Consider the following 55649-nt stretch of genomic DNA (forward strand, 5'->3'; position numbering starts at 1 on the left):
GAGGTAGACCACGGCGGCGGTGATCAGCGCACCGAAGAGGGCCCGCGGGTAGACCTTCGAGGGGTTCCGCACCTCCTCGGCCATGTTCGCCGCGGCCTCGAATCCGAGGAACGAGAAGAAGGCGACGATCGAGGCGGCGAACGCCCCCTGCAGCGGAGCGACGTCGGGGTTGAACTCGAGCACGCGGGAGGCGTCGCCGTCGCCGGAGCCGAAGAAGACCGCGGCGCAGACGATGACGATGACCAGTCCGCTCACCTCGATCACCGAGGCGACCAGGTTCGCGGTCAGCGACTCCTTCACACCGCGCAGGTTCACCAGGGTGAGGATCGCGATGAAGACGATCGCGGTCGGGATCGGCGGCACGTCCAGCAGAGCCCCGAGGTAGTCGCCCGCGAACGCGTTCGCCAGGGAGGCCGCCGTCGTGATGCCGGACGCCATCATCAGGAAGCCGATCAGGAACGAGAGGTACGGCTTCCCGAATGCGCGGTCCACGTAGCGCGCCGCCCCTCCGGCGTGCGGGTACTTGGTGATCAGCTCGGCGTACGTGCCCGCCGTGAGCAGGGCGACGACCAGCGCGATCAGCAGCGGCAGCCAGATCACGCCGCCCACGTCCTCGGCCATCGTGCCGACCAGGGTGTAGATGCCGGCGCCGAGCGTGTCGCCCACGATGAAGGCGAACAGCAGCGGCCCGGTGATCACCCGCTTGAGCGACGCCTTCCCGGGAGCGGTCTCGGCGGTGTCCGTCGTGTCGGTCATCCGGACACTTCACCGAAGCGGAGGGTCCGAGCGCAAGCCTCGCCGCCCGATCGCTGCGAGATTTCTCATCATCGCGACCCGTGTGGCAGGGGCCCGGGCGGCGAGGACTCCCACAGCGCGCGGATCCCGGGACTCGGGCGATCGGCCGCATCAGAGGGAGCGGACCCGGTGCGCACAGGGTGAACAGGGGGCGACCCGCGCGTGCCGCCGCGCGCCCGCACTGGGTAGGCTGGAGCGCTTCGTCGTGAGTGGAGCGGTCGCGGAGGAATCATGGGCAAGAAGCGCAACCAGGGACGATCCGGAGGCGGTCAGGGCGGGGCCGGCGGTCAGGGCGGCGGCCGCACGGCCGAGACCGCGCTGATGGTGCGGTTCCGCAGCTGGTACCGCTCGCACCTCGCCGAGGTGGGCATGCAGCACGAGCACCTCGAGGCCGACGAGGCCGTCGAGGTGCTGACCGACCTCTTCGCGATGACCCGCGACCTGCGCCCGCGCGGCTCCTTCGCCCAGCCCGACGCCGAGCTGCTCGAGGCCGTCTTCGACCAGATCGAGGCCGACCTGTCGGGGGAGGAGAGCGAGGCCGACCTCGACGACACCCTCTTCACCGTCGCCGAGGTCGTCGAGCACTTCCTCGACTTCCTCACCGACGAGGACCTCTGGACCGGCACCGACGAGGAGCTGGACGAGTGCCAGGCCGTCCTCGACGAGGTCCTCGACCTCGCCGGCTCCTTCGTGGAGGCCGTGCTCGACGACCTCGCCGAGCTCGACGAGGTCCCGGCCGAGGAGCAGCTCTCCGCCGTGCGCGCCACCGCTCTCGTGCACGCCGCCGACGTCGTGGTCGAGCACCTCGCCGCCGACGACGGCGCGACCCTCACCGAGCGGGCCGCCCGCGAGATCGCGGTCGAGGCGGGCATCTCCTCCGCGGGATCCACCCCGAGCGACGACTCCGTGCGCATCCCGGTCTCGGCCTGGTGGGACGCGCTGGTCGGCTCCGCCGTGCTCGAGCAGGAGGGATCCGCCGCAGGTCTCGGCGAGGCCGCCGTGCTCTGGCGCAGCTCCGACGCGCACGAGGCCGCCGCCGAGCGCGTCGCCTACGTCGCCCGCTTCCTCGAGCAGTGGATCCTCAGCGCCCAGACCGCGCTGGCGGCCGCCGACACCGAGGACGGCGCCTTCTCCCCGGAGGAGCGCGCGGTCACCACCACCGATGCCGTACTGGTCCGCATCGCCGTCGCCTGCCAGGCCGAGATCCACCCGGGCCTGGTCGTCGGCGAGCTGGTCGACGAGCTGGCCGCCGACTCCGGAGTCTCGCTCGACGAGGCCCTCGACGAGCGCGAGCGCATGGTCGGCACGGCCGAGCGGATGCTCGACGACACCGCCGAGCTCGGCCTGCTGCTGCACTCGCCCGAGTTCGGCTACGCCGTGCCGGAGGGCCTGGCGCCCGTCCTCGCCTCCGTCGTCCGCGCGACGGTCGTCCTCCTCGGCGAGCGCGAGGCCACCCGCCTCGAGATCCTCGACGAGGCGACCCAGGACACGGCGACGGCCTACGCGCTCCACGTCGCCCTGCTCGGGACCAAGCCCGTCGTCTGGCGACGCCTCGAGCTCTCCTCCGAGTCGTCGCTGCGCGATCTGCACCTCGCGCTCCAGCTCTCGCTGGGCTGGACCGACGCGCAGCCGCACTACTTCAGCGTCGGCGTGCCCGACGAGGAGCAGGCTCCGATCGGCTCGCCGTCCGACGCGGAGGAGTTCGGCGCCGACCTCGTGGACGAGGCGGGCGTCGCGCTCGCCGAGGTGCTCGAGCAGGAGCAGGACGAGCTCTTCTACGTCTACGACCTCGAGGACGAGTGGCGCCACGTGATCCGCCTGGAGTCGATCGCGCCGCTGTCGTCGGCTCTGCCGCGCTGCACGGGCGCGCGCGGCGCGGCTCCGCTCGACGTGCCGGGAGGCCCCGCGGCCTGGGCCGATACGGTGCGGGCGGCGACGGACCCGTCCTCGGCCGACCACGCGGAGGCGCTCGAGGCTCTCGGCCTCGCCGCCGGAGCCTCGTTCGATCCGGCCGCGGTCGACGTCGACGGCATCAACCGCTCGCTCGGACTCCTGCGCTCCGCCGTCTGACGCCCCGCCGGAGGGCATCACCGGCGGAGGCCCCCGCTCCCGCTCACCGCGGGCGGCGGGGGCCTCCTCCGGTGCGGGGCGTCACGGGGTGAGCAGCAGCTTGCCGATGTGTCCGGAGGAGCGCATCACGTCGTGCGCCCGCTCGGCCTCGGCGAGCGGGACCACCTCGTCCACCACCGGGCGCACCGTCCCGGCGGCGACCAGCGGCCAGACCTCCGCGCGCACCTGCGCGACGATCGCGCGCCGCTCCTCCAGGGGCCGGGCGCGGAGGGTCGTGGCGTGCACCGCCCCGCGCTTGCGCATCAGCACCCCGAGGTCGAGCGAGCCCAGCGCACCGGACTGGTTGCCGATGAACACCACGCGCCCGCCCACGGCCAGCGCCTCCAGGTCTCGGGCCAGGTAGTCGCCGCCGACGGGGTCGAGGATCACGTCGACGCCGCGCCCGCCGGTCGCCTCGCGGATCCGCTCGACGAAGTCCTCCTCGTGGTAGTCGATCAGGACGTCGGCCCCGAGCGCGCGGCACGCCTCGAGCTTGCGGGCGCTGCCGGCCGTGACGGCGACGCGGGCGCCGAGGGCGGCGGCGATCTGGATGCCCGTGGTCCCGATCCCGCTCCCGCCGCCGTGGAGGAGGACGGTGTCGCCGGATCCGAGCCCGGCCACCATCACGAGGTTCGACCAGACGGTGGACGTCGTCTCCGGGAGGGCGGCGGCCGAGACGAGGCCGACGCCGTCCGGCACCGGCAGCACCAGGCCCGCGTCGACCGCGACGTACTCCGCGTAGCCGCCGCCGGAGAGCAGCGCGCAGACCTCGTCGCCCTCCGCGAACCCGGTCGCGTCCTCGCCGAGCGCGACGACCGTGCCGGACACCTCCATGCCGAGGATCTCGGAGGCGCCGGGCGGCGGCGGGTAGACCCCGCCGCGCTGGCCGAGGTCGGCGCGGTTGACGCCGGCGGCCGCCACGCGGACGAGGACCTCGCCGGGTCCGGGGGAGGGCGTCGGCACCTCCTCCAGCACGAGTCGGGAGTCGGGGCCGGGGTTCTCGATGCGGATCGCCTGCATGAGGGGGATGCTACGCCGCGGGCCTCGGCGCTCGCGGTGCTCCCGTCCGGCGAGGGGCCGGCTCAGCGCTGCTCCGCCAGGAACGCCAGCACCGCGTCCTTGAAGCCCCGCGCGGGCACGGTGCTGGTGTGGTCGCGGCCGGGGACGCTCACGAACCGCGCCCCCGCCTCCGCCGCCAGCAGCTCTCCGCCGGGAGCGATCGGATCCGCGCCGCCGGTCACGAGCAGCGTCGGCAGGCCGGGGTGCCGCCCGTGCTCCGGGTGCGCCCCGCCGCGGACGCCGTCGGCCACCGCCACCAGTGCCGCGAGGTCGTTGCCCTGCACGCCCTCCGCCATGCCGATGAAGGCGCGGGTGAAGCCGTCGTCGATCTCGCCGCCGGAGGCGACGCGGGCCCGGGCCGCCTCCGCGTCGAAGGAGCGGAGGGGCTCGCCCACCGTCAGCCCGCCGAGGCTCAGCGATGCGAGCCGCTCCGGGTGCTCGAGCCCCAGCACCCAGCTCATCCGGGCGCCGAGGGAGTAGCCGAGGACGTGAGGCGCGTCGAGGTCGTAGGAGTCGAGCACCCGCACCAGGTCGGCCACCATGGCGTCCACGCCGTAGGAGTCGGAGTGGTGCGGCTTCTCGCTCGCGCCGTGCCCGCGCTGGTCGAGCGCGACGACGCGGTACCCGGCCCGGTGCAGCGTCCGCAGCCAGCCCGACGTCTCCCAGTTGAGCACGGCGTGGGAGGCGAAGCCGTGCACGGCGAGGACGGTCGGGGCGCTCTCCTCGCCGACGGAGTAGGTGGCCAGCCGCACTCCGTCGTCGGCCACGACGTACACGGGCGGAGGGAAGGCGATCACTCCACCACCCTGCCCGCTGCCGCGACGTGGAGGGGGCACCGGGCCGCGGACACGCCGGGCGGAGTCCCGGGAGCGGGGAGCCGTGCGGACCGGGGTGCCCCGACGGTCAGCGCGGCGGACGGGTGGAGCGGGCGAAGGGCACGGCGATCCAGAGGCGCACGGTGCGTCCCCGGCCGGACCGGATCCCGAGGACGACGCACAGCACGAGGTTGAGCACGGCCAGCGCGAGGATCGCCGAGATCGTCGCGAGCGGCCAGTCGGCGCCGAGCGAGTCGCGCACCGACACCAGCGCGAGGTGCAGCGGGACCAGCATCAGCTGTAGTGCGAGGTAGGTGAGCTGCCAGTTGACGGCGACCAGGCCGTTCCGGTCGCTGAGGGTGCCGATCCGCCGCCGCGACCCCCACACCATCACGGTCGCCGTGAGGGAGATCACGGGGGAGATCACCACGAAGCCGGCGAGCGCCGAGAGCCCGGCGAACCAGACGGCCCGGGCGCCCTTGCGGTCCCGGGTGCGGTGCCGCAGCTCGTCGTCGTCCATCGTCGCCGCCTCCTCGCGCCGGGACCAGTCTCGCACCCGCCCCCGCCTCGAGGCGGGGGATCGCCCCCGAGTTCCGGGGGTTCCCCGGATGGGGCGGGTCCGGGCGCGTCCGTAGCGTGGAGGCATCGCCGGAGCACACCGGCAGCACCGTCGGCCCGCCCGGCGGCACCGCATCCCGCCGGGCGACCGGCACCCGAGAAGGAGCACACCGTGACCACCGACGACCGCACCGCCCGCCTCTCCACCCCCGCCGACGAGCAGCCGACCGTGGACCTGGGCGCGACCGCCGTCCTCACCGAGGAGCGGCCGTCCGCCGGAGAGCGCCCCGCCGCCGAGGAGTCCGCCTCCTCGCAGCAGGCCCGCGCCCCCTACGGCACCCCCGCCGTCCCGCCCGCGGCGCTCGCCCCGGCGCCCTCGACCCCGTTCTCGCTCACCAGCCTGATCCTCGGCGTCACCTCCGTCTTCTTCGGACTGACCGTGATCGCTCCGGCCGCGGGCCTCGTCTTCGGCATCCTGGGCCTGCGGAGGGAGCCGACCGGCCGCACGCTCTCGATCTGGGGCATCGTGCTCAACTCCGTCATGCTCGGCCTCGTCCTGCTCTTCGCGATCGCCGTGCTCGTCGTGGTCGTGCTCGTGCCGCTCGCGGCCCTCGCGTCGGGCAGCGACTACCGCTGATCCGCCGCTTCCCGCGTCCCGCGCCTCCTGTCCGCTCCGGCGGCGGGAGGCGCGGTCGTTCCGCGCCCGCCGAGCGGACGCTCCGCGCCCGCGTCCGCCGCCGCCCCGTGCCCCGGCGATAGGCTGGCCGCGCAGTTCGCGAGCCCCCTGCACCCTCCGGGGCCGCACGACGACAGCAACGGAGCTGGACGTGACCCTCGCACCGAGCACCCTCCCCGACCGCGACCCGGAAGGCAGAGCCCTGGACGACACCGAGACCCCCGCCACGCGCACCGAGAGCGACTCCCTCGGCTCGATGGAGATCCCCGCCGAGGCCTACTGGGGCATCCACACGGCGCGGGCCCTCGACAACTTCCCGATCTCGAAGCGCCCCATCTCGATCTACCCCGATCTCGTCCGGTCCCTCGCGACGGTCAAGCTCGCGGCCGCCCGGGCCAACACCGAGCTCGGCAGTCTCGCCCCCGCCAAGGCCGAGCTGATCGAGGCCGCGTGCCGCCGCATCATCGACGGCGAGTTCCACGACCAGTTCGTGGTCGGGGTGATCCAGGGCGGCGCCGGCACGTCGACGAACATGAACGCGAACGAGGTCGTCGCCAACGTCGCACTCGAGATCGGCGGCTTCGAGCGGGGCGACTACGCGCACCTGCACCCCCTCGACGACGTCAACCGCAGCCAGTCCACCAACGACGTCTACCCGACCGCGATCAAGATCGCGATGACCTGGTCGCTGCGCCGCCTGCTCGACGAGCTGGCGCTGCTGCGCGAGTCGTTCTCCCGCAAGGCGGTCGAGTTCGGCAGCGTCCTGAAGGTCGGCCGCACGCAGCTGCAGGACGCGGTGCCGATGACGCTCGGCCAGGAGTTCCACGGCTTCGCGACGACCCTCGGCGAGGACCACGCCCGGCTCTCCGAGACCATCTGGCTGCTCGCCGAGGTCAACATCGGAGCCACCGCGATCGGCACAGGCATCACCGCCGATCCGCGCTACGGCGCGGCCGCTGTCCGCCACCTCAACGAGATCACCGACCTCGACCTCGAGATGGCGCAGGACCTCGTCGAGGCGACGAGCGACACCGGCGTCTTCATGTCGTTCTCGAGCGCGCTCAAGCGCTCCGCGATCAAGCTGTCCAAGATCTGCAACGACCTGAGGCTCCTCTCCTCGGGCCCTCAGGCCGGCTTCGGCGAGATCAACCTGCCTCCGCGCCAGGCGGGATCGAGCATCATGCCCGGCAAGGTGAATCCGGTCATCCCCGAGGTGGTCAACCAGGTCGCCTACTCGTTGGCCGGGGCCGACGTCACGGTCACGATGGCGGCCGAGGCGGGTCAGCTCCAGCTCAACGCCTTCGAGCCGGTGATCGCGCACTCGCTGCTGCAGAGCATCACCTGGATGACGCAGGCCTGCAGGACGCTCCGCGAGAACTGCATCGACGGCATCACCGCGAACGTCGACCGGCTCGAGGCCATGGTCGCCTCCTCGGTCGGCGTCGTGACGGCGCTCACCCCGAGCATCGGCTACACCGCGTCCGCCGCCCTCGCGAAGGCCGCCCTCGCGACCGGCCGCAACATCGCCGACCTCGTGGTCGAGGCGGGGCTCATGTCCCGCGAGGAGGTCATGCGGCTGATCTCGCCGGCGCGGCTCTCGGGCATCGAGGCGATGACCGCGGCGCTCCCGATCATCGACCCCGCGCCGGAGGCGTGACCGCGGCCGCGAGGCGCGCCCCGGCGTAGCTGCGCCAGGGCGCCCAGCGGCGCCCGGCCTCGGCCAGCCCGCGCTCGCCGGCGGGCAGGCCGAGCGCCGCCGCGCCCCGCCGGAGCACGGGATCCCCTGTGAGCAGGACGTCGGGATCTCCGGTCGCCCGCTGTGCCACCTCGGCCGCCGTGGCCGCGTCGATCCCGGGGACCGCCAGCAGCTGCTCGGCGAGCTCCTCCCGGTCGGCGTCGAGCCGCAGGGCTCCCTCGGCGAGCAGCGTGCAGGTCCGCACCAGCACGTCGGCGGATCCGCGGAGCACGTCGGCGGCGTGCTCGGCGATCACCGCGGGGGAGGGGAAGGCGCGTGCGATCGATCCGCTCGCCACGGACTCCGGGAGCGTCGCGCCGAGCGCCGCGACCAGCCGTGCGGCCTCCCGCCGGCCGAGCAGCGCGCGCACCAGCGTCTCGGCCGGGTCGACGGAGCCGGGCACGCGGACACCGGGGCGGGCGGCGACGCTCGGAGCGAGTGCGGGATCGGCCGCGAGGGCCTCGTCCACGGCGCGGGCGTCCGCGTCCAGGTCGAGCAGCCGCCTCACCCGGGCGACCAGCGGCCCGACGTCGGCGACGGAGACGAGCGTCGCGCTGCAGCGGACGCTCTCCCCGTCCGCCGCCAGCCGGATCAGCGCCGCGCCCCCGGGCAGGACGAGCGAGCGCGCGTAGCCGCCGGGGGACGCCTCCTCGATGCCCGGGAGCGCGGTGCCGCCGAGCACGTCGAGCACCCCGGGATCGAACGGAGCCCGCACTGCCAGCCGGAGCTCCAGCGTGGTCGCGCCGTCGTGGACGCTCGCCTCGGAGCGCGTGCCGCGGGCCGAGGCGCGCAGGGCCGTCGGGGTCCGCTCGTACACCTCCGCCAGGGTCGCGTTGAACTGCCGGATGCTCGTGAAGCCGGCGGCGAAGGCGACGTCGGACACGGGCAGGTCGGTGCTCGTGAGCAGGAGCCGGGCGGTCTGGGCGCGCTGGGCGCGAGCGAGGGCCAGCGGAGGCGCGCCCAGCTCCTCGCGCAGGATGCGGCCGAGGTGGCGCGCGCCGTAGCCGAGCCGGGCGGCCAGCCCCTCGACCCCCTCGCGGTCGACCACTCCGTCGGCGATCAAACGCATGGCGCGCGCCGCCGTGTCGTCGCGCAGGTTCCACTCGGGGGAGCCGGGGACGGCGTCCGGCAGGCAGCGCTTGCAGGCGCGGAGCCCCGCCTCGTGCGCGGCGGCGGCCGTCGGGTAGAAGCGCACGTTCGCGCGCCGCGGCGTGATGGCGGGGCAGCTCGGACGGCAGTAGATGCCGGTGGAGTGCACGCCGGTCAGGAACCGCCCGTCGAACCGGGAGTCGCGGGAGGCGACGGCGCGGTAGCGCTCCTCGAAGAGCGGATCGGAGTCGGGCACGCCTCGAGCCTCGCACGCGGCGACGTCGAGCAGGAGCGGGAATCGGACACGGGCGTCCGCACCCCGGCCCTCCTCCACGCGCCCGGCGCGTGTCAACCGCCGACAGCGCACCCCGCCCGTGCCCTACTGTCGGCCCCATGAGCGCCTATCCGCCGCCCGCACCGCCCGCCACCGCCCGCCCCTCCGTCGTGCCGACCGTGCTCGGCTCGATCGGCGTGGCGCTCCTCGGGATCCTGCTGCTGCTCGTGCTCGCCTACGTGGTTCTCGGACTCGGCGTCAGCGCCGCGGGGATCTGCGCGGTCATCGCCCTCGTCCCGCTGACCGTGGTTCTGCTAGGCGTCCGCTGGGTCGACCGGTGGGAGCCGGAGCCAGCGCTGGGCCTGTGGTTCGCGTTCCTCTGGGGCGCGGCCGGGTCCGTCGCGATCGCGCTCCTGGTCGACCTCGGCGTGCAGATCGCCGTCTACGCGTCCGGGCAGCAGCCGAGCGGATCCGACTTCGTCGGCGCCGTGATCCAGGCGCCGCTGGTCGAGGAGACGGCCAAGGGGATCGGCGTCCTCCTCGTCCTGCTGATCTGGCGCCGGACCTTCGACGGACCCGTCGACGGCATCGTCTACGCGGCCGTCGTCGCCTCCGGGTTCGCCTTCGTCGAGAACATCCTCTACTTCGGCAGCGCGCTGGTGGAGGGCGGTCTCGGCTCGCTCGCCGTGACCTTCTTCCTCCGCGGGGTGCTCTCGCCCTTCGCGCACGTGCTCTTCACCGCCTGCACGGGCGCGGCCCTCGGCTTCGCCTCGAACCGGCCCGCCGTCGCGCGGCTGCCCATCGCCCTGCTCGGGCTGGCGCTCGCCGCGTTCCTGCACGCGCTCTGGAACGGCTCGTCCTTCCTGGTGTCCGACTGGTTCGGCTTCTACGGCGTGGTCCAGGTGCCGCTGTTCGCGGTGGCCGTGGTTGTGGTGGTGCTGCTGCGCCGGCAGGAGCGGCGCGTGACGCTCCAGCGGCTCGACGACTACGCCGTCGCCGGCTGGCTCTCGCCGGCCGAGGTGCGGATGATCGGCACCGCGGAGGGGCGCCGCACCGCCGCTCGCTGGGCCCGGAGCGCGGGAGGGGACCGGCCGCGGGCGATGCGGGACTTCCTCCGCTCGGCGACGCGGCTCGCGCACCACCGGCAGCACCTCCTGCTCGGCCGCGGCGGACGCACCGGAGCGGTCGACGAGCAGGTCCTGCTCGACGAGCTCGTCGCCCGCCGGGTGGTGCTCACCCGCTGAGCCGGGGCCGCCCCCGCTCAGCCCCGGCGCGCTAGGCGGAGGCGCTGCGCACGCGGCGCTCGCCGGCCGTCACGGGCACGCCGAGCCGGTTCTGCGCGGGCGGCAGCGGGCAGTTGTAGTGGGGCGAGAAGCCGCACGGCGGGATGTAGGCCCGGTTGAAGTCCAGGAGCACCGGACCGGGGGTGCCCGCGTCGGCCGCGCCGCCGATCCGCTGCACGACGAGGAAGCGGCCGACGGGGTAGCTCGCGAGCTCCGGGTCGTCGCTGCGGTTGGTCGGATCGCCGAACGGGACGAGGAGCGTGCCGCCGTCGTCGAACGCCGCGACCGTGTGCTCGCGGGCGCGCCCGTCGTCCACGAGCGAGAAGGTGATGTCGCCGGGCACGACGAGCTCGCGGGTGGCGCCGTTGTCGCGCAGGTGCTCGAACGGGACCGTGCGGTCCTCGGCGACCGGCTGGAACCACGCCTCGAGCACCCAGGCGGCGTCGAACGGGAAGGTCTCGATGGCGTCGAAGGACCGGATGCCGTCGGAGGCCGCGTCCCAGACGCGGTAGCCGTACTCGGGCTCGCCGGTGTCGAGGTTCTCGCGGCGCATCCGCGTCAGGGTCGCCGAGGGGCCGTAGCCGGCCAGCGCCTGCTCGTCGTCGACGCTCTCGCCGGGCTCGAGCCAGCGCGTCTCGACGAGGGCGAGATCGCCCCGGGGTCCGGTGACGCGCTCGACGCGTCGGGCGAGCCACGACTCCCAGCCGGCGCGTGCCGACTCCGTGAGGTCGATCGAGGCGCGGGAGGGGGCGGTGACGCTGCTGCTCGGAGTGGCCATGGGGCGTGCAACGCGGGGCCGTCCGGTTCTCTTCCCGGTCGATGACCGTACGGAGGACGGACACCCGCGAGAAAGAGCTCGACGCCCTGCGGCAGCGGCAGGGCCGGCTGCTCGGACGGGGCGTCGAGCTCTTCGTGAGAGAGAGGATGCTCCTCCGCGGCGCCGAGCGCAAGAGGCATCCGGATCCCGCTGTCGGCACGGCCCGCTTCGGATCGCTCGGTAGACTGGACCGCCTGTTTTCCCGCGGCCCCCGGAGCGCATCCCGCGCCTCCCGGCCCGCGGCGGCGGACCCTCGGAAGGCGGACGATGACGGACGGCAGCACTGTGCAGGCCACCGAGCTCTCTCGGGAGCGCGACTACGTGGCGGCGCTCTACGCCCGCCTCGACGAGCTGATCGCCCAGGCCCGCGAGGCTCTGGACACGGTCCGCATCGAGAGCGTCGGCGGCAACCACCAGAGCCGCTCCGAGCGCGACGCCTACGCGCGGCTCTACGAGGACCGCATCCGCTCGCTCACCGGCGCCGACGACCGGCTCGCCTTCGGCCGGCTGACGCTCGCGGACGCCGACGCCGAGCACCGCTACATCGGCCGGATCGGCCTGCGCGACGAGGAGCAGGACACGCTGCTGCTGGACTGGCGCGCCCCGCAGTCGGCCGCGTTCTACCAGGCCACCGCCGCCCGGCCGATGGGGACGCGCGCCCGGCGCCACCTCACCACTCGGGGCCGCGAGGTCCTCCGCTTCGAGGACGAGGTCTTCGACGAGGAGCTGCTGCGCGAGGGCACCGTGCTGCAGGGCGAGGGCGCGCTCATGGCGGCTCTCGGCGCGCAGCGCACCGGCCGGATGCACGACATCGTCGCGACCATCCAGAGCGAGCAGGACCGCATCATCCGGTCCGAGCTGCGCGGCGTGCTCGTCGTGCAAGGAGGGCCGGGCACCGGCAAGACCGCGGTCGCCCTGCACCGGGCCGCCTACCTCCTGTACTCCTACCGAGACCGCATCGCCTCCTCCGGCGTGCTCGTGGTCGGCCCCTCGCGGTCCTTCCTCCGCTACATCGAGGCGGTGCTGCCCTCGCTCGGCGAGACGGGCGTCGTCCTCTCGACGCTCGGCCAGCTCTACCCGGGCCTCGACCTCGTCGAGGAGGACGTGCCCGCGGTCGCCCGCGTGAAGGGCTCGGCGCGGATGGCGGAGCTGCTCAAGCGCGCGGTCCGCTCCCGCCAGACCGTCCCGGCCGAGACCCAGGTGCTCGACGTCAACGGCGAGAAGCTCCGTCTGGAGCCGCAGGACGTGGAGCGCGCGATCACCCGGGCGCGCGACACCCGCAAGCCGCACAACGAGGCGCGCGTCTCCTTCGTCAAGACGCTGCTCTCGCAGCTCACCCGCCAGCTCGCCGATCAGCTGCGGAGCCACGGCAGCACGGTCGACGAGGCCGACGAGGCGGTGCTGCGCGAGGACGTGCGGACCGCCCACGACGTCCGCGTCGCTCTCAACACCGCGTGGATCCCGCTGACCCCCGAGAAGCTGCTGCAGGACCTCTACGCCCGTCCGAACTGGTTCGCGACCCTCACGCCGCGCTGGACCGCCGCGCAGCGCTCCCTCCTCCGCCGCGACCGCGACGCTCCGTTCACGGTCTCCGACGTACCGCTGCTCGACGAGGCCGCGGAGCTGCTCGGCGCCTACGACGACCACGCCGACGCCTCGAAGAAGGCCGAGAAGGAGCAGCGCAAGCGCGACGTCGAGAACGCGGAGGCCGCCATCCGCAACATGGGCGTCGACGGCCTCGTCAACGCCAAGGACCTCGCGGCCGGCTTCGCCGAGCGCTCTGTGCTCGGCACCACCGCCGAGCGGGCCGCGGCCGACCGCACCTGGACCTACGGGCACGTCGTGGTCGACGAGGCGCAGGAGCTCTCGCCGATGCAGTGGCGGGTGCTGCTGCGCCGCTGCCCGATGCGCTCGTTCACGATCGTGGGCGACGTCGCGCAGGCGTCCGGCGCCTCCGCCGCCTCGAGCTGGGACGCCGCGCTCCGCGACACCTTCGGCCGTCAGGGCCGGGGAGTGGAGGCGGCGCCGTGGCGCCTGGAGGAGCTGACGGTCAACTACCGCACGCCCGCGCAGATCGTCGCCTTCGCCGAGCGGACGGCGCGCGAGAACGGGCTGGAGATCACGCCGGGGGAGGCCGTGCGCTCCACCGAGTGGCCGGTGCGGACGATCCGCGATCGCGGCGACGCGAGCCTCGCCGAGCGGGTGCTGGGGGCCGTCGTCGAGGACCGGGCGATCGAGGCGGAGGGGACACTCGCGGTCATCGCGCCCGACGACGACCTCGCCGCGATCGCCGAGCGCCTCGAGGAGCGGTTCGGCCGGGAGGTGGGCCGCGGAGCGACCGGGCTCGACCGCGCGATCGCCGTGCTGTCGACGAACGACGCCAAGGGGCTCGAGTTCGACTCCGTGATCATCGCCCGGCCTCGCCTCATCGCGCAGACCGGCGAGCGCGGCGCCGCATCGCTCTACGTCGCGATGACCCGGCCGACGCAGCGCCTCACGCTCGTGGAGTGAGTGCTCGCAGCCCGCTCCCAGACTCCGCTCCCGAGCGCCGTAGGATCGAGGCATGAGCAGCGAGAACCTGACCAAGCCCGAGGTCGACGCCCCTGAGGGCCCGGCCCCCGACACCCTCGTCGTCGAGGACATCGTCGTCGGCGACGGCGCCGAGGCGCAGCCCGGCTCGACCGTCGAGGTCCACTACCTCGGCGTCGAGTACGACACCGGCGAGGAGTTCGACTCCTCCTGGAGCCGCGACCAGTCGATCAACTTCCCCCTCAACAACCTCATCCGCGCCTGGCAGCAGGGCATCCCGGGGATGAAGGTCGGCGGCCGCCGCAAGCTGATCTGCCCGCCCGCGCTGGCGTACGGCCCGGCCGGCGGAGGGCACCCGCTCTCCGGCAAGACCCTGATCTTCGTGATCGACCTGCTCGGCACCAAGTAGCTCCGAGCACACGAAGAAGGCGCAGCTCCTAACGGGGCTGCGCCTTCTTCACCCGGTCGACCAGCTCGCGCCAGGCTCCGTCGAGCTCGGTCTCGCCGAGGCGGACGTGGTGCGTCTGCACGCGGATCTCGTAGACGAAGCGGTCGGCCCGGCCGGGGGACTCGCCGTCGGCGGCGTCCCAGGGGAGCGAGCCGAGCAGGTCGCGCCACGCGCCCTCGTCGGGCTGCTGCTCGACGTCGACCCGCCACACCCGGCGGAGGCCGGCGACTCCGCCGCTGCGCGACACGATGACGTCCATGCGCGCGATGCTACCCGCCTCCGCCCTCGATCGGACCGGCTCAGGCGGACAGGGTCACGCCGACCGTCGTCCAGCCGGTGCGCACGGCGGCCTCGACCTCGGAGCCGGATCCGTAGCGCTCGGCGGCGGCCTGCACGGTGAGCGCGGCGAACGCCTCGAAGTCGGCCGTCGCGGTGAGGACGCCCCCGGTCAGCACGTCGTACCAGACCTGCCCTGCGCGCTCCCACGCCTTCCCGCCGAGGGTCGTCGCCGCCACGGCGAACGCGCGGTTGGGGATCCCCGAGTTGATGTGCACTCCGCCGTTGTCGTCGTCGGTCTCGACGTAGTCGGCCATCGAGCCCGGCTGCGGGTCGGAGCCGAGGACGTCGTCGTCGTACGCGGTGCCGGGGGCGATCATCGACCGCAGGGCCGTGCCCTGCACCTCGTCGGTGAAGAGCCCCTCGCCGATCAGCCAGCTCGCCTCGTCGGCGCTCTGGCCGGCGCCGTACTGCTCCAGCAGGGCTCCGAACACGTCCGAGACCGACTCGTTGAGCGCCCCGGACTGGCCGCGGTAGACGAGGTTCGCCGTGTACTCGGTGATGCCGTGGGCGAGCTCGTGGCCGATCACGCTCTGCGAGACGGTGAAGCGGCGGAACACCTGGCCGTCCCCGTCGCCGAAGACCATCCGCGAGCCGTCCCAGAAGGCGTTGTCGTAGTCGTCGCCGAAGTGCACGGTCGCGTCGAGCGGCAGCCAGGCGTCGTCGATCGAGTCGCGGCCGTACGCATCCTGCAGGAATGCCGACATCGCGCCGAGGCCGTCGTACGCCTCGTCGACGGCCGCGTCCCCCGTGGCCGCCTCGCCCTCGCGGCGGACGACCGTGCCGGGCAGGGTCTCCTCGGTCCGCGCGTCCGCGATGGTGCGCTGGAGCGACTGCACGCGGGTGCGCGGCGAGGACGTCGCGGCGGCGGTCGGCGCCCCGCGGTCGGGCGCGGGCTCTCCGGGCCGGACGCGCCGGAACGGCACGTCCTGCTCGAGCGAGCGGCTCGCGGCCCGCGCGGCCCGGGCGAAGGCCGGATCGTCGAGGCGGGCGATGCGGACGAGGAGGTACGGCGGCACGACGGTTCGTCTCATGCCCCGATCCTGGCACCGTCGTCCGACACGGTCCCGGGCTCGCCCGGCGGGCCCGCATGCGGTAGCGCCGAGCGGTAGCGTGAGCGCGACGAGCGGTTTCCAGCGATCCGGGGCCAGGCCCCGAGGACGACGAGGGCGGATATGGGCATCATCACGCGGGGCTTCTTCGGCAAGAGGGAGGCGGACCCGGACCTCCCGCCGGGCCAGCACCTCGAGAACGGCTTCCCCGTCCTCTCGATCGGGCCCACCCCGAACATCCACGAGTGGGCCTTCTCCATCGACGGCGGCCCCGCGGGCGTCCGCCGCTGGAACCGGGAGGAGTTCGACGCGCTTCCGCACGAGGACGTGCACACCGACATCCACTGCGTGACCCGGTGGTCGAAGCTCGGCACCAGCTGGCGCGGCGTCTCGGTCGACACGCTGCTGGAGGGCCTGCAGACGGACGCCGGCTTCGTCATGGCGCAGAGCTTCGGCGGCTACACGACGAACCTCCCGCTCGCCGAGATCCGCGGCGGGAGGGCCTGGGTCGTCACCGAGTTCGAGGGGAAGCCCCTCGCGGCCGAGCACGGCGGCCCCGCCCGGCTCCTGGTGCCGCACCTCTACTTCTGGAAGAGCGCGAAGTGGGTGCGGACGCTCCGCCTGATGCCCGGCGACGAGCCCGGCTTCTGGGAGCAGAACGGCTACCACATGTACGGGGACCCCTGGAAAGAGGAGCGCTACTGGTGATGTGGACGGAGGCGGTGGCCGAGTCGGTCGCGCCGCTCACGCCCACGTCGCGCCTCCTGGTGCTCCGCGTGCCCGGGTGGCCGGGCCACCTGGCGGGGCAGCACCTCGACGTGCGCCTCACCGCGCCCGACGGCTACCAGGCGAGCCGCTCCTACTCGATCGGCGCCCCGGCCGACGGGGAGCGGGTCGAGCTCGCGGTCGAGCGGCTGGACGACGGGGAGGTCTCCCCGTACCTGGTCGACGGCCTCGAAGCGGGCGACCGGCTCGAGATCCGCGGTCCGATCGGCGGCTGGTTCGTCTGGCGCCCCGAGCAGGCGGAGCCGGTGCAGCTGATCGCGGGCGGGAGCGGTGTGGTGCCGCTGATGGCGATGGCGCGCGAGCACGCCCGGTCCGGGAGCGCGGCGCGGATGCAGCTGCTCTACTCGGTCCGCTCGCCCGTCTTCGCCTACTACCGCGAGGAGCTGGCGGCGCTCGCCGAGCGGCCGGCCGCGACGGGCGGAGTCGCGGTGGACCACGTCTTCACCCGGGTGGCGCCGGCGGGAGCGGCACGTCCGGCCGGCCGCGTCACTCCGGAGCTGCTCGCCGAGGCGGCTCTGCCGGCCTCGCTCGAGCCGACCGTCTACGTGTGCGGCCCGACCTCGTTCGTCGAGGCCGTCGCCACCGCCCTGGTCGAGCAGGGCCACGCGCCCGAGCGCGTCCGCACCGAGCGCTTCGGCGGCGCCTGACGCCTGTCCCCGCGAGGCGCCGGGCCCGGCGGCGCCCCGGGGGGAGGGATCACTCGAAGGAGACGGTGCGGTTCTCGCCGATGTCGGGCTGTCCGCCGGTGACGGCGGCCTTGAGGACCTTGAACAGCACGACCGGACGGGGCTCGTCGGTCGCCCACAGCTCGACGGTCTCGGCCTCGACGCGGATCAGCGCGACGGTCGGGTCGTCCTTGCCGTCGGGGAACCAGCCGGCGACGGCCGGGGACCACAGCTCGTCCACCTTCGCCGGGTCGTGCACGACAGTCGCCGAGCCGGCCACCGACAGGTAGCCCTTCTTCGACTCGAACGCGACGTTGACGCTCGGGTTCGCGCGGATGTCGTCGACCTTGGGCGACGGGTCCTGCGTGAAGAACCACAGCTCGCCGTCGAAGTCGATGTCCTGGGCCTTGAGCGGACGGCTGACGAGCTGCCCGGTGGCGTTGACGGTGGTGAGGAGCCCGATCCCGGCGCTCTTCACCATCTCGGTGATCTGCTCGCGGTCGTCGGAGTCGGCGGGAGTGATGTCGGTGTCGGTCATGGTGCCGACGCTACGCGGAACGCGCGCCGCCGCAAGGGGTGGCGACGCCTCACCGCGCGTGTCTAGCGTCGAGGCATGGACACCGAATCGACGTACACCGCCATCCTCGACAGCGGAGCAGAGCAGGAGAGCATCCGCCTCGAGATGATCGACGGCTCCCCGCAGCGCTCCTTCACCCGCCTGGCCGACATCGACGGCGAGGAGGTCGAGGTGGTCTGGGAGCTGGAGCCCGACGACGACGGCTTCCACGTCTACCGCCCGGTGCGGGTCGAGGGCCGCGACGACGACAGCGGACTGGTCTCGGACGACCGGCTGACCGACGGCGGCGGCGCCGACGCGGCCTCCGGCGACTGATCCCCGGCGCGCCCGTCCGCCGGCCTGAGCCGAGCGGGCGGGCGCGCTGTCCCATCCGGCTCGAGGGAGACGCCCCTCCGCTCAGGCCGTCGGGTGCAGGGCGTCGTACCCACGGAAGCCCGGTCGGAGTCGCAGCACCGCGGCGAGGATCGCGATGATCGCGAGCCCGCCCGCGAGCGGCGGCAGCCAGAGCAGCGCGAGCGAGGCGAGCAGTCCCGTGTAGAGGTCGCCGACCCGCGGGCCGCCCGTCACCACGACGATGAACACGCCCTGGAGCCGACCCCGCATGTTGTCGGGGACCGCGGTCTGCAGCATCGTCTGCCGGAAGATCGAGCTGACGTTGTCGGAGGCGCCCGCGCCGGCCAGGGCGACCGCCGCCAGCGCGATGAGCACCGCGTTCGGCGCCGACGCGTCGTGCTGCACGAGTGCGGCACCGAGCAGGACCGCGCCGAACGCGACCACGAACGCTCCGTACACCTGGATCGAGCGGCCGATCGCGAGGCCCTGTCGGCGGACCCCGGTGAGCCGGCCGGAGAAGACGCCGCTGATCAGCGCCCCGATCGCGAACGCGGCTGTGAGCGCGCCCACCGTCACCGCGCCTCCGCCGAGCAGCACGGCGGCGGCCGCCGGGAAGACCACGCGCGGCTGTCCGAAGGTCATGGCCACGATGTCGACCAGGAAGGACATCCGGATGTTCGGGGCGCCCTTCAGGAAGCCCAGGCCGTAGCGGAGGGACTCCAGCCCCGGCCGCTGCCGCTCGCCCTCGGGCACGAGCGCCGGCAGCCCCGCGATGCCGAGGAACGCGGCGAGGAACAGCACGACGTCGATCGTGTACGTGATCGCGAAGCCGGAGGAGGCGACCAGCACGCCGGCGAGGGCGGGCCCCACGGTCACCTCGACTCCGCTCGCGATGCCGCCCAGCGCGGCGGCGGCGGGGACCAGCTCGGTGCGGAGCAGCCGCGGAGCCAGCGTCATCCGGGTGGTCACGATCACCGTCGTCGCCACCGCGTTCACGGCGGTGAGCACGTAGAGGGAGAGCGGGGTCTCGGCGCCGAGCCAGGCGAGGGCCGCGATCCCCGCGGTCGAGCCCCAGGCCACGACCGCGGCGAGCAGGAGCACCAGGCGGCGGTCGAACGCGTCGGCGAGCATCCCGCCGTAGAGGCCGGCGATCACGGTCGGGACCAGCGCCACCACGCCGACCAGCGCGACCGCGAGGGTCGATCCGGTGAGCTCGTAGATGTGCAGGCCGACCGCGACGATCGTCATCTGGCCGCCGATGCCCGAGATCACGTTGCCGGCCCAGAGCCGGGCGAAGGCCGGGGACTCGCGGAGGGGGGAGACGTCGAGGACGTGGCTGCGCCGGGGGGCGCGGGGGGGCTGGCTCACTCGCTCCATTCTGCTGACTCCGCCGCCCCGGCGGGCCGCGTCGCGCCGATCCGGGGGCTCAGGGGTCATCCCCTAGGGTGAGAGGCATGAGCACGTCATCCGACGGCGCGCCCGGGCGTCAGGGTCCTCCTGCCCCGCGAGCAGCCGGAGCCGCCCCCTCGCGACGCTCGATCCGCACCGCCGCCGAGGCGGGCGCGCGTCGCGCGGCGGCCGCCACGGGCGGTCGGCGCAGCTCCACGGGCGGCGTCCGCGCCGGAGCCGCTCGGACCGGTGCCACGGCCTCGGGAGCCCGCGGGTTCCTCCGCCGCTACGGAGCCGGGATCGTCTCGGTCCTCCTGGCCGTCCTCGCCGTCCCGCTGTCGTTCTTCGTCTGGTACGCCCTCATCTCGCTCGGCGCCTACCCGGGCGACCAGGCCGTCAGCGACCTGCTGGTCGGCGTGCTCTACACCGCGCTCGTGCACGCGGTCCTGCTCGCCGGGATCCTGCTCGCCGTCTCCACCCTCCGCGCCCGGCGTCGCGAGAAGCGCCCGCCGATCGCCGGCTGGATAGGCGTGGTCCTCAACGTCCTCGTGCTCGTCTACTGGCAGCTGCTGGTCTCGCCGTGGCTCGTCGTGCTCTGGAACCGGGCCACCGGCTCCTGATACCGCCCTCCCTCTGGTAGAGTCGTCCGGTTGCCGTTCGACGGCCGCGGATCAAGAGAGCCCACGCATCAGGCGCCGGGCACCGCGCAACGAGAGAGAGGGGATCCCATATATGGCACTCGAAGCAGATGTCAAGAAGGCGATCATCGAAGAGTACGCGACCCACCCCGGTGACACCGGATCCCCCGAGGTGCAGGTGGCCGTCCTGACCAAGCGGATCAAGGACCTCACCGAGCACCTCAAGGAGCACAAGCACGACCACCACTCGCGTCGTGGTCTGCTGCTGCTCGTGGGTCAGCGTCGTCGACTCCTCGGCTACCTGTCGGATGTGGACATCAACCGCTACCGCTCGCTGATCGAGCGTCTCGGTCTGCGCCGCTAGCTCCTCCTGGAGCAGGGCGCGGTCTCGATGACACCGCGAACTTCTTGCCGAACGGGCCGTCCTCCTCGCGGAGGGCGGCCCGTTCCGCGTTCCCGGGCGGACGAGGCGCGCGGCGCCGGTCAGGGCAGGGGAGCGGGGCGGTCGACTCCGCCCCACGAGTAGCCGCTCGAGGCCGAGAACCAGTCGGCCGCGGCCCGCTGGAGCGCCGTGTCCTCCTCGGGGCGGCCGGGAGCCTCCACGGCGTCGACGAGCCCGGGCAGGGCGATCCGCCAGGCCGCCGCGCTGCGCTGGGCGCGGCCCCAGTCGCGCGCGCACACCGGGTCCTCGGCCGCCGCGGCGAGAGCCCGCGGCGAGGTCACCCGCCAGCCGGTGTCCGACTCCGCGACCACGACCGCGCAGGTGAGCGCGGCGCCGCGGATGATGCTGTCGGGACCGGCGGAGGGGCCGATCGCCTGATCCTGAGCCGCGACCACCGCGGTGAGCGCGAGCTGCAGCCGGGTCGAGGGCTCGTCGGGCCGCGGTCGGATCCTCCCGTCGCCGGCCGAGACCGAGGCCGCGGATCCGGGTGCGAGGAGCAGCCCGGAGGAGGACTGCGACGCGTGCAGGCTCAGCAGCCCCGTCACTCCGTCCGTCCCGCTCGTCACGCCCCGCACCGAGGAGTCGCCGAGACTCCAGACGACGGGGGTGCGGTTGTGGATCGTGAGGCGCCGGTGGTCCTCGTCGAGGCAGGCCACGAGGTGGCCGGCCGGCACGCCCGCTCCGCCCTCGAAGGCGGACGAGGCGGCGAGCAGCTCCCGGGCGTCGTCGCACTGGGCGGGGGCGTCGGAGGCGGCGGCGGCCTGGTCGGCGACCGGCGCCCGGGGGGCGAGGGAGCCCTGCACGCCCGCGACCGCCGCCGTGGTGAGCGCCGCGGCGGCGAGGAGGAGGACCACGCCGCGCCTGCCCATCCTCCGCACCTCCTGGTCGGAGGCTAGCCCGGCGCGGGCGCTCGGGCCAGCGCTGCGAGGGGCTCGCGAAGTGTCCGGCAGGAATTCTTTCGAGGAATCTCAGACCGGGTGCATCCGAGGAGGCGCCTCGGGCGGAAGTAGTGGTGAAGGCCCTTCTCGACCACCCCCCGACCCCTCGCGGGTCCCATCGTGAAAGAGGAACACCGTGACCACCTCCCGCTTCTCCCGCAGCCTGCTCGCCGGTGCCTGCATCGGAACCCTGGCCGTCGTCGGCATCGCCGCCACGCCCGCCGCCGCCGCCGACGCCGACTCGGCCGACCTCTCGGTCCTGCACGCCGTCCCCGACACCCCGGTCGACGTCTACGTCGACGGCAAGCTGACGCTCGACGACTTCACCCCCGGCTCGCTCGCCGGCCCGCTCGACCTCCCCACCGGCACCTACAAGGTCGCCATCACGGCCTCCACCGCCGCGGACGCCAGCGCCCCCGTGATCGGCCCGATCGACATCAGCCTCGAGGCGGGGAAGAGCTACACCGTCGCGGCGCACCTCAAGCCGGACAACACCCCCGCCGCGACCCTCTTCACCAATGACATCTCGAAGACCGCCGCGGGCGAGGGCCGGCTCACGGTCCGCCACATCGCCGCCGCTCCGGCCGTGGACATCCTCGCCGGAGGGTCGCCCGTCCTGACGAACGTGACGAACCCGAACGAGGGCGTGCTGAACCTCGCCCCGGCCACGATCTCGACCGTGGTCGCCGCGACCGGGACCACCGCGCCGGTCATCGGCCCGGCCGACGTGCAGGTCCAGGAGGGCGTGAACACGATCGTCTACGCCTGGGGCAGCCTGGAGAAGGGCAACCTCGCTCTCGCGACGCAGACCATCGATGGACTGCACTCCTCGCCGTCGGGCGTCCCCGCCGGTGAGGCCGGCCTCGCGGCGGACAACCGCCCCGACGCCGCCGCGGGCTGGTGGGGCGGAGCACTGCTCGCCGCCCTCGCCGCTGCCGGCGCTGTGCTGATCGGCCGCCGCACCGCCGCCTCGCGTCGCTGACCCGAGGATCCGACCGCCGGGTCGGCCGTGCTGGAGCGCGGCCGTCCCGGCACCCCCGACCACGACCCAGGAGGACGCCATGAGCCGGAGCCCCTTCCCTCTGCGCGTCCTCGCCGTGGTCGGGCTGATCGTGGCCGGTGCCGGTCTCGCCGGATGCGCGGCGCAGGAGTCCCGGGTGGAGCCCGCTCCCGCCGCCGTCTCCTCGGCGCCCCAGCAGCCGGTGCCGGCCACGGTCCCCTCCTCGCCCGCGGCGACCCTGCCGGACGCGGTGCCGTCCGTCCCGGTGGCGGATGCTCGGCTCGGCGCGACCCCCGCCCCCACCGCGCTCGCTCCCGAGCGGCTCGTCGTCGACGGGCTCCCCGTCGACATGGCCGTCGAGCCGGTCGGAGTCGCGGACGACGGCACGATGGAGCTCGTGCCCGACACGCAGGTCGCCGGCTGGTACCGCTTCGGCGCCGGCCTCGACGAGCCGGAGGGCACGGTCGTGATCGCCGCGCACGTCGACTCCCTCGCCTACGGCCTCGGGCCGTTCGTCGAGCTGAAGAAGGCGGTCCCGGGCCAGACCGTGACCCTCACCGGCGCGGACGGCGCGGAGCGCGCGTACACCGTCTCGACGGTGGAGACCACGGAGAAGACCACGGTCGACCTCTCGGCCGTGTTCGCCGCCGACGGACCGCCGCGGCTGGTCCTGATCACCTGCGGCGGCGACTTCGACTACGACACCCGCCACTACCTCAGCAACGTGGTGGTCACGGCCGTCCCGGCCGGCTGACCCGCCCGCCCGAGCCTCAGCGACGTACGATGAGCCTCGCAGCGCCGCACGCCCCCGGGCGGCAGCGCTCCCCGCAGCCCTGGAGGGACCCCCTGATCGAGACCATCGAGCCCGCCGACGGCGCCGAGGCCGACAGCGCTCTCGTGGCCCGGCTCGGCCGCCGCTTCGCCGCAGGGGAGGAGGCGGCGCTCGCCGAGGCGTACTCGCGCTGGTCGCCGCTGGTCTTCACGCTGGCGCTGCGCTCGCTCGGCGACCGCGGCGACGCGGAGGACGTGGTGCAGCGCGTGTTCGTCTCGGCCTGGACCTCGCGCTCGGGCTTCGACCCCGGACGGGCGGCTCTCGGAGCGTGGCTGGTCGGGATCTCCCGGAGGAGGATCGCGGACGCGCACGAGGCGCGGGCGCGCGAGCGGAGGCTCACCGAGGCCCTCGTCGCCGTCACGCCGGTCGAGGAGGGGGAGGCCCCCGTCGACCTCGAGGCGCGGATCCTGATCGCCGACGAGCTGGCCCGCCTGGATCCCGTCCCCCGGCGGGTGATCGGCCTCGCCTTCTACGAGGACCTCACCCACACCGAGATCGCCGAGCGCACCGGCCTGCCGCTCGGTACCGTCAAGAGCCACATCCGCCGCAGCCTCGACCGGCTCCGCTCCCGCCTGGAGGTGAGCAGCACATGACCCACCTCGATCCCGACGAGCTCGCCCTGCTCGCCCTCGGCGAGCACTCGAGCGACGCCGAGCAGGCCCACCTGCGCGACTGCCCCGACTGCGCCCGGCAGCTGGTCGAGCTCGGCCACGCCGCGGGCCTGGGCCGTGCGAGCCGTGCTGTCGAGCTGGAGGCGCCGCCCGCGATCGTCTGGGACCGCATCCGCGAGGAGCTCGCCCTCGGCGACCTCGGGCCCGGCGCCCTGCCGTCGTCGGCCGCTGCCGTGCCGCCTCCGCTAGCCCTTCCCCCGGGACGGCACCGTCCCGCCCGCCGCCGCCGGCCCCGCGCTCTGAGCGCCGTGCTGGCCGCTCTCGGCGCGCTCGTCATCGGGGTCGCGGGCGGAGCCTGGTGGCAGGCCTCGCGGAGCGACGACACCGCCCCCGTCGTGGCGCGCGCTGATCTCGCCGCTCTCCCCGACTGGCAGGGAGCGAGCGGAACCGCCGAGCTGGAGGACGCCGACGGCACCCGCCGCCTGCACGTGCACCTCGATGCGCAGAGCGCGGACGACTCGTACCGGGAGGTCTGGCTCCTCGCCGCCGACGCCTCCGGGCTGGTCGGGCTCGGCGTGCTCGACGGGACCGACGGCGTCTTCGCCGTGCCCGACGACGTCGACCTCGCCGAGTACCCGCTCGTGGACGTCTCCCAGGAGCCGTTCGACGACGACCCGGAGCACTCCGGCGACTCGATCGTCCGCGGCCCCCTGCGCGAGGGCTGAGGCCTAGGCCGACCGCTCCGCCAGCACGGCCGTGAGCGCCTGCACCGCGGCGGAGGGGCGCGGCGCCGTGCAGACCGAGAGCTCCCAGACCAGCCCCGGCCAGTCGAGCGCGAGGGCCGTGACGCCCTCCAGCGGCTCGACGCCCGCGCGCGGCACGATCGCCGGCCCCAGCCCCGCCTGCACGAAGCGGGGGATCCCCGGCAGATCGGCGACCTCGGTGGCCACCCGGCGCGACGCCCCGGCCTCGCGGAAGGCGAGGTCGACGGCGACCCTGTTGCCGAAGCCGGCGGGCGTGTCCACGAAGGTGAGCCCGTCGAGGTCCTGCGGGGAGGGCGGTCCCGCAGCGGCGAGCGGATGCGCGCTCTCCACCAGCAGGACGTAGTCGCTGCGCACCAGCCGCGTCACCGCCAGGCCCCGCAGCTGCGCCGCGGGCAGTGCCAGCAGAGCGGCGTCGAGCAGGCCGCGGCGCAGGTCCTCGGCGAGACCGGTGGAGCCGGTGGTCGAGGTGCGCAGGAGCAGGTCTACCAGCGGGTGCCGGGTGCGGAAGACGCCGAGCGCGCCGGGCAGGTCGACGAGGTCGAGGGCGGAGAAGGTGCCCACCCGCACCCGCCCGCGGAGCCCCGCCGCGTCGTCGGCCGCGAGCGAGCGCATCCGGTCGAGGCTGTCGATCGCCGATCGGGCCGAGGGCAGGAGCGCCTCGCCGACCGCGGTGAGCGCCACCCGCCGGGTCGAGCGGGCGAACAGCGGCGAGCCGAGCTCCTGCTCGAGCGAGCGGATGCTCGCCGAGAGGGTCGACTGCACGACGAACAGGCGCGCGGCCGCCCGGGTGAAGCTGAGCTCCTCGGCGACGGCGACGAAGGCGGCGAGCTGGCGGTCGTCCATCCGCCCATTATCCAGCAGGGACGATCAATCCAACCGAGATCCTCCGTTGGACACGGATGATGGGGCGGAGCACTGTGGACACCGTGACCACCACCGAGCGCTCCCTCCCGTCCGTCCACCGCCGCGAGCTCCCGCACCGCCACGGCTTCTGGGTGATCGCCGTCGCCTTCCTCACGGTGATGGCGTTCTCGACCGTGCCGACACCGCTCTACGCGATCTACCAGCAGCGCGACGGGTTCCCGGCCTTCGTCGTCACCGTGGTCTTCGCCGCGTACGCGGTCGGAGTCGTGGCGAGCCTCTTCCTCGCCGGGCACGTCAGCGACTGGCTTGGCCGCCGCCGGATCCTGCTCGCGTCGATCCTCGTCGAGGTCCTGGCGGCCGCCGTGTTCCTGCTCTGGCCGGACGTGCCCGGGCTGATCCTCGCCCGCCTGCTGACCGGGCTCGGCGTCGGCGCGCTCACCGCGACGGCCACCGCCCATCTCTCGGAGCTGCGCGCCGTCGCCCGCCCGGAGGAGGGCCCCGGCACCTCCCGCGCCGTCTCCGCCCTCGTCAACATGGGCGGGCTGGCGCTCGGCCCGCTCGTCGGCGGGGTGTTCGCCGTGACGGTGCGCGAGCCCCTGGTCGTCCCGTACGCCGTGTTCCTCGTCCTCCTGGTCGTCCTCGGGATCGGCGTCGCGCTCGTCCCCGAGACGGTCGAGCGGCGCGAGGTCCTCCCGGCCTACCGTCCGCAGCGCCTGGCCGTGCCGGCCGCCTCCCGCGGCGTCTTCCTCTCGGCCGCGGTCGGCGCGTTCGCCGGGTTCGCCGTGTTCGGCCTCTTCACCTCGCTGGCGCCGACCTTCCTCGCCGGGCGCTTCGGCGAGACCTCCCACCTCGAGGCGGGCGCGGTCTCCTTCGGGGTCTTCGCCGCCGGAGCCGTCGCGCAGCTGGTCTCGATCCGGCTGTCCTCGCGGACGGCGCTCCGCCTCGCGGCCGTGGCGCTGACGGCCGGGCTGCTGCTGGTCGCGACCGGCGCCGTGATCGTCTCGGTGTCCGCCTTCATCATCGGCGGGGTGCTCGCGGGAGCGGGCGTGGGCCTGCTCTTCCGCCTGGCGCTCGGAGTCGCCGGCTCGCTCGCCACCGACGAGACCCGCGGCGAGGTGCTCGCGGCCGTGTTCCTCGCCGCCTACCTCGGCCTCGCGGTGCCGGTTCTGGCGATCGGTGCCGCGCTCGCGCTCCTGCCGGCCGTCCCGGTCCTGCTCGGCTTCGTCGCCGTCGTGCTCGTCCTGGTGCTCGCGGCGATCGCCCGGATGCGGCGCACCGCCTGACGCGAGCGGGGGAGGGGCCGCGAGCTGGACAATGGAGGCATGAAGCTCTTCCCGTTCGGACGCGGCGACGCGAACCCCCTCCCCTCCGACGACCGCGGCTCGGGCAAGCTCGACGACTACGACTACGAGCTGCGCCCGAAGTCGCGGCGCGGTGACACCCTCCTCCGCCTCGCCGACTCCCGGCCGCACCAGGACGAGATCGCGCGGGTGCTCGCCCTCGGCGAGGACGAGGTCACGGCCGTGATCCCGCGCCGCACCGCGGAGGAGGAGCGCGTGGATGCTCCGATGCCGGTCCGCCTGTTCGCGGCCCAGCGCCCCTCGGGGCTCGTCGGCCAGGTGCCGCGCGGTCTCGAGAACGTGGTCGAGGCCGCCCTCGCCCGGCTCTCGGAGGCGGGGAGGTCGCCCCGCGTGCCGGCCCGCATCGTGACGGTGAGGGGCGGGCTGCGCGTCGAGCTGCTGATGCACGAGACGCGGGGCTGACGGGCGGAGGGCCGGCCGGGTCGGCGCGGTCCATGGAGGAACCGCACCGCGGCTGATAGCATGAACCGGTTCCGAATCCGAAAGCGACCGCCGGTCGACCCAGGATTCGAGCCACGGAGCAGGCCGGCAGGAAGCTGGTCCTCGGTGGTGGAGTCCCGGACGGCGGCAGCGTGCGACAGAGCACGGGCCGCCGCGGCACGAGTCGCAGGCGGCACGTCCCGCTCGCGGCACAGGTCGCGACAGCCCGGAGCTCTTCTACTGGTGGCCAGCACGAACGCCCTCCACACGACGGCACGGCGCGAAGCCCTGCCGTGGGATCGTCTCGATTCCTGACCGGACCGCTGCTCCGACGAACGCCGGCGCCCAGAAGGGGCGCCGCTGCAGAGGTTAAGGAGACAGACCTCTTGGAAGGTCCTGAAATCACATTCGCCGAAGCCGTTCTCGACAACGGCTCGTACGGCACCCGCACCGTCCGCTTCGAGACCGGCCGCCTCGCGCAGCAGGCTCAGGGCGCCGTCGCCGCCTACCTCGACGAGGACACCATGCTCCTCTCGGCCACGTCGGCCTCGAAGAACCCGAAGGACAACTTCGACTTCTTCCCGCTGACCGTCGACGTCGAGGAGCGCTCCTACGCCGCCGGCAAGATCCCCGGCTCGTTCTTCCGCCGCGAGGGCCGCCCCTCCACCGAGGCGATCCTGGTCTGCCGTCTGATCGACCGGCCGCTGCGCCCCTCGTTCGTCGAGGGCCTGCGCAACGAGGTCCAGATCGTCATCACGGTCCTCAGCATCGCGCCGGACGAGTTCTACGACGCCCTCGCGATCAACGCCGCGAGCGCGTCCACGCAGATCTCCGGCCTGCCGTTCTCCGGCCCGGTCGCCGGCGTCCGCCTGGCGCTCATGTCCGACGGCTCCGGCAACGACCAGTGGGTCGCCTTCCCCAAGGCCTCCCAGCTGGAGAACGCCGTCTTCGACCTCACCGTCGCGGGCCGCGTCGTCACCAACGAGGACGGCTCCTCGGACGTCGCCATCATGATGGTCGAGGCCGAGGCCACGGAGTCCTCCTGGAACCTCATCAAGGCGGGTGCGACCAAGCCCAGCGAGGACGTCGTCGCCGAGGGCCTCGAGGCCGCCAAGCCCTTCCTCCGCGCACTCGTCGAGGCGCAGGCGAAGCTCGCCGCCGAGACCGCGAAGCCGGTCAAGGACTACCCGGTGTTCCTGCCCTACGCGCAGGAGACCTACGACAACGTCGCCGAGCTCAGCTACGACGAGCTCGTCCGCGTGTACCAGATCGCCGACAAGGTCGAGCGGCAGGACGCCGACGACGCCCTCAAGGCGCGCGTCAAGGAGCAGATTGCCGAGCGCATCGCCTCGGGTCAGCTCTCCGCCGAGGCCTACAACCAGGTCGGAGCGGCGTACAAGTCCGTCACGAAGGTGGTCGTCCGCGGCCGCATCCTCCGCGACGGCGTGCGCATCGACGGACGCGGCCTCGCCGACATCCGCCCGCTCGACGCCGAGGTGCAGGTCATCCCGCGCGTCCACGGCTCGGCCATCTTCCAGCGCGGCGAGACCCAGATCCTCGGCGTCACCACGCTGAACATGCTCAAGATGGAGCAGCAGATCGACTCGCTGTCGCCCGTCACCAAGAAGCGGTACCTGCACCACTACAACTTCCCGCCCTACTCGACCGGTGAGACCGGCCGCGTCGGATCGCCGAAGCGTCGCGAGATCGGGCACGGCTTCCTCGCCGAGCGCGCCCTCGTGCCGGTGCTGCCGAGCCGCGAGGAGTTCCCCTACGCGATCCGCCAGGTCTCCGAGGCGCTGAGCTCCAACGGCTCGACCTCGATGGGCTCGGTCTGCGCGTCGACCCTGTCGCTCCTCAACGCCGGAGTGCCGCTGCGCGCCCCGGTCGCGGGCATCGCGATGGGCCTCGTGTCCGACGTCGTCGACGGCCAGACCCGCTACGCGGCGCTGACCGACATCCTGGGCGCCGAGGACGCGCTCGGCGACATGGACTTCAAGGTCGCCGGAACCGCCGAGTTCGTCACGGCCATCCAGCTCGACACGAAGCTCGACGGCATCCCGTCGTCGGTGCTCGACGCCGCGCTCAAGCAGGCCAAGGACGCCCGCACCACGATCCTCGCGGTGCTCACGGCGGCCATCGACCAGCCCGACGAGATGGCCCCGACCGCGCCCCGCGTGATCTCGGTGCAGATCCCCGTCGACAAGATCGGCGAGCTGATCGGCCCCAAGGGCAAGACGATCAACGCGATCCAGGACGAGACCGGCGCCGACATCTCCATCGAGGAGGACGGCACCGTCTACATCGGAGCCGTCGACGGCCCGTCGGCCGAGGCCGCGCGTGCGCAGGTCAACGCCATCGCGAACCCGACCAACCCCGAGGTCGGCGAGCAGTTCCTCGGAACCGTCGTCAAGCTCGCGACGTTCGGCGCGTTCGTCTCGCTCCTCCCCGGCAAGGACGGGCTGCTGCACATCAGCGAGGTCCGCAAGCTCGCCGGCGGCAAGCGCGTCGAGAACGTCGAGGACGTCCTCGGAGTCGGTCAGAAGCTGCTCGTCCAGATCACCAAGATCGACGACCGCGGCAAGCTGTCCCTCGCGCCCGTCGTGGCCGAGGAGGCCGAGGCCGAGGCTCCCGCCGAGAGCTGATCCCTCCTGCACGACCGTGACGCCCGTCCCACTCCGGTGGGGCGGGCGTCCGTCGTCGGCGGGGGCATGGGGTACGGTGGCGGGACCGCGCCGCACCGCCCCGACCGGAGGACTCCGTGACCGACCCGACGCCCCTGGCCACCGAGCCGGAGACGCTGCTCCTCTCACGCACCCTGGGTCGGACCGGCCTCCCCGTGCATCCGCTCGCCCTCGACGGCTCCGTCTTCGGCTGGGCCGCCGGGATCGACGACACCACCGAGGTGCTCGACGCGTTCGGCCGTCTCGGCGGCACCCTGATCTCGACCGCGGACCACTACGCGACCGGTCGGAGCGAGTACATGATCGGCCGCTGGCTCGAGCAGAGCGGGCTGCGCGAGCGGATGCTGGTCGCGACGAAGGTCGGCCGGCACCCGGACGCGCCGGGCCTCGCCCCGGAGGACGTCCGCATCGCGATCGAGGGGAGCCTCGAGCGGCTCGGCACCCGGATCGACCTGCTCTCGTTCGACAGCGAGGACCCCGGGATCCCCATCGCCGACAGCCTGGCGGCGGTCGCGCCGTTCCTGGCGGACGGCTCGGTCGGCGCCCTGGGCGCCGCGCACTTCAGCGGAGCCGCGATCACGGCGCTGCACGAGACGGCGACCGCGTTCGCGCTGCCGTCGCTCTCGGCCGTCGTGTCGGAGTACAGCCTGATGGAGCGCCGGACCTACGAGACCGACGTCGCCCCCGAGGTGGTGCGGCTCGAGCTCGGCACCCTCGCGCGGCTGCCCCTGGCGAGCGGCTACCTCACCGGCGCCCTGCGCAGCCGCACGGACGAGCCGGAGTCGGCCCTGTTCGAGGCGGGCCTGGACTACGTCGGCCGCCACGGCTCCCGCGTGCTCGCTGCCCTCGACGAGATCGCCGGGGCCCACGGCACGGAGCCCGGCGTGGTCGCGCTCGCCTGGGTGCTCTCGCACCAGGAGGTCTCGGCGGCGATCGTCCGGGCGCGGAACGCCGCGGAGCTCGAGTCGCTGTTCGCGGCGGCCGCGCTCCCGCTGACCCGGAGCGACATCGCTCAGCTGGACCGCGTCTCCGCCTGAGGCCCTCGCCCGCTGGTCCGCCGCCGTCGAGCGCCGCGCCCCGCGCCGGGCTCGGAGCGGGGCGCGGCGAGGTTCAGCGGCGCAGGATGCGCGCCTCCCACGGGCCGAGCGTCGACCCGGTCGCACCGTCTACGTTGCCGAGGACCGTCTCGGCAGCCGCCCACTCCTCGAGCAGCGGCACCTCGAGCGGCTCACCGGACACGTTCCCGACGACGAGCAGCTCGCCCGGTCCGGTGCGCGTGAAGGCGAAGAGCGCGGGGTGCTCGGGCTCCAGCAGCGCGAAGCGGCCCAGCTGCACCGTCTCGTCGGCGTGCCGCAGCGCGATCAGCGCCCGGTAGTACTCGAAGACCGACCGCTCGGCGGCCCGATCGGCGGCGACGTTCACCTCGGCGGCGTTCGGGTTGACCGCGATCCACGGCTCGCCGGTCGTGAAGCCGGCCTGGAGGCTGTCGTCCCACTGCACCGGCGTGCGGGCGTTGTCGCGGCTCTGCGCGCGCAGCCCGGCGAGCACGGTCGCGGGGTCCTCGCCGCGCTCGCCGACGGCCTCGGCCCAGTAGTTCAGGGACTCGACGTCGCGGAAGTCCTCGATGCCGGCGAACGGGACGTTCGTCATCCCGATCTCGTCGCCCTGGTAGATGTACGGCGTGCCGCGCTGGAGGTGGAGGAGCGTCGCCCAGAGGGTCGCGGACTCGTAGCGGTGCGCGCCGTCGTCCCCGAAGCGCGAGACGAGACGCGGCTGGTCGTGGTTGCCGAGGTACAGGCTGTTCCAGCCGCGCTCGGCCAGGCCGTCCTGCCAGCGCGCGAGGTTGGCCTTCAAGGCGACCAGGTCCAGCGGCACCGGGTGGAACTTGTCGACTCCGTGGTCGATGCCGACGTGCTCGAACTGGAAGACCATGTCGAGCTCACGCCGCTCGGGATCGGTCACGAGCACCGCCTCCTCGAGGGTGACCCCGGGCATCTCGCCGACGGTGAGGAAGGAGCCCTCGCGGTGCGCGAACACGGCCTCGTGCATCTCGCGGAGGTATTCGTGGAGCCGCGGACCCACCCCTCCGACGATGCCCGCGCCGCCCTGCTCGCCGTCGACGGCTCCGACGTCCTTCGAGACGAGGTTGATCACGTCCATCCGGAAGCCGTCCACTCCGCGGTCGAGCCAGCGGTTCATCATCGCGTGCACCGCGTGCCGCACCTCGGGGTTCTCCCAGTTGAGGTCCGGCTGCTGCACCGCGAAGAGGTGGAGGAAGTACTCGTCCGTCGCCGGGTCGAGCGTCCAGGCCGGGCCTGAGAAGTAGGAGCGCCAGCCGTTCGGCTCGGCGACGTCGAGGCCGGCGCCGGCGGCCGTCTCGAGCTCGCGGCCGGGCTCGGCCGAGCGGCGCCCGCGGCGCCACCAGTACCAGTCGCGCTTCGGGTCCTCCTGCGAGGAGCGGGACTCGACGAACCAGGCGTGCTCGTCGCTCGTGTGGTTGACCACGAGGTCCATCACGATGCGGATGCCGCGCTCGTGGGCCTCCGCGAGGAGCAGGTCGAACTCCTCCAGCGTGCCGAACCGCGGGTCGATGTCCTCGTAGTCCGAGATGTCGTAGCCGTTGTCGTGCTGCGGCGACGGGTAGACCGGCGAGAGCCAGATCACGTCGACCCCCAGGTCGGCGAGGTGGTCGAGCTTCGAGCGGATGCCGCCCAGGTCGCCGATGCCGTCGCCGTTCGAGTCCGCGAACGAGCGCGGGTAGATCTGGTAGACGACGGCGCTCGTCCACCAGGGCGCTGACGTCTCCCGCTCGGGGGAGTCGGAGGTCGGGGCGGCGGTCTCGGAGGGGGTCGGGGCGGCGGAGTCCATGGTCGCGAATCTAGCCCGGACGGCCGACACGGAGGGGCCCGCCGCACCGCTCGCCGGCGCGAGTCGACCCCGCCGGCGGCGCCCGTGTAACGATCTGGTGAACCGTGCGCGACCCGGCGGAGTGGCGGCTCCGGCGCTCGGATACTCTCTCCCCTGGCGGGACCCGAGCCGCCGCAGGGAGAGTGGTGGCGTGCCCAGGGACAGGACCGGCGCCGTCGTGCGGGCTCCCCGTCACAGTGCCGTCCCGCTCCCGCCCGCGGTCTCCCGCGCAGCCGCCTCGAGCGGCGTCCTCGCCGAGACCGGCCCCGTCGAGCCGACCGCCGTCGCACCCTCGCGCCGCCGGCCGATGGGCGACTCCGGCCACGACCTCTTCCCCTTCGTGCTCGACGCGGCGGCCCTCGGCCGCGACGACGGTGCCGCGCTGCTCGAGCGCTACGCGGCGTGGGGCGGCAACGGCGTCGTCGTCACCGACTCGAGCCTCGCGGAGGGCGTCGGCGGCTGGCCCGCCGGACACCGCGACCGGGACCGCTTCCTCCTGATCGGCCGCTTCGCCGCTCCGGTCGGCGCGCCCGCGACGCCGCGTGCGCTGGTGGACCGTGTCGAGGGGGCGCTGCGCCGCCTCCGCACCGACCGCCTCGATGTGCTGGCGGTCCGCCCCGACGGGGCCGGACGCCTCGACGAGCTCCTCAGCGCCGTCGACGTGCTGCTGGCGCGCGGGCTGGTGCGGTCGGTGGTCGCCTCCGGGTTCTCCCCAGAGGAGCTGTTCGAGGCGCGCGTCCTGGCCGCCCACGGGCTGCCCCGCCTCGCCGGCGCGGAGGTCCGCTGGAACCTGCTCGAGCGGCCCGGCTCGGAGGGCGATCTCGGCCTCGTCGCCGCCGGCCAGGGACTCGCCCTGCTCGCGACCGTCCCCCTCGCCCACGGGTTCCTCCGCGGCGCCGAGCGCACCCGCCGCGAGCTCGGCCGCCTGCCCGACGGGGCACTCGCCGCCGCCCACCTCGGGCGCCGCGGACGCCGGGTCCTCGCCGTCCTCGACGCGATCGGTGCCGAGCTCTCGGCCGCTCCCGCCGCCGTCGCCCTGGCCTGGCTGCTCGGCCGGCCGCGGCTGACCGCCGCGACGGTCGCCCCGCGCTCACCCGCCGACGTGGACGCGCTGGTGCGCGCGGTCTCGCTCGAGCTCGACCCCGGACACCTGGCCGCGCTGGAGCGCGCGCGCCGCTGACCGCGCCCGTCCGCGACGCCCCCTGCACCTCTCCCGCCACGGCGCGACAGCCCGGCTCGGGCCGCCGTCGCGGTGGCCTAGGGTGGGCACGATGAATCACGGAGTCGCACTGCCCCTCGACCAGCCGGAGACGTCAGTCCGGGCCGCAGGCGGATCCACGGTCCGCCGCTCCGTCCTCCCGAGCGGTGTCCGCATCCTCAGCGAATCGGTGCCCGGCGCCCGCAGCGCCACGATCGGCTTCTGGGTCGCCGCGGGTTCTCGCGACGAGCGGCCCGGCCGCCCCGCGACCGCGGGCGAGCCCGCCGTGCCCTCCAACGTCGGCTCGACGCACTTCCTCGAGCACCTGCTGTTCAAGGGCACGCAGAAGCGGTCCGCCCTCGACATCGCCGTGTCCTTCGACTCCGTGGGCGGGGAGCACAACGCTCTCACCGCCAAGGAGTACACCTGCTACTACGCCAAGATCCAGGACCGCGACCTCCCGATGGCGGTCGAGGTGATCGCCGACATGGTGACCTCGAGCCTGATCGATCCGGACGAGTTCGAGACCGAGCGCGGGGTCATCCTCGAGGAGCTGGCGATGGCGGACGACGATCCGGCCGACGTGGCGGGCGAGAAGCTGTTCGAGGCCGTGTTCGGCGACCACCCGCTGGGCCGCCCGATCGGGGGCACCGCCGCGACCATCGGCGAGGCCACCCGGGACGCGGTCTGGGCGCACTACCGCGCCGCCTACCGCCCGCGAGACGTGGTGATCACCGTCGCCGGCGCCGTCGACCACGAGGCGCTCGTCGCGCTGCTCCAGCGGGTCCTCGTCGCCGACGGCTGGGACCTCGGCACGGCGGCCCCGCCCGTCGAGCGGCGCGTCGGCGGCCGTGCGTCCTACACCCGCGGCAGCGCCCTGTCGGTGGTGCACCGCCCCACCGAGCAGGCGAACCTGCTGGTCGGCTTCCCCGGTCTCGCCGCGGGCGACGAGCGGCGGATGACGATGGGCGTCCTCAACTCGATCCTCGGCGGCGGCATGTCCTCGCGGCTGTTCCAGGAGGTGCGCGAGAAGCGCGGCCTGGCCTACTCCGTCTACTCCTTCGCCCCGTCCTACTCGGACGCGGGCCTCTTCGGGCTCTACGCCGCGTGCACCCCGGCGAAGGCGGGGACGGTCGCCGAGCTCCTGCTCACCGAGTTCCACCGCCTCGCCGAGGACGGCGTCACCGACGACGAGCTCGCCCGCGCCCGCGGCCAGCTCTCGGGAGCGGCGGCGCTCGCGCTGGAGGACTCCGACACCCGGATGTCGCGCCTCGGACGCGCCGAGCTGACCTTCGGCGAGTTCGTCGACCTCGACGAGAGCCTGCGCCGACTCGCCCTCGTCGGCGCGGAGGACGTCCAGGCACTCGCGGCAGACTTGGCCCGGGGGCCGTCGTCGATCTCGGCCGTCGGCGCGGTCGACGAGTCGGCCTTCGCCGGGATCGCCGGGATCGAGAGTGCCTCCGCGATCTGATCCGATCGTCGAACGCCCGCTGACCGCGCACCGCCGCGCCGCACCAGGGAGGACCCCGTGTCCCACTACATCTACCTCGTCCGCCACGGCGAGCAGCAGGACGCCGAGCACGGCATGCCGGACGGCCCGCTCTCGGCCCGTGGTGAGCGCCAGGCGAGGCTCATCGCCGAGCGGCTCGGCGGAGTCCCCTTCACCGGAGCGTGGCACTCCCCGCTGCGCCGGGCCGAGGAGACGGCCGCACGCTTCCAGACGCTTCTGCCGAGCCTGCCGCTCCAGCCGTCCTCGCTGCTGTTCGACTGCATCCCCTCGGGGCCGACCCCGGACATGCCCAAGGCGTTCGAGCCCTTCTTCGGCAGCGTCACCGCGGCCGAGATCGAGGCGGGGCACGCGCAGATGCAGGACGCGGTGGCCGAGTTCCTGGCGCCGTCGCGCGAGGACCGCCACGACCTCCTCATCACCCACAACTTCGTGATCGGCTGGTTCGTCCGCCACGTGTTCGACGCTCCCGACTGGCGGTGGCTGGGCCTCAACCAGGCCAACTGCGGGCTGACGATCATCCGCGTCCGCTCCCGCAAGCCGCCGGTGCTCGTCGTGCACAACGACCTCTCGCACCTGCCCGTGGAGCTGCGCACCGGCCTGCCCGAGGCCCAGCCGTACTGAGCCGCGGGCTACGCTGAGTCGGTGACTACCTCCGTCGCCGTGGTCGGCGCGTCCGGCCGACTCGGCTCGTTCACCTGCTCGCTCATCGAGGCGTCGAGCGAGTTCTCGCTCGTCGCACGGCTCGGCTCGCGGAGCGATCCCGCCGAGATGCTCGCGGCCGACGTCGTCGTCGACATGACCGTGCCGGCCGTCAGCCAGCAGATCGTCGACTTCGCCGTGGCCAACGGGAGGAAGGTGCTCGTCGGCACCTCCGGCTGGACCGGCGACCGGATCGCGGCCCTCCGGCGCAGCGTCGCCGAGCAGCCGGAGGCCGGCGTCGTGATCATCCCCAACTTCTCGCTGGGCTCGGTGCTCGCGACCGCGCTGGCCACCGTGGCCGCGCGCTTCTTCGACGCCGCCGAGATCGTCGAGACCCACGGCGCCCGCAAGGTCGACTCGCCCTCCGGGACCGCGGTCCGCACGGCCGAGCTGCTGCTGCGCGCCCGGGCCGAGCTCGGTCCGGTGCAGGCTCCGCACACCGACCAGCGGGCCCGCGGCCAGCAGGTCGCGAGCGTCCCGGTCCACAGCCTCCGCCTGCCCGGAGTGGAGGCGCGCCAGGAGGTCGTCTTCGGCGGCACCGGCGAGACGGTCACCATCCGGCACGACACCACCTCGCAGGCGTCCTACGAGCAGGGCGTCCTGCGTGCTCTCGACGCGGTCCGGACGACCTCGGGCGTGGTGGTGGGCCTCGACGCGCTGATCGACCTGCGCGCCGCCTTCGACGCCGCGCCTCTCGCCGAGCGGCCGGTCGACGAGCAGCCCGTCGTCGACCGGGGTCCGTCCGGCCAGGCCGCCGCAGCGACGAGCACCCCGTGAGGACCCGCGTCGGCGTCGTCCTGATGGCGGTCCTGCTCGCCCTCTACCTGTTCGTCTGCCTGCAGTACTCCGTCGTCGCCTTCGCCGCGGCGACGGTGCCCGGCATCGTGATGGGCGTCGGCCTGCTGATCCTCGGCGCCGTCGGCGTCTGGGGGCTCGTGCGCGAGCTGCTGTTCGGGCTCCGCGCCGAGAAGCTGGCCCGTCGGCTGGAGGGCGAGAACGCGCTGCCGCAGGAGGTCCTCGACTCGCGGGCCAGCGGGCGTCCGCTCCGGGAGGAGGCGGACGCGCTGTTCCCGCGGTACGCGGAGGAGGTCGACAAGCAGCCCGGGAGCTGGCGCGCCTGGTACCGCCTCGGCCTCGCCTACGACGCCAGCGGCGACCGCAAGCGCGCCCGAGGCGCCATCCGCCGGGCCATCGCGCTGGAGCACGAGTCTCCGGCCTGACCGCTCGGCCGCGACCCGAGCGCGGCTCTCCGGGCGACGACCGCTCACCGGATCAGGCGAGCACCCACTCCAGCGCCTCGCCGACCGTGCGGTGGCGGAACTCGAAGCCGTCGTCGAGCAGCCGCTGGGGGACCAGGCGCTGGCTCGAGAGCAGGAGCTCGTGCCCGGCGTCGCGCAGCGCGAGCTCGATGATCTTCTCGGGGACGGCCAGCTTGAACGGGCGGTGCAGCTGCTCGGCGAGGGTGCGCATCACGTCGTTCGCGGTCGCCGGCACCGGTCCGGCGAGGTTCACCGGGCCCGAGAGCGAGGACGTGAGCAGGTGGCGGATCGCCGCGGCCTCGTCGTAGAGGCTGATCCAGGGCCAGGCCTGGTTGCCGCTGCCGAGCGGCCCGCTGAGACCGAGCTTCGTCAGGGGCAGGAGCGGCTTGAGCGCGCCGCCGTCGCCGAGGACGAGCCCGGTGCGAGCGGTGACCACCCGCGTGGCCTCGGGCGCGAGGTGGGCGGCCTTCTCCCAGCGGTCGACGACGTCGGCGAGGAACCCGTCGCCGCGCGAGGACTGCTCGGTGAGCTCCTCGCCCGGGCGGTCTCCGTAGTAGCCGACCGCGGAGGCGTTGATCAGCGTCGTCGGCGGGGTCGAGGACATCCGCATCGCGTCGGTGAGGGTCTGCGTGGACTGGATCCGCGAGTCGAGGATCTCCCGCTTGTAGGACGCGGTCCACGGCAGGCGGCTGATCGAGGCGCCGGAGAGGTTGATCACGGCGTCGACGCGGTCGAGCACGCTGAAGTCGAGCATGTGCGAGGTGGGCGCCCAGTGGAACTCGTCCGGGCTCGACGGCGCGTGGCGCACCAGGCGCAGGATCTCGTGCCCCTCGGCGCGCAACTGGCGGGTCAGCTCGGAGCCGATCATCCCGCTGGCGCCCGAGATCAGGACGCGGAGCCGGGGAGCGGACGCATTCGGCCGGGCCGAGGGCAGCTCGGACGGCGTCGACACGTGCTCGCCCGGCGTGCGCGCGGCGCGTCGCGGCGAGCCGGAGTCCGTGGTCCCGTCGTGGTCGGAGTGCCGTGCGGATGAGTCGCTCATGGTGCCTCCCGGAGCCGGTCGCGGGCCGCCCGCGAAGCGGACCCAGCCTAGAGCCTCACGCCCGGGAGCCGGCCGAGCGCCCGACCAGGCCGGCCCGCGCGAGCACGAGGTAGAGCTCGCAGCCCAGGCAGAGGCCGAACACGGCGTTGAGGAAGGCGGCGAGGAAGGCGACGGCCGCGGCGACCGGAACCGATCCCGGGACGCCGGCGACGTGCAGGAGGACGCCGGTGCCGGTCACCACCAGGCCGATCAGCTGGGCGAAGCGCGGCGGGCGGGCGTCCTCCCACTCGCGCGGCGGTGCCAGGTGCGGCCGGACCACCCGGCGGAACAGCACCGCCCAGGGGCCGGAGCCGACGCCGCGCGCGGCCGACCAGGCGAAGAGGGCGGCGAGCGCGAGCAGCAGGAGGAAGCCGGGCTGGGAGAGCCGGCCGTCGAGGTCGGCCCGGGCCGGGGCCGCGAGCCCGAGGCCCACGGCCGTGAGGAGGAGTGCGGCGGTGACTCCGGCGGCGACCCTCGGGCCGCGGGGATCGACGGTGCCGGACGGGGGAGTGGCGCCGGTGGTGGAGGGGGAGCGGGTGCTCATCATGTCTCCTGGAGTCGGTCGAGCTCGATGGTCAGGGCGGCGCGGGTCGGAGCGCCGCCGATGCGGCTGCGCGGCACTCCGTCTCGATCGAGCAGGAGGAGCGTGGGCGTCTGCCGGACGCGGAAGCGCGCCGCGAGGTCGGGGCGGTGCGTCAGATCGACGTCGAGGTGCGCCAGCCCGGTCCGCTGCTGGGCGAGCTCCCCGACCATCCGTCGCACTGCAGGGCACCGCGTGCAGACGTCGGTCGAGAACTGCACGACTGTGGCCCGGGTCCCGAGCACTGCGCCGGGGACGAGCCCGCCGGGGTCGATCGCGGGGCCCTGGCGCGAGGGGACGCCCGCGACGCGCCCGGAGCGGGCCCGATGGACAGCCCCGAGGACGACGCCCAGCGCGACGAGGCCGAGCAGTGCGGCGAGGATCGTCACGGGCTCCATCCGGGAAGCGTAGGTCGGCGCAGGCGCTGCGCGGACGACTGTTTCGGGATGTGACGACGGCCGCGGTCGGAGCGTGGTCTAGGTTCGATCCGTGACCGAACAGAGCAGCCTCAGCGCAGACCCGAGCAGTCCCGTCTTCCGCAGTGATGTCGTCGTCGAGCTGGTCCGCGCGAGCGCCCACGACTCGGACGTGCTGTTCGCGGCCCGCGTCTCGACCCAGGGCGAGAAGACGCTCGCCGAGGCGCTCGACGGTGAGGAGTCCGACGCCGAGCTGCAGCGCAAGCGCGACCGCGGACTGATCAACTACCTGATGCGCGACCGCCACGGCTCGCCGTTCGAGCACAACTCGATGACCTTCTACGTGCAGGCGCCGATCTTCGTCTTCCGCGAGTTCATGCGGCACCGCATCGCCTCCTACAACGAGGAATCGGGCCGCTACCGCGAGCTCCGCCCGGTCTTCTACGTGCCCGGCCCCCGGCGCAACCTCGTGCAGGTCGGCAAGCCCGGCGCCTACTCCTTCGAGCCGGGCACCGCGGAGCAGGCCGAGCTCGTCGCCGAGGAGACGCGCCGCGTCAGCACGCAGGCCTACGAGTCGTACCGGCGGATGCTCGGCGAGGGCGTCGCCCGCGAGGTCGCCCGGATCGTCCTCCCGCTGAACATCTACTCGTCGATGTACGTCACGCTCAACGCCCGCTCGCTGATGAACTTCCTCTCCCTGCGCACCAAGCGCGAGGACTCGACGTTCCCCTCCTTCCCGCAGCGCGAGATCGAGATGGCGGCCGAGCAGATGGAGACGCACTTCCAGGAGCTGATGCCCCTCACGGCCGCCGCCTTCACAGCGAACGGCCGCGTCGCCCCGTAGCCCGCCGCCCGGCGAGGACGAGCGGGCCGTCCCGCCCGATCGCCTGCTGCCGTCCGCGCGGGCGGCTCCGGGAAGCTCCTCCCGGCGGCGCGGCGGCGACCCGCTACCCTGGCAGCGTGTCAACTCCGGAGAATCCCTTCGGCCAGGTCCTGGTCGCCCTGGTCACCCCGTTCACCGCCGACGGCGAGGTCGACTGGCCCGGTGTCGAGAAGCACATCGACGACTGCATCGCAGCGGGCGCGGACGGCATCGTGGTCACCGGGACCACGGGCGAGACCAGCACCCTGACCGACCCGGAGAAGATCCGCCTCGTCGAGGTCGGCCGCTCGGTCGCCGGGGGCCGCGCGAAGATCATCACGGGAGGCGGCTCGAACGAGACCGCCCACGCCATGCAGCTCGCCCGTCAGAGCGAGAAGGCCGGCGCCGACGGCAACATGATCGTCACCCCGTACTACAACAAGCCCACGCAGGCGGGCGTGCTCACCCACTTCCGGATGATCGCGGATGCGACGGACCTGCCGGTCATCCTCTACGACATCCCCGGCCGCACCGGCGTGCCGATCCGCTACGAGACGATCCTGCGGGCGGCCAAGCACCCGAACATCCTGGCCGTGAAGGACGCGAAGGGCGATCTCTCCGAGGTCAGCCGCGTGCTCAACCAGACCGACCTGATGTACTTCTGCGGCGACGACGCGAACGTGCTCCCCGAGCTCGCCATCGGCGCCACGGGGCTCATCGGCGTCACCGCGAACATCGCCGCCGCGCCGTACCGCACGATCGTCGACGCGGTGAACGCGGGCGACCTCCACGCGGCCACCCGCGCGCACCAGCAGCTCGAGCCGCTCGTGCGCGCCGTGATGACGCACGTCCCCGGGACCGTCGCCGCGAAGTACATCCTGCACGGCCTCGGCCGCATCTCCTCGCCGCGGGTGCGGCTGCCCCTGGTCGGCCCGGAGGAGTCGGAGGCGGCGCTCATCGAGGACGAGCTCGGCCTGGTCCGCGACATCCCGGGCGTCGACTTCCGCAACTTCCGGCCCGACCGCAACGCCGCGGCCGGCGGCGCCCTCCCGAAGGTCGCCGGCACCACCCGCTGAGCCCGAGCGGCACGTCCCGAGAAAGCACCGCTGGAGAAGGAGGGCGCATGCCCGGTCCCGTGATCATCCCCGCCCCGCTCGCTCCGGGAACGCTCCGGATCATCCCCCTCGGCGGTCTCGGCGAGATCGGCCGCAACATGACCGTCTTCGAGATCGACGGCAGGCTCCTGGTCGTCGACTGCGGCGTGCTCTTCCCGGAGGAGGACCAGCCGGGCGTCGACCTGATCCTCCCGGACTTCACGCCCATCCGGGACAGGCTCGACGACATCGTCGGAGTGGTCCTCACCCACGGCCACGAGGACCACATCGGCGCCGTCCCCTACCTGCTCCGCCTGAAGCGCGACATCCCGCTGATCGGCTCCACCCTCACGCTCGCCCTCGTCGAGGCGAAGCTCAAGGAGCACCGGATCACGCCGTACACGCTCACGGTGAAGGAGGGCGACGTCGAGAACCTCGGGCCCTTCGAGCTCGAGTTCGTCGCCGTGAACCACTCGATCCCGGACGCGCTGGCCGTGTCGATCGTCACCGACGCGGGCTCGGTGCTGCACACCGGCGACTTCAAGATGGACCAGCTGCCGCTCGACGGCCGGATCACCGACCTGCGCGCCTTCGCCCGCCTCGGCGAGGAGGGCGTCGACCTGTTCATGGTCGACTCCACCAACGCCGACGTCCCCGGCTTCACGCCGAGCGAGCGCGACATCGGCCCGGTCATCGAGAGCGTCATGGCCAGGGCGACCCGCCGCGTCATCGTCGCGAGCTTCTCCAGCCACGTGCACCGGGTGCAGCAGGTGCTCGACGCGGCCCACGCCACGGGCCGCCGCGTGGCGCTGCTCGGCCGCTCCATGGTCCGCAACATGCGCATCGCCGCGGATCTCGGCTACCTGCACGTCCCTCCGGGAGTCCTGGTCGACATGAAGAAGTCGGGCGACGTCCCCGAGGACAGGATCGTCTACATGTCCACCGGGTCGCAGGGCGAGCCGATGGCCGTCCTCAGCCGGATGGCCAACCTCGATCACCAGATCGAGCCGGGGGAGGGCGACACCGTGATCCTCGCCTCCAGCCTCATCCCCGGCAACGAGAACGCGGTGTACCGGGTCATCAACGGGCTCACGCGGCTCGGAGCGACCGTCGTGCACAAGGGCAACGCGAAGGTGCACGTGTCCGGGCACGCCGCGGCCGGCGAGCTCCTCTACTGCTACAACATCCTCAAGCCGCTGAACGTGATGCCGGTGCACGGCGAGTACCGGCACCTGGTCGCGAACGCGCAGCTCGCGCGTGAGACCGGGATCGCGGAGGAGAACACGATCATCGCCGAGGACGGCACCGTGATCGACCTGCTCGACGGCAGGGCGACCGTCGTCGGACGGCTCGACCTGGGGTTCGTCTACGTCGACGGATCGTCGGTGGGCGAGATCACCGACGCCGACCTCAAGGACCGGCGGATCCTCGGCGAGGAGGGCTTCATCTCGATCATCGTGGTGGTCGAGGCGGGCACGGGGCGGATCGTCGTCGGCCCCGAGATCCACGCGAAGGGCTTCGCGGAGGACGACAGCGTCTTCGACGAGGTCAAGCCGCGGATCGCGGCCGCGCTCGAGGAGGCGGTGCGGAACGGGGCGAGCGATCAGCACGCGCTCTCGCAGGCCGTCCGTCGCGTCGTCGGCCGCTGGGTCAACACCTCCTACCGCCGCCGGCCCATGATCGTGCCGCTCGTCATCGAGGCCTGAGCCTCCCGGCCGGCGGCGGATCGGCGCCGGCCGTCGCGGCGCGGGTCACCGGCCCTGACGGGGGCGGCGGGTACGGTGGCCTCATGGCGACCAGGACCAAGACGACCTCGCGCGGGCGCGGCAGCGCGACTCCGCGCTCCGGCGCGCCGCGATCCGGACGGGGCTCGGGCAAGGCGGCCGCCGAGACGAAGACGGTGGCCTTCGAGTCCGCCCCGCGCACCAACCCCGCCGTGCGGCTCTGGATGGCGCTGGCCCACCTCGCGGGCGGCGCCGCCCGCGCCCTCGGTCCCGAGCGGCTGGCGAAGGAGGAGCGCCGCGACGGCGTCCCCTTCCTGCTGCTGCTGCTGGCCGTCGCGGGCGCGGTGGTCGAGTGGTTCCTCGCGACCGACCCGGTCGCCCTGGTGCTCGACGCGTGGAGCTTTGGCGGCTTCTTCGGCCGTGTCGCCTACGTGCTGCCGGTCGTCCTTCTCCTCTTCTCCCTCTGGCTCTTCCGGCACCCCCGGTCCGTCGACGACAACGGGCGGATCGGCGTGGGCGTCATCACGCTGCTCGTCGCCTCCGCCGGCATCTGCCACGCGCACCTCGGCCTGCCGCAGCCCGGCCAGGGAATCGAGACCATGGCGGCCGCGGGAGGCGTCCTCGGCTGGCTGGTGGGCGCCCCGCTCGCGGCGATCGCCACCGTCCCCGGCGCGACCGTGCTGCTGTCTCTCGTGATCCTGCTGTCGCTGTTCATCATCACCAAGACCCCGCCGAACCGCATCGGCGCGCGCTCCCGGGAGCTCTACGGCTACCTCTTCGGCGCCCCCGTGCTCGACGACGAGGAGCGCGCCCGCCTCAAGGCCGAGCGGGCCGCCGCGAAGGCCGCGGCGAAGGCGGAGGCCGACCAGGAGGAGGACGCGCAGCAGGACGGCGGAGAGCTGCCCTGGTGGCGGCGCACCGAGTCCGGGCGCGAGGACGAGCCGACCGTGCAGACCGAGCTCCCGATCGACTCCTTCACCGAGGTCATCGAGGGCGCCGCGCCGGCCCGCGGCCGCGCGAAGGGCTTCGACACCGCGCTCGAGGAGCGCGACGACGAGGCCCACCCGCCGACCCGCTCCTACGCCACCGAGGTGCTGGCCGAGGCCGAGACCGCCGAGGCGGCGCTCGCCCGCTTCGAGCAGACGGGCGCTCCCCGCGGCGCGACCGGCGTGGTCGACGACGACGCGACCGAGGTCATCCGGCTCGACCGCCTCGACGTGGCGCCCGCCGTCCCGATCCCGCCCGTCATCGAGACCGGCCCGATCGCGCCCCTCGCCGAGGAGGACCCGACCGCCGGCTTCGACTCCTCGTTCGAGGACGACGCGCCGTACCGCCTCCCCTCGGCGGCCGCCCTCTCGACGGGCACGCCCTCCAAGGCGCGCTCGGCGGCCAACGACGAGATGGTCCGCGCCATCACCGAGGTGCTGCAGCAGTTCAACGTGGACGCGACGGTCACCGGCTTCTCCCGCGGCCCGACCGTCACCCGCTACGAGATCGAGCTCGGCCCCGGCGTCAAGGTCGAGCGCGTCACCGCGCTCAGCAAGAACCTCTCCTACGCCGTCGCCAGCAACGAGGTCCGGATCCTTTCCCCGATCCCGGGCAAGAGCGCGATCGGCGTCGAGATCCCCAACACGGACCGCGAGATCGTCTCCCTGGGCGACGTCCTCCGCTCGCCGGCCTCGACGACGTCCACGCACCCGATGACCATCGGCGTCGGCAAGGACGTCGAGGGCGGCTACGTCGTGGCGAACCTCGCCAAGATGCCGCACCTCCTGGTCGCCGGCTCCACCGGCTCCGGCAAGTCCAGCTTCGTCAACTCGATGATCACGAGCCTGCTGATGCGCGCGCGCCCGCAGGACGTGCGGATGGTCCTGATCGACCCCAAGCGCGTGGAGCTCACCATCTACGGCGGAGTGCCGCACCTGATCACTCCGATCATCACGAACCCCAAGAAGGCCGCCGAGGCGCTGCAGTGGGTCGTGAAGGAGATGGACATGCGCTACGACGACCTGGCTTCGTTCGGGTTCCGTCACATCGACGACTTCAACGCGGCCGTCCGCGCGGACGAGATCAAGCTCCCGGCGGGCAGCAGCCGCGTCCTCAAGCCGTACCCGTACCTCCTCGTGGTGGTCGACGAGCTCGCCGACCTGATGATGGTCGCCCCGCGCGACGTCGAGGACTCGATCGTGCGCATCACCCAGCTCGCGCGCGCCTCGGGCATCCACCTCGTGCTGGCCACGCAGCGGCCGAGCGTCGACGTGGTGACCGGCCTCATCAAGGCGAACGTGCCCAGCCGCCTCGCCTTCGCGGTGACCAGCGTGACCGACTCGCGGGTCATCCTCGACCAGCCGGGAGCCGACAAGCTCATCGGGCAGGGCGACGGCCTCTTCCTCCCCATGGGCACCAACAAGCCGATGCGCGTCCAGGGCGCCTGGGTCCGCGAGGACGAGATCGCGAAAGTCGTCGAGCACGTCACCCGTCAGGCGCAGCCCGAGTACCGCCAGGACATCACCGTGCAGGCGCAGCGCAAGGAGATCGACTCCGACATCGGGGACGACCTCGAGCTGCTGGTCGCGGCGGCCGAGCTCGTCGTCAGCACGCAGTTCGGCTCGACCTCGATGCTGCAGCGCAAGCTCCGCGTCGGCTTCGCCAAGGCCGGCCGGCTGATGGACCTGCTCGAGTCGCGCGAGGTCGTCGGCCCCTCTGAGGGGTCGAAGGCCCGCGACGTGCTGGTCACCGCCGAGCAGCTGCCGGGCGTCCTCGCGCGCATGCGCGGCGAGGACCCGGGCGAGGGGCCGGCCGCGCCGTCCTCGGTCGCCCCGGACCCGTACGCGGATCCGCTGGCCGAGCCGACGGGGCCCGCCGCCACCGACTACCACGACGACGACGAGGGGTCCGGCGAGGACGCCTGGACGCTGACGGGACGCGAGTGACCGTCCCGGTCGCCCGCACTGCGAGGAACGGCGGAGCACGATGACCCACCCCACCGCACCGGCTCCGGCCGCGTCGGGCAACTGGAACCTGCCGAACGCGATCACGGTCGTCCGGATCCTGCTGGCGCCCGTCTTCTTCTGGCTCCTGCTGGCCGACGGGGGGCAGGACGGCGGGATCCGGATCGCCGCGGCGCTTCTCTTCATCGTCGCGATCGCCACGGACGGCATCGACGGGCACATCGCCCGGAGCCGGGGCCTCGTGACCGATCTCGGCAAGCTCCTGGACCCGATCGCCGACAAGGTGCTCACCGGCGCGGCGCTCGTCGGGCTCTCGATCCTCGCGGAGCTGCCGTGGTGGGTGACGATCGTCATCCTCGTGCGCGAGATCGGCATCACCGTGTTCCGAATGGCCGTGCTCTCGGACCGGGTGATCCCGGCGTCGCGGGGCGGCAAGCTCAAGACGATCGTGCAGTCGATCGCGATCTCCCTCGCTCTGCTGCCGCTCTGGGCCGTCCTCGGCGAGTGGGTCCACTGGCTGAACGGGATCACGATGACGGCCGCGGTGGTGCTCACGGTCGCCACCGGGATCGACTACCTCGCCGACGCCGCCCGCCAGAGCCGGGCCGCCCGGTCGACGCGGTGACGGCCGCGCAGCTGATCGCCGAGCTCCGGCGGCGGGGTGTCGACCTCGCCGTCGCGGAGTCGCTCACCGGCGGCGCGCTCAGCTCCGCCCTCGTGGAGGTGCCCGGCGCCTCCGCCGTGTACCGCGGGGGAGTGGTGAGCTATGCCACCGACCTCAAGGACCGGCTCCTCGGGGTCGACGCGCGCGTCCTCGGCGAGCGGGGTCCCGTCGATCCCGGAGTCGCCGTGCAGATGGCGCGCGGAGCGTCCTCGCGGCTCGCAGCCGACGGGCGTCCGACGCTCGGCCTGGCGACCACGGGGGTCGCCGGTCCGGATCCGCAGGGGGATGCGGCCGTCGGCACCGTCTTCGTAGCGGCCGTCCTCGGCGAGGACGAGCTCGTCCGTGAGCACCGGTTCGACGGCGACCGCGCCGCGATCCGCGCCGCCTCGGTCGACGCGGCTCTCGCCCTCGGCGCGGAGCTGATCTCCCGCGGCGCATGAGGCGGATACCCAGCGAGGGCCCTCCGGGAATCGGAATGCGCCGCATTGCGGCCCGGTTACAACTGGTGTCGCTCACACGCAAAGTCCAGTCATCCGGTATTAGAGTCGATACCATACGAACCGGGTAGTAAACAGCTATCCGGTTCTCTCGTCCCAGCCCCCGATCACCCGCTCCGGAATCTCCGGCGCTCGTGCTCGCGGTGCAGGTGCACGACATGCGGTTGACGTGGAGAAGGAGGGTCCAGTGGTTCTAGTTCGTCAGGAGATCGGCGATGTCCTCAGGGACTTTCGCCTGCAGAAAGGTCGTACGCTCCGTCAGGTGGCGAGCAAGGCGAGCGTTGCGCTCGGCTACCTGAGCGAGGTCGAACGCGGTCAGAAGGAGGCCTCCTCGGAGATCCTCGCCTCTGTCGCCGACGCCCTCGACACCCCCATCTCGGTGATCATGCGCGAGGTCGGCGATCGTCTCGCCGTCATCGAGGGCATCGAGACCATCCCCGACACCATTCCGGCCGACATGGTCGCCGGCTTCGACGCGGACCTCGTCACGCAGTAGTCGGCCCCCCGTCCCCTCCACTCACCGCACCCGTTCCACGCGAAGGGCGCCCAGGCTCCGGCCGGGCGCCCTTCGGCGTTCCCGGGGGAGTGCGGCCTCCGGGCAGCGGCTACCGTGGACGCATGCGCTTGAGCGAGTTCCGGCAGCTGGTGGACGACGAGTTCGGCGGCGCCTATGCCCGTGTCCTGGTCTCGGACCTCGTGCTGACCGAGCTCGGGGGCCGCACCGCCGAGCGCGCCCTCGCGGACGGAGCGGAGCCTCGCGAGGTCTGGCTCGCCCTCTGCCGCGCCAACGACGTCCCGGAGGCCCGGTGGCACGGCGTGGATCCGCGGAAGCGCCACCGCTGACGCTCCCGTCGCCGAAGCCGTGTTCGACACGCCGACGGCTCGTGCTCGAATCCGTGTTCGAACGGGTCTAGGCTCCTCCACAGAAGCAGGAACGGCCCCGTCTCCACGGAGTCGCTCTCGCTCGGCCCCGATGTCGGTGGTCGGGCGTACCGTCGGAGACACCTGAACGGACCTGCTTCACCGCCTTGTCGCAGCCGGCCGGCACTGTCACTCCGACAGCCACCGGCATGTCGCGACAGCCTGTAGGCGACACCACCACGAACACGAGAGCGAGACGGCCATGCCCAGTTCCTCCGACCGCGAGAAGTCCCTCGAGACCGCACTCGCCCAGATCGACCGCCAGTTCGGCAAGGGCGCCGTCATGCGCCTCGGAAGCGACGACCGCGCTCCCGTCGAGGTGATCCAGACCGGTTCGATCGCGCTCGACGTCGCGCTCGGGATCGGCGGGCTCCCCCGCGGCCGCATCGTCGAGATCTACGGCCCCGAGTCCTCCGGAAAGACCACCCTCACGCTGCACGCGATCGCGAACGCGCAGCGCAACGGCGGCATCGCCGCCTTCATCGACGCGGAGCACGCGCTCGACCCCGAGTACGCCAAGAAGCTCGGCGTCGACATCGACTCCCTCCTCGTGTCGCAGCCCGACACCGGAGAGCAGGCGCTCGAGATCGCCGACATGCTCGTGCGCTCGGGCTCGATCGACCTCATCGTGATCGACTCCGTCGCGGCCCTCGTGCCGCGTGCCGAGATCGAGGGCGAGATGGGCGACTCCCACGTCGGCCTGCAGGCCCGCCTCATGTCCCAGGCGCTGCGCAAGCTGACCGGCGGACTGAACACCACGAACACCACGATGATCTTCATCAACCAGCTGCGCGAGAAGATCGGCGTCTTCTTCGGAAGCCCCGAGACCACGGCGGGCGGCAAGGCGCTCAAGTTCTACGCGTCGGTCCGCCTCGACATCCGCCGCATCGAGACGCTGAAGGACGGCACCGACGCGGTCGGTAACCGCACCCGCGTCAAGGTCGTGAAGAACAAGATGGCCCCGCCCTTCAAGCAGGCCGAGTTCGACATCCTCTACGGCGTCGGCATCTCCCGCGAGGGCAGCCTGATCGACTTCGGCGTCGAGCACGAGATCGTCCGCAAGTCGGGCGCCTGGTACACCTACGACGGCGACCAGCTCGGTCAGGGCAAGGAGAAGGCGCGCCAGTTCCTCATCGACAACCCCGATGTGGCCGCCGAGATCGAGAAGCGCATCCTGGTCAAGCTCGGCGTGATCGTCGACCCGAACGCGGCCGTCGAGGCCGCGCCGGTCGCGATCGAGACCAAGCAGCCCGTGCGCAAGGGCGCCTAGCCCGTGGCGGAGAAGGCCGCGGAGGGGGCGAAGGGCCGCCCCGTGGCCTTCCTGCCCTGGGTCGACCGGGGTGCGGCTGGCGACGACGGCTGGGCTCCGGCGGCGCCGGACGCCGACGGGGCCGGGTCGCTTCCGGATCCGTCCGGAGCCGGAACGCCGCGTACCAGTGCTCCCGGGGCGGCCGCAGGCGGGTCGGAAGGCTCCGCCGTCGGGGGCGCCGCGTCTCCGGCCTCCGAGCGGATCGCCGAGCTCTCGGCTCATGTCGCCCGGCGCGCGCCGGCGTTCGTCGAGAACGCGGACGACGAGGACGACGAGGACGCGATCGAGATCCCGGAGGAGATCGATCCCGAGCAGGTCGCGGATCGGATCGTACGGGGGCTCTCCCGCAAGAGCCTCTCGGTCGCCGAGGTCGAGGCGCGCCTCTACACGGAGGGCGTCGCCGAGAAGGACGCCCTCGAGATCCTCGAGCGCTTCACGCGCTTCGGCTACCTCGACGACCTCCGCATGGCGGAGCAGCTGGTCGTCTCGCTCCGTGACCGCAAGAAGCTCGGCCGCTCCTCCATCCAGCAGGAGCTGCGCGCGCGGAAGATCGACCCCGAGGCGATCGCGTCAGCGCTCGACGAGCTGGACGGCGACGACGAGTACCGCACGGCGCTCGAGCTCGCGCGCAAGCGCCTGCCGAGCCTGCGCTCGCTCTCCGACGAGGTCGCCGAGCGCCGGCTCACGGGATTCCTCGCGCGCCGCGGCTACGCCGGCGGACTCGTGCAGCGCGTCGTCCGCGAGACGATCCGCAAGCCGGGGTCGAGCGTCCGCTTCCGCTGACACGGCGGGCCGAGGCGGTCCGACCGGAGCGTAGAATCCCACACCATGAGCACGCCCGGTACCGCCCCGTCGCCCGTCGCCGAGACCCGGCCGAGGACCTACGAGGTCCGTACGTTCGGGTGCCAGATGAACGTGCACGACTCCGAGCGGCTGAGCGGTTCGCTCGAGGCGGCGGGCTACGTGTCCGCCGATGGAGCCGAGGCCGACGTCGTCGTCATCAACACCTGCGCGGTGCGCGAGAACGCCGACAACAAGCTCTACGGCAACCTCGGCCACCTCGCGTCGGTGAAGCGCCGCCACGAGGGGATGCAGATCGCGGTCGGCGGCTGCCTCGCGCAGAAGGACAAGAACGTCATCCTCGACCGCGCCCCGTGGGTCGACGTCGTCTTCGGCACGCACAACATGGGCGCCCTCCCGAGCCTGCTCGAGCGCGCCCGCCACAACGACGAGGCGCAGCTCGAGATCCTCGAGTCGCTCGATGTCTTCCCTTCCACGCTCCCCACGAAGCGCGACTCGACCTACAGCGGCTGGGTCTCGATCTCGGTCGGCTGCAACAACACCTGCACCTTCTGCATCGTCCCCTCGCTCCGCGGCAAGGAGAAGGACCGGCGTCCCGGCGACGTGCTCGCCGAGATCCAGGCGCTCGTGGACGACGGCGCGATCGAGGTCACCCTTCTCGGCCAGAACGTGAACTCCTACGGCGTCGAGTTCGGCGACCGCCAGGCGTTCTCGAAGCTGCTCCGCGCGGCGGGCACCATCGACGGGCTCGAGCGGATCCGCTTCACGAGCCCCCATCCCGCGGCCTTCACCGACGACGTGATCGACGCCATGGCCGAGACGCCGGCGGTGATGCCGCAGCTGCACATGCCGCTCCAGTCCGGCTCCGACCGCATCCTCAAGGCGATGCGCCGCTCCTACCGCTCCGAGAAGTTCCTCGGGATCCTTGACCGGGTCCGCGATCGCATCCCGCACGCGGCGATCAGCACCGACATCATCGTGGGCTTCCCCGGCGAGACCGAGGCCGACTTCCAGGAGACCCTGCGGGTGGTCGAGGCGGCCCGCTTCGCCTCCGCCTTCACCTTCCAGTACTCCATCCGGCCCGGCACCCCGGCCGCGACGCTGCCCGACCAGATCCCCAAGGCGGTCGTCCAGGAGCGCTACGAGCGGCTCGTCGCCCTGCAGGACGCGATCAGCGAGCAGGAGAACCGCGCAGTCGTCGGCCGAGAGGTCGAGGTCCTCGTCGCGACCGGCGAGGGCCGTCGCGACACGGAGACGCACCGGCTGAGCGGACGCGCCGAGGACAGCCGTCTGTTGCACTTCGACGTGCCCGAGGGCTCCGAGCAGCCGCGTCCCGGAGACGTGGTCTCCGTCCGGGTCACCCGTGCCGCCCCCTTCTACCTCCTGGCGGATTCGCCCGACGGCGCGCCGCTCCGCATCCGCCGCACCCGCGCGGGCGACGCCTGGGACCGGGCGCAGACCGAGTCCTGCGGAGTTCCGGCCGCCCCGGGCGCGAGCGGGGCGCCCCGGGTCTCGCTGGGCCTGCCGTCGCTGCGCGTGCGCGACGCCGGCACGCTGACGACGCCGATCTACGACGCCCTCGATGGCGAGCGCTGAGACCGGAGCCCCCGATACCGCGCCGGAGCTCATCGCGGTCGTCGGCGCGACCGGCACGGGCAAGTCCGACCTCTCGCTCGAGCTCGCCGAGGCGATCCGGCAGGACGGCGGCGCCGCTGAGATCGTGAACGCCGACGCGATGCAGCTCTACCGCGGGATGGACATCGGCACCGCGAAGCTGCCCGCCGACGAGCGTCGGGGCGTCCCGCACCACCTGCTCGACGTCCTCGACGTGACGGAGGAGGCGTCGGTCGCCCGCTACCAGCGCGAGGCGCGGCGCGTGATCGAGAGCGTGCTGGCGCGCGGGGCGACGCCGATCCTCGTCGGAGGCTCCGGTCTGTACGTCTCCAGCGTCGTCTTCGAGTTCTCGTTCGCGGGCACCGACCCGGCCGTCCGGCGCCGGCTCGAGGAGACCGCCGAGCGGGAGGGCCTGGGCGCCCTCGTCGAGCGGTTGCGCCGGATCGACGCCGGAGTGGCCGAGCGGATCGGTCCGCACAACGCCCGGCGCATCGTCCGCGCGCTCGAGATCGCGGAGCTCACCGGCGGGAGCACGCACAGCGCGCTGATGTCCGACGAGCCGGTTCCGTGGCGCCCCGCCTCGATCCTGTTCCTCGAGGCTCCGCGGGAGGAGCTGGTGCAGCGCCTCGACCGGCGGGTGGAGCGGATGTGGGCGGCCGGGATGCTCGACGAGGTCGAGCGGCTCGTCCCCCTCGGCCTGGAGCGCGGCGTCACCGCCGGGCGGGCCATCGGGTACGCCCAGGCGCTCGCCCAGCGTGCCGGCGTCCTCCGCGAGGAGGAGGCGATCGCGGCGACGCAGGCGCTCACGCGCCGCTACGCACGTCGGCAGAACAGCTGGTTCCGGCGCTACGCCGGCGCCCACCGGCTCCCGTACGACGCGCCGGACCTGGTGTCGCGGGCGCACTCCGCCGCCCAGGCCGCCGCTCCCGCTCCTCGCTAGGCTGTGCGCCATGACGATCGAGCTGCACTTCACCAAGGGCCAGGGCACCGGCAACGACTTCGTGCTCTTCAGCGACCCGGACGGTGAGGTCGACCTCTCGCCCGCGCAGATCGCGATGATCTGCGACCGCCACTTCGGCGTCGGCGCCGACGGCGTCATCCGTGCCGTCCGCTCCCGCGCGATCCCGGAGGGCGCCGCGGCTCTGGCCGAGGAGAGCGAGGCGGAGTGGTTCATGGACTACCGCAACGCCGACGGCTCGATCGCCGAGATGTGCGGCAACGGCATCCGCGTCTACGCCGCGTTCCTGCTCGCGGGCGGCCTCGCGGCGCTCGAGCCCGGCGACACCCTGCCGATCGGCACCCGCGCCGGCGTCCGCGACGTCACCCGCAGCGGTGCCGGGTTCCAGGTCGACCTCGGCCGCTGGGAGCTGGCGGGCGGCGAGCCCCTGGTGCGGGCGAAGGAGCTCAAGGTCGCGCGCCCCGGTCTCGGGATCGACCTCGGCAATCCGCACGTGGTCGTCGCCCTCAGCAACGACGAGGAGCTCGACTCCGCCGACCTCTCCTACATCCCGCAGCTCGACCCGGAGCCCGAGGACGGCGCGAACGTCGAGTTCGTGGTACCCGGCGAGCCCCTGGTCCACGACGGCATCGGGCGGATCCGGATGCGCGTGCACGAGCGCGGCAGCGGCGAGACCCTGAGCTGCGGCACGGGTGCCGCAGCGGCGGCACTGGCGGTGCGCTACTGGGCGGGAGCCCGCGCTCCGCAGGCCTGGCGCGTGGAGGTCCCGGGCGGCACGCTCGGCGTGACGATGTTCGCGGCGGAGGAGGGCGAGCACGTCGGGCTCTCCGGCCCGGCCGACCTCGTCTTCACCGGGACGATCCGGATCGACTGAGGACCCGGTCAGGCCCGGCGGGTCGTCCGGAGCACGCGGAAGCCCTTCGCCGAGGAGACGCGCTCCACGTCGAGCCGCCCGGCGAACGCGGCGCCCAGCCAGGTCTGGAGCGAGTCTGAGCCGAGGTTGCGCTGCACGACGAGCCAGGCGTCCGCGCCCTCCTCGAGCCGCGGCAGCCAGCGTTCGAGCAGGAGATGCAGCTCCTCCTTGCCGATGCGGATCGGCGGGTTCGACCACACGGTGCGGAAGCGGACGTCGTCGGGAACATCCTCGGGCAGCACGGCGTTGACATTGAGGACGCCGAGTTCCTCGCAGTTGCGACGGACCAGCTCGAGCGCCCGCTGGTTGACGTCGACCGCCCACACCCGGGCGTCGGGGGAGGCGAGGGCGAGCGCGAGGGCGATCGGGCCCCAGCCGCAGCCGAGGTCCAGCAGGTCCCCGTCAGCGGGGGCGTCGGGCACCGCGTCCAGCAGGACGCGTGTGCCGAGATCGACGTGACCGGGGCTGAACACCCCTCCTGCCGTCGTGACCTCGAGGTCGCGGCCGGCCAGGCGGGCCTGGATCCTGCGGGGCCGGAGGTCGCCGTCGGGAGTACTCGAGAAGTAGTGCTCGGCGGCCATGAGAAGTGAACCTATCAAGACCTGAGGAGTTAGTGTTATCCGGATGACGGAAGACCTGAACGAGACCGACACGACCGAGGCCGTGGACGTCGTCTCGAGGGTCCTGGCGAACGCGCAGTCGCGTTCGGCAGGGTACTCGCGCTTCGTCGCGGGTGGAGCCCAGGCGCTGCAGAGCGCCGGCCACGAGGGCGAGAACAGCGACGGCGAGCAGTTCGACCGCGACGACCGGCAGGCGCTGCGACGCGTCGCCGGCCTCTCGACCGAGCTCGAGGACGTCACGGAGGTCGAGTACCGCCAGCTGCGCCTGGAGAACGTCGTGCTCATCGGCGTGTACTCGCAGAATTCGCTGGAGGACGCGGAGAACTCGTTGCACGAGCTCGCCGCGCTCGCGGAGACGGCGGGAGCGACGGTCCTCGACGGCCTGCTCCAGCGCCGCCCGCACCCCGATCCGAGCACCTACCTCGGCAAGGGCAAGGCCCAGGAGCTCGCGGGGCTCGTCGCGGCCCTCGGCGCGGACACGGTCGTCGCCGACACCGAGCTCGCACCGAGCCAGCGGCGTGCGCTGGAGGACGTGGTGAAGGTCAAGGTGATCGACCGCACCGCGGTGATCCTCGACATCTTCAGCCAGCACGCGAAGAGCCGTGAGGGCAAGGCGCAGGTCGAGCTCGCGCAGCTCGAGTACCTGCTCCCGCGACTGCGCGGCTGGGGCGAGTCCATGTCCCGCCAGGCCGGCGGCCAGGTGGGCGCGGGAGCCGGAATGGGCTCGCGCGGTCCGGGTGAGACGAAGATCGAGCTCGATCGTCGCCGCATCCACACCCGCATGGCGCGCCTGCGCAAGCAGATCACGGCGATGAAGCCCGCCCGCGAGGCCAAGCGCGCGAACCGCAAGCGCAACGCCGTCCCCTCGGTGGCGATCGCGGGATACACGAACGCCGGCAAGTCGAGCCTGCTGAACCGGATGACGCACGCGGGCGTCCTCGTCGAGAACTCGCTCTTCGCGACCCTCGACGCCACCGTCCGCAAGGCCCAGACGAAGGACGGGCGCCTCTACACGCTCGCCGACACGGTCGGCTTCGTGCGAGCGCTTCCGCACCAGCTCGTCGAGGCCTTCCGGTCGACGCTCGAGGAGGTCGCGGACTCCGATGTGATCGTCCACGTCGTGGACGCCTCCCACCCCGATCCGGCCGGGCAGATCGCCACCGTGCGCGACGTGATCGGCGAGGTGGGCGCC

Annotated in this window: 55 protein-coding genes (2 of these 55 running past the window's edge); 38 read left to right on the forward strand and 17 right to left on the reverse strand. The window is 73.3% G+C overall.

Going from position 1 to position 55649, the window contains the following annotated elements:
• Positions 1–756, reverse strand: partial view of an APC family permease gene (locus tag C5C46_RS07670; protein WP_104226270.1) — the 5' portion only. 588 nt of this gene lie to the left of the window's left edge; the window shows 756 of its 1344 coding nt (coding positions 1–756); its start codon is at positions 754–756; the stop codon falls past the left edge of the window.
• Positions 757–1026: 270 nt separating this feature from the next.
• Here C5C46_RS07670 and C5C46_RS07675 point away from each other — a divergent pair, with 270 nt between their 5' ends.
• Entirely contained in the window at positions 1027–2865 is a 1839-nt protein-coding gene (locus C5C46_RS07675) for a plasmid pRiA4b ORF-3 family protein (RefSeq protein WP_104226271.1), read from the forward strand.
• A gap of 81 nt (positions 2866–2946) precedes the next feature.
• Here C5C46_RS07675 and C5C46_RS07680 read toward each other — a convergent pair whose 3' ends face one another.
• The 3 genes from C5C46_RS07680 to C5C46_RS07690 form a co-directional block, all read right to left on the reverse strand.
• Positions 2947–3924 (reverse strand): NAD(P)H-quinone oxidoreductase, encoded by a 978-nt coding sequence (locus tag C5C46_RS07680; protein ID WP_104226272.1) that lies wholly within the window; start codon positions 3922–3924, stop codon positions 2947–2949.
• A gap of 62 nt (positions 3925–3986) precedes the next feature.
• Positions 3987–4760, reverse strand: coding sequence for an alpha/beta fold hydrolase (locus tag C5C46_RS07685; protein ID WP_181136503.1), 774 nt, complete (start codon positions 4758–4760; stop codon positions 3987–3989).
• Between the two features lie 106 nt (positions 4761–4866).
• Positions 4867–5334 (reverse strand): DUF4870 domain-containing protein, encoded by a 468-nt coding sequence (locus C5C46_RS07690; RefSeq protein WP_181068014.1) that lies wholly within the window; start codon positions 5332–5334, stop codon positions 4867–4869.
• Between the two features lie 174 nt (positions 5335–5508).
• On the opposite strand from C5C46_RS07690, the gene C5C46_RS07695 reads away from it, so the two are divergent.
• Both C5C46_RS07695 and C5C46_RS07700 read left to right on the forward strand, forming a co-directional pair.
• Entirely contained in the window at positions 5509–5973 is a 465-nt protein-coding gene (locus C5C46_RS07695; RefSeq protein WP_104226275.1) for a DUF4190 domain-containing protein, read from the forward strand.
• A gap of 241 nt (positions 5974–6214) precedes the next feature.
• Complete coding sequence (locus tag C5C46_RS07700) at positions 6215–7669, forward strand: aspartate ammonia-lyase (RefSeq protein ID WP_258059402.1); 1455 nt, start codon at positions 6215–6217, stop codon at positions 7667–7669.
• Here the strand turns inward: C5C46_RS07700 and C5C46_RS07705 are convergent.
• A complete protein-coding gene (locus tag C5C46_RS07705) occupies positions 7644–9092 on the reverse strand; it encodes a DNA-3-methyladenine glycosylase 2 family protein (RefSeq protein WP_181067784.1) in 1449 nt (482 codons plus the stop codon). The genes C5C46_RS07700 and C5C46_RS07705 overlap by 26 nt on opposite strands.
• A gap of 137 nt (positions 9093–9229) precedes the next feature.
• Here C5C46_RS07705 and C5C46_RS07710 point away from each other — a divergent pair, with 137 nt between their 5' ends.
• A complete protein-coding gene (locus tag C5C46_RS07710) occupies positions 9230–10354 on the forward strand; it encodes a PrsW family intramembrane metalloprotease (RefSeq protein ID WP_104226277.1) in 1125 nt (374 codons plus the stop codon).
• Between the two features lie 31 nt (positions 10355–10385).
• Here the strand turns inward: C5C46_RS07710 and C5C46_RS07715 are convergent, their stop codons facing one another.
• The gene (locus tag C5C46_RS07715) at positions 10386–11171 is read right to left on the reverse strand and encodes a DUF1684 domain-containing protein (RefSeq protein WP_104226278.1); all 786 of its coding nucleotides are present in this window, start codon (positions 11169–11171) and stop codon (positions 10386–10388) included.
• A gap of 306 nt (positions 11172–11477) precedes the next feature.
• On the opposite strand from C5C46_RS07715, the gene C5C46_RS07720 reads away from it, so the two are divergent.
• Positions 11478–13721 carry a UvrD-helicase domain-containing protein gene (locus C5C46_RS07720; protein ID WP_104226279.1) on the forward strand — a complete coding sequence of 748 codons (2244 nt, stop codon included), beginning with the start codon at positions 11478–11480 and terminating at the stop codon, positions 13719–13721.
• A 52-nt stretch (positions 13722–13773) separates the two neighbouring features.
• Positions 13774–14148 (forward strand): FKBP-type peptidyl-prolyl cis-trans isomerase, encoded by a 375-nt coding sequence (locus tag C5C46_RS07725; RefSeq protein ID WP_104226280.1) that lies wholly within the window; start codon positions 13774–13776, stop codon positions 14146–14148.
• 28 nt (positions 14149–14176) lie between these two features.
• Here the strand turns inward: C5C46_RS07725 and C5C46_RS07730 are convergent, their stop codons facing one another.
• Both C5C46_RS07730 and C5C46_RS07735 read right to left on the reverse strand, forming a co-directional pair.
• Positions 14177–14446, reverse strand: a complete 270-nt coding sequence (locus C5C46_RS07730; protein ID WP_104226281.1) for a protealysin inhibitor emfourin — start codon at positions 14444–14446, stop codon at positions 14177–14179.
• 40 nt (positions 14447–14486) lie between these two features.
• Entirely contained in the window at positions 14487–15557 is a 1071-nt protein-coding gene (locus C5C46_RS07735) for a M4 family metallopeptidase (protein ID WP_104226282.1), read from the reverse strand.
• Between the two features lie 141 nt (positions 15558–15698).
• Here C5C46_RS07735 and C5C46_RS07740 point away from each other — a divergent pair, with 141 nt between their 5' ends.
• Complete coding sequence (locus C5C46_RS07740) at positions 15699–16283, forward strand: molybdopterin-dependent oxidoreductase (protein ID WP_104226283.1); 585 nt, start codon at positions 15699–15701, stop codon at positions 16281–16283.
• A complete protein-coding gene (locus C5C46_RS07745; RefSeq protein ID WP_104226284.1) occupies positions 16283–17008 on the forward strand; it encodes a ferredoxin reductase in 726 nt (241 codons plus the stop codon). The genes C5C46_RS07740 and C5C46_RS07745 overlap by 1 nt, the downstream gene beginning before the upstream one ends.
• Positions 17009–17057: 49 nt before the next feature.
• On the opposite strand, the gene C5C46_RS07750 is transcribed toward C5C46_RS07745, so the two are convergent.
• Positions 17058–17564, reverse strand: coding sequence for a pyridoxamine 5'-phosphate oxidase family protein (locus C5C46_RS07750; RefSeq protein WP_104224818.1), 507 nt, complete (start codon positions 17562–17564; stop codon positions 17058–17060).
• A gap of 75 nt (positions 17565–17639) precedes the next feature.
• On the opposite strand from C5C46_RS07750, the gene C5C46_RS07755 reads away from it, so the two are divergent.
• Positions 17640–17918: a hypothetical protein gene (locus tag C5C46_RS07755; protein ID WP_104224817.1), complete on the forward strand. Its 279-nt coding sequence runs from the start codon at positions 17640–17642 to the stop codon at positions 17916–17918.
• Between the two features lie 81 nt (positions 17919–17999).
• Here the strand turns inward: C5C46_RS07755 and C5C46_RS07760 are convergent, their stop codons facing one another.
• Positions 18000–19304, reverse strand: coding sequence for an MFS transporter (locus tag C5C46_RS07760; RefSeq protein WP_258059398.1), 1305 nt, complete (start codon positions 19302–19304; stop codon positions 18000–18002).
• Between the two features lie 86 nt (positions 19305–19390).
• Between C5C46_RS07760 and C5C46_RS07765 the strand changes: the two genes are divergently transcribed.
• A complete protein-coding gene (locus tag C5C46_RS07765) occupies positions 19391–19945 on the forward strand; it encodes a hypothetical protein (protein WP_104224815.1) in 555 nt (184 codons plus the stop codon).
• 112 nt (positions 19946–20057) lie between these two features.
• Positions 20058–20327: a 30S ribosomal protein S15 gene (rpsO, locus tag C5C46_RS07770; RefSeq protein ID WP_068252328.1), complete on the forward strand. Its 270-nt coding sequence runs from the start codon at positions 20058–20060 to the stop codon at positions 20325–20327.
• Positions 20328–20446: 119 nt separating this feature from the next.
• Here the strand turns inward: rpsO and C5C46_RS16840 are convergent, their stop codons facing one another.
• Entirely contained in the window at positions 20447–21274 is an 828-nt protein-coding gene (locus C5C46_RS16840; RefSeq protein ID WP_104297441.1) for a hypothetical protein, read from the reverse strand.
• Positions 21275–21479: 205 nt separating this feature from the next.
• Between C5C46_RS16840 and C5C46_RS07780 the strand changes: the two genes are divergently transcribed.
• The 4 genes from C5C46_RS07780 (at position 21480) to C5C46_RS07795 (ending at position 24511) form a co-directional block, all read left to right on the forward strand.
• On the forward strand, positions 21480–22325 hold the full coding sequence (locus C5C46_RS07780) for a DUF4397 domain-containing protein (protein WP_104226286.1): 846 nt from the start codon (positions 21480–21482) through the stop codon (positions 22323–22325).
• 79 nt (positions 22326–22404) lie between these two features.
• Complete coding sequence (locus C5C46_RS07785) at positions 22405–23097, forward strand: class F sortase (RefSeq protein ID WP_104226287.1); 693 nt, start codon at positions 22405–22407, stop codon at positions 23095–23097.
• A gap of 29 nt (positions 23098–23126) precedes the next feature.
• Complete coding sequence (locus tag C5C46_RS07790) at positions 23127–23768, forward strand: RNA polymerase sigma factor (protein ID WP_104226288.1); 642 nt, start codon at positions 23127–23129, stop codon at positions 23766–23768.
• The gene (locus C5C46_RS07795) at positions 23765–24511 is read left to right on the forward strand and encodes an anti-sigma factor (RefSeq protein WP_104226289.1); all 747 of its coding nucleotides are present in this window, start codon (positions 23765–23767) and stop codon (positions 24509–24511) included. Before C5C46_RS07790 ends, C5C46_RS07795 begins: the two co-directional genes overlap by 4 nt.
• Positions 24512–24514: 3 nt before the next feature.
• On the opposite strand, the gene C5C46_RS07800 is transcribed toward C5C46_RS07795, so the two are convergent.
• A complete protein-coding gene (locus C5C46_RS07800) occupies positions 24515–25393 on the reverse strand; it encodes a LysR family transcriptional regulator (RefSeq protein ID WP_104226290.1) in 879 nt (292 codons plus the stop codon).
• Positions 25394–25476: 83 nt separating this feature from the next.
• On the opposite strand from C5C46_RS07800, the gene C5C46_RS07805 reads away from it, so the two are divergent.
• The 4 genes from C5C46_RS07805 to C5C46_RS07820 all read left to right on the forward strand — a co-directional run bounded on the left by C5C46_RS07805 (position 25477) and on the right by C5C46_RS07820 (position 30916).
• Entirely contained in the window at positions 25477–26697 is a 1221-nt protein-coding gene (locus C5C46_RS07805; RefSeq protein WP_258059399.1) for an MFS transporter, read from the forward strand.
• Between the two features lie 39 nt (positions 26698–26736).
• A complete protein-coding gene (locus C5C46_RS07810) occupies positions 26737–27177 on the forward strand; it encodes a hypothetical protein (RefSeq protein WP_104226292.1) in 441 nt (146 codons plus the stop codon).
• A 404-nt stretch (positions 27178–27581) separates the two neighbouring features.
• On the forward strand, positions 27582–29840 hold the full coding sequence (locus C5C46_RS07815) for a polyribonucleotide nucleotidyltransferase (RefSeq protein WP_104226293.1): 2259 nt from the start codon (positions 27582–27584) through the stop codon (positions 29838–29840).
• A 116-nt stretch (positions 29841–29956) separates the two neighbouring features.
• Complete coding sequence (locus tag C5C46_RS07820) at positions 29957–30916, forward strand: aldo/keto reductase (RefSeq protein ID WP_104226294.1); 960 nt, start codon at positions 29957–29959, stop codon at positions 30914–30916.
• A gap of 73 nt (positions 30917–30989) precedes the next feature.
• On the opposite strand, the gene C5C46_RS07825 is transcribed toward C5C46_RS07820, so the two are convergent.
• Entirely contained in the window at positions 30990–32747 is a 1758-nt protein-coding gene (locus C5C46_RS07825; protein ID WP_104226295.1) for an alpha-glucosidase, read from the reverse strand.
• Positions 32748–32937: 190 nt separating this feature from the next.
• Between C5C46_RS07825 and C5C46_RS07830 the strand changes: the two genes are divergently transcribed.
• The 5 genes from C5C46_RS07830 (at position 32938) to C5C46_RS07850 (ending at position 37413) form a co-directional block, all read left to right on the forward strand.
• Entirely contained in the window at positions 32938–33966 is a 1029-nt protein-coding gene (locus C5C46_RS07830) for an aldo/keto reductase (protein WP_181065686.1), read from the forward strand.
• 91 nt (positions 33967–34057) lie between these two features.
• Positions 34058–35455 (forward strand): pitrilysin family protein, encoded by a 1398-nt coding sequence (locus C5C46_RS07835; RefSeq protein ID WP_104224504.1) that lies wholly within the window; start codon positions 34058–34060, stop codon positions 35453–35455.
• Between the two features lie 57 nt (positions 35456–35512).
• Complete coding sequence (locus tag C5C46_RS07840; RefSeq protein ID WP_104224462.1) at positions 35513–36115, forward strand: histidine phosphatase family protein; 603 nt, start codon at positions 35513–35515, stop codon at positions 36113–36115.
• Between the two features lie 21 nt (positions 36116–36136).
• Entirely contained in the window at positions 36137–36970 is an 834-nt protein-coding gene (gene dapB / locus C5C46_RS07845; RefSeq protein ID WP_104226297.1) for a 4-hydroxy-tetrahydrodipicolinate reductase, read from the forward strand.
• A complete protein-coding gene (locus C5C46_RS07850; protein ID WP_104226298.1) occupies positions 36967–37413 on the forward strand; it encodes a tetratricopeptide repeat protein in 447 nt (148 codons plus the stop codon). The genes dapB and C5C46_RS07850 overlap by 4 nt, the downstream gene beginning before the upstream one ends.
• Positions 37414–37465: 52 nt before the next feature.
• Here the strand turns inward: C5C46_RS07850 and C5C46_RS07855 are convergent, their stop codons facing one another.
• From C5C46_RS07855 to C5C46_RS07865, 3 genes are read right to left on the reverse strand one after another with little or no spacing between them, the layout of a single operon-like run.
• The gene (locus tag C5C46_RS07855) at positions 37466–38494 is read right to left on the reverse strand and encodes a TIGR01777 family oxidoreductase (RefSeq protein ID WP_104226299.1); all 1029 of its coding nucleotides are present in this window, start codon (positions 38492–38494) and stop codon (positions 37466–37468) included.
• A 55-nt stretch (positions 38495–38549) separates the two neighbouring features.
• Entirely contained in the window at positions 38550–39077 is a 528-nt protein-coding gene (locus tag C5C46_RS07860; protein ID WP_104224466.1) for a DUF4395 domain-containing protein, read from the reverse strand.
• Complete coding sequence (locus tag C5C46_RS07865) at positions 39077–39511, reverse strand: thioredoxin family protein (RefSeq protein WP_181125540.1); 435 nt, start codon at positions 39509–39511, stop codon at positions 39077–39079. Before C5C46_RS07865 ends, C5C46_RS07860 begins: the two co-directional genes overlap by 1 nt.
• A 91-nt stretch (positions 39512–39602) precedes the next feature.
• Between C5C46_RS07865 and thyX the strand changes: the two genes are divergently transcribed.
• The 13 genes from thyX to dapF all read left to right on the forward strand — a co-directional run bounded on the left by thyX (position 39603) and on the right by dapF (position 53798).
• Positions 39603–40373, forward strand: a complete 771-nt coding sequence (gene thyX, locus C5C46_RS07870; RefSeq protein WP_104226301.1) for an FAD-dependent thymidylate synthase — start codon at positions 39603–39605, stop codon at positions 40371–40373.
• A gap of 116 nt (positions 40374–40489) precedes the next feature.
• The gene (gene dapA / locus C5C46_RS07875) at positions 40490–41467 is read left to right on the forward strand and encodes a 4-hydroxy-tetrahydrodipicolinate synthase (protein ID WP_104224469.1); all 978 of its coding nucleotides are present in this window, start codon (positions 40490–40492) and stop codon (positions 41465–41467) included.
• Positions 41468–41514: 47 nt separating this feature from the next.
• Entirely contained in the window at positions 41515–43191 is a 1677-nt protein-coding gene (locus tag C5C46_RS07880) for a ribonuclease J (protein WP_104224470.1), read from the forward strand.
• 83 nt (positions 43192–43274) lie between these two features.
• Positions 43275–46142 carry a DNA translocase FtsK gene (locus tag C5C46_RS07885; protein WP_104226302.1) on the forward strand — a complete coding sequence of 956 codons (2868 nt, stop codon included), beginning with the start codon at positions 43275–43277 and terminating at the stop codon, positions 46140–46142.
• Between the two features lie 40 nt (positions 46143–46182).
• Positions 46183–46785: a CDP-diacylglycerol--glycerol-3-phosphate 3-phosphatidyltransferase gene (gene pgsA / locus C5C46_RS07890; RefSeq protein WP_104226303.1), complete on the forward strand. Its 603-nt coding sequence runs from the start codon at positions 46183–46185 to the stop codon at positions 46783–46785.
• Positions 46782–47264 carry a CinA family protein gene (locus tag C5C46_RS07895; RefSeq protein ID WP_104224473.1) on the forward strand — a complete coding sequence of 161 codons (483 nt, stop codon included), beginning with the start codon at positions 46782–46784 and terminating at the stop codon, positions 47262–47264. Before pgsA ends, C5C46_RS07895 begins: the two co-directional genes overlap by 4 nt.
• Before the next feature lie 244 nt (positions 47265–47508).
• Positions 47509–47817 (forward strand): helix-turn-helix domain-containing protein, encoded by a 309-nt coding sequence (locus C5C46_RS07900; protein WP_104226304.1) that lies wholly within the window; start codon positions 47509–47511, stop codon positions 47815–47817.
• Positions 47818–47939: 122 nt separating this feature from the next.
• Positions 47940–48164, forward strand: coding sequence for a DUF3046 domain-containing protein (locus tag C5C46_RS07905; RefSeq protein WP_104224474.1), 225 nt, complete (start codon positions 47940–47942; stop codon positions 48162–48164).
• A gap of 280 nt (positions 48165–48444) precedes the next feature.
• Positions 48445–49512 (forward strand): recombinase RecA, encoded by a 1068-nt coding sequence (gene recA, locus C5C46_RS07910; protein ID WP_104224475.1) that lies wholly within the window; start codon positions 48445–48447, stop codon positions 49510–49512.
• A gap of 3 nt (positions 49513–49515) precedes the next feature.
• Entirely contained in the window at positions 49516–50334 is an 819-nt protein-coding gene (locus C5C46_RS07915; RefSeq protein ID WP_104226305.1) for a regulatory protein RecX, read from the forward strand.
• A gap of 45 nt (positions 50335–50379) precedes the next feature.
• On the forward strand, positions 50380–51948 hold the full coding sequence (miaB, locus tag C5C46_RS07920) for a tRNA (N6-isopentenyl adenosine(37)-C2)-methylthiotransferase MiaB (protein ID WP_104226306.1): 1569 nt from the start codon (positions 50380–50382) through the stop codon (positions 51946–51948).
• Complete coding sequence (miaA, locus tag C5C46_RS07925) at positions 51935–52906, forward strand: tRNA (adenosine(37)-N6)-dimethylallyltransferase MiaA (RefSeq protein ID WP_104226307.1); 972 nt, start codon at positions 51935–51937, stop codon at positions 52904–52906. Before miaB ends, miaA begins: the two co-directional genes overlap by 14 nt.
• A 10-nt stretch (positions 52907–52916) precedes the next feature.
• The gene (gene dapF, locus C5C46_RS07930) at positions 52917–53798 is read left to right on the forward strand and encodes a diaminopimelate epimerase (protein WP_104226308.1); all 882 of its coding nucleotides are present in this window, start codon (positions 52917–52919) and stop codon (positions 53796–53798) included.
• A gap of 8 nt (positions 53799–53806) precedes the next feature.
• Here dapF and C5C46_RS07935 read toward each other — a convergent pair whose 3' ends face one another.
• A complete protein-coding gene (locus C5C46_RS07935) occupies positions 53807–54418 on the reverse strand; it encodes a class I SAM-dependent methyltransferase (protein ID WP_104226309.1) in 612 nt (203 codons plus the stop codon).
• Between the two features lie 43 nt (positions 54419–54461).
• Here C5C46_RS07935 and hflX point away from each other — a divergent pair, with 43 nt between their 5' ends.
• On the forward strand, positions 54462–55649 hold the 5' portion of the coding sequence (gene hflX, locus C5C46_RS07940) for a GTPase HflX (RefSeq protein WP_104224481.1). Its footprint extends 351 nt past the window's final position; the window shows 1188 of its 1539 coding nt (coding positions 1–1188); it begins with the start codon at positions 54462–54464; its stop codon lies beyond the right edge, outside the window.

It is taken from the genome of Rathayibacter sp. AY1E6 (genome assembly GCF_002931115.1).
Classification (GTDB): domain Bacteria; phylum Actinomycetota; class Actinomycetes; order Actinomycetales; family Microbacteriaceae; genus Rathayibacter.

Excerpts from the sequence above, each read along its gene's own strand:
- pgsA (WP_104226303.1), top strand. The coding sequence starts at position 46,183 with ATGACCCACCCCACCGCACCGGCTCCGGCCGCGTCGGGCAACTGGAAC.
- C5C46_RS07855 (WP_104226299.1), bottom strand. The coding sequence starts at position 38,494 with ATGAGCGACTCATCCGCACGGCACTCCGACCACGACGGGACCACGGAC.
- C5C46_RS07880 (WP_104224470.1), top strand. The coding sequence starts at position 41,515 with ATGCCCGGTCCCGTGATCATCCCCGCCCCGCTCGCTCCGGGAACGCTC.
- C5C46_RS07800 (WP_104226290.1), bottom strand. The coding sequence starts at position 25,393 with ATGGACGACCGCCAGCTCGCCGCCTTCGTCGCCGTCGCCGAGGAGCTC.
- C5C46_RS07715 (WP_104226278.1), bottom strand. The coding sequence starts at position 11,171 with ATGGCCACTCCGAGCAGCAGCGTCACCGCCCCCTCCCGCGCCTCGATC.
- C5C46_RS07810 (WP_104226292.1), top strand. The coding sequence starts at position 26,737 with ATGAAGCTCTTCCCGTTCGGACGCGGCGACGCGAACCCCCTCCCCTCC.
- C5C46_RS07740 (WP_104226283.1), top strand. The coding sequence starts at position 15,699 with ATGGGCATCATCACGCGGGGCTTCTTCGGCAAGAGGGAGGCGGACCCG.
- C5C46_RS07720 (WP_104226279.1), top strand. The coding sequence starts at position 11,478 with ATGACGGACGGCAGCACTGTGCAGGCCACCGAGCTCTCTCGGGAGCGC.
- C5C46_RS07865 (WP_181125540.1), bottom strand. The coding sequence starts at position 39,511 with ATGGAGCCCGTGACGATCCTCGCCGCACTGCTCGGCCTCGTCGCGCTG.
- C5C46_RS07825 (WP_104226295.1), bottom strand. The coding sequence starts at position 32,747 with ATGGACTCCGCCGCCCCGACCCCCTCCGAGACCGCCGCCCCGACCTCC.
- C5C46_RS07730 (WP_104226281.1), bottom strand. The coding sequence starts at position 14,446 with ATGGACGTCATCGTGTCGCGCAGCGGCGGAGTCGCCGGCCTCCGCCGG.
- rpsO (WP_068252328.1), top strand. The coding sequence starts at position 20,058 with ATGGCACTCGAAGCAGATGTCAAGAAGGCGATCATCGAAGAGTACGCG.
- C5C46_RS07835 (WP_104224504.1), top strand. The coding sequence starts at position 34,058 with ATGAATCACGGAGTCGCACTGCCCCTCGACCAGCCGGAGACGTCAGTC.
- C5C46_RS07885 (WP_104226302.1), top strand. The coding sequence starts at position 43,275 with ATGGCGACCAGGACCAAGACGACCTCGCGCGGGCGCGGCAGCGCGACT.
- C5C46_RS07755 (WP_104224817.1), top strand. The coding sequence starts at position 17,640 with ATGGACACCGAATCGACGTACACCGCCATCCTCGACAGCGGAGCAGAG.
- C5C46_RS07905 (WP_104224474.1), top strand. The coding sequence starts at position 47,940 with ATGCGCTTGAGCGAGTTCCGGCAGCTGGTGGACGACGAGTTCGGCGGC.
- C5C46_RS07745 (WP_104226284.1), top strand. The coding sequence starts at position 16,283 with ATGTGGACGGAGGCGGTGGCCGAGTCGGTCGCGCCGCTCACGCCCACG.
- C5C46_RS07735 (WP_104226282.1), bottom strand. The coding sequence starts at position 15,557 with ATGAGACGAACCGTCGTGCCGCCGTACCTCCTCGTCCGCATCGCCCGC.
- recA (WP_104224475.1), top strand. The coding sequence starts at position 48,445 with ATGCCCAGTTCCTCCGACCGCGAGAAGTCCCTCGAGACCGCACTCGCC.
- miaB (WP_104226306.1), top strand. The coding sequence starts at position 50,380 with ATGAGCACGCCCGGTACCGCCCCGTCGCCCGTCGCCGAGACCCGGCCG.
- C5C46_RS07785 (WP_104226287.1), top strand. The coding sequence starts at position 22,405 with ATGAGCCGGAGCCCCTTCCCTCTGCGCGTCCTCGCCGTGGTCGGGCTG.
- C5C46_RS07680 (WP_104226272.1), bottom strand. The coding sequence starts at position 3,924 with ATGCAGGCGATCCGCATCGAGAACCCCGGCCCCGACTCCCGACTCGTG.
- C5C46_RS07860 (WP_104224466.1), bottom strand. The coding sequence starts at position 39,077 with ATGAGCACCCGCTCCCCCTCCACCACCGGCGCCACTCCCCCGTCCGGC.
- C5C46_RS07725 (WP_104226280.1), top strand. The coding sequence starts at position 13,774 with ATGAGCAGCGAGAACCTGACCAAGCCCGAGGTCGACGCCCCTGAGGGC.
- miaA (WP_104226307.1), top strand. The coding sequence starts at position 51,935 with ATGGCGAGCGCTGAGACCGGAGCCCCCGATACCGCGCCGGAGCTCATC.
- C5C46_RS07790 (WP_104226288.1), top strand. The coding sequence starts at position 23,127 with ATGAGCCTCGCAGCGCCGCACGCCCCCGGGCGGCAGCGCTCCCCGCAG.
- C5C46_RS07795 (WP_104226289.1), top strand. The coding sequence starts at position 23,765 with ATGACCCACCTCGATCCCGACGAGCTCGCCCTGCTCGCCCTCGGCGAG.
- C5C46_RS07935 (WP_104226309.1), bottom strand. The coding sequence starts at position 54,418 with ATGGCCGCCGAGCACTACTTCTCGAGTACTCCCGACGGCGACCTCCGG.
- C5C46_RS07710 (WP_104226277.1), top strand. The coding sequence starts at position 9,230 with ATGAGCGCCTATCCGCCGCCCGCACCGCCCGCCACCGCCCGCCCCTCC.
- C5C46_RS07765 (WP_104224815.1), top strand. The coding sequence starts at position 19,391 with ATGAGCACGTCATCCGACGGCGCGCCCGGGCGTCAGGGTCCTCCTGCC.
- C5C46_RS16840 (WP_104297441.1), bottom strand. The coding sequence starts at position 21,274 with ATGGGCAGGCGCGGCGTGGTCCTCCTCCTCGCCGCCGCGGCGCTCACC.
- C5C46_RS07675 (WP_104226271.1), top strand. The coding sequence starts at position 1,027 with ATGGGCAAGAAGCGCAACCAGGGACGATCCGGAGGCGGTCAGGGCGGG.
- C5C46_RS07750 (WP_104224818.1), bottom strand. The coding sequence starts at position 17,564 with ATGACCGACACCGACATCACTCCCGCCGACTCCGACGACCGCGAGCAG.
- dapF (WP_104226308.1), top strand. The coding sequence starts at position 52,917 with ATGACGATCGAGCTGCACTTCACCAAGGGCCAGGGCACCGGCAACGAC.